44 protein-coding genes and 2 pseudogenes (1 of these 46 only partly in view) are annotated in these 42,213 nt (G+C 62.8%); 18 read left to right on the top strand and 28 right to left on the bottom strand.

What is annotated here, in order from left to right; genetic code table 11:
* Positions 1-371 precede the first annotated feature (371 nt).
* Positions 372-794 (top strand): nucleoside-diphosphate kinase, encoded by a 423-nt coding sequence (gene ndk / locus NKG60_RS07055; RefSeq protein ID WP_023677669.1) that lies wholly within the window; start codon positions 372-374, stop codon positions 792-794.
* A gap of 258 nt (positions 795-1,052) precedes the next feature.
* The gene (locus NKG60_RS07050; RefSeq protein ID WP_352667148.1) at positions 1,053-1,661 is read left to right on the top strand and encodes a class I SAM-dependent methyltransferase; all 609 of its coding nucleotides are present in this window, start codon (positions 1,053-1,055) and stop codon (positions 1,659-1,661) included.
* Between the two features lie 72 nt (positions 1,662-1,733).
* Here NKG60_RS07050 and NKG60_RS07045 read toward each other — a convergent pair whose 3' ends face one another.
* Positions 1,734-2,003: a hypothetical protein gene (locus NKG60_RS07045; protein WP_352667151.1), complete on the bottom strand. Its 270-nt coding sequence runs from the start codon at positions 2,001-2,003 to the stop codon at positions 1,734-1,736.
* Positions 2,004-2,197: 194 nt separating this feature from the next.
* On the bottom strand, positions 2,198-2,965 hold the full coding sequence (locus tag NKG60_RS07040; RefSeq protein ID WP_352974644.1) for a YbaY family lipoprotein: 768 nt from the start codon (positions 2,963-2,965) through the stop codon (positions 2,198-2,200).
* A gap of 293 nt (positions 2,966-3,258) precedes the next feature.
* Here NKG60_RS07040 and NKG60_RS07035 point away from each other — a divergent pair, with 293 nt between their 5' ends.
* The 4 genes and pseudogenes from NKG60_RS07035 to NKG60_RS07020 all read left to right on the top strand — a co-directional run bounded on the left by NKG60_RS07035 (position 3,259) and on the right by NKG60_RS07020 (position 5,805).
* Positions 3,259-3,582 (top strand): BufA1 family periplasmic bufferin-type metallophore, encoded by a 324-nt coding sequence (locus NKG60_RS07035; RefSeq protein ID WP_352479258.1) that lies wholly within the window; start codon positions 3,259-3,261, stop codon positions 3,580-3,582.
* A gap of 27 nt (positions 3,583-3,609) precedes the next feature.
* A pseudogene (bufB, locus tag NKG60_RS07030) lies at positions 3,610-4,529 on the top strand (MNIO family bufferin maturase).
* A pseudogene (locus NKG60_RS07025) lies at positions 4,516-5,314 on the top strand (HvfC/BufC family peptide modification chaperone). Before bufB ends, NKG60_RS07025 begins: the two co-directional pseudogenes overlap by 14 nt.
* The gene (locus tag NKG60_RS07020; RefSeq protein WP_352667160.1) at positions 5,311-5,805 is read left to right on the top strand and encodes a DoxX family protein; all 495 of its coding nucleotides are present in this window, start codon (positions 5,311-5,313) and stop codon (positions 5,803-5,805) included. The pseudogene NKG60_RS07025 and the gene NKG60_RS07020 overlap by 4 nt, the downstream one beginning before the upstream one ends.
* Positions 5,806-5,824: 19 nt before the next feature.
* On the opposite strand, the gene NKG60_RS07015 is transcribed toward NKG60_RS07020, so the two are convergent.
* The 5 genes from NKG60_RS07015 to NKG60_RS06995 form a co-directional block, all read right to left on the bottom strand.
* A complete protein-coding gene (locus NKG60_RS07015) occupies positions 5,825-6,295 on the bottom strand; it encodes a molybdenum cofactor biosynthesis protein MoaE (RefSeq protein WP_352667162.1) in 471 nt (156 codons plus the stop codon).
* Positions 6,296-6,298: 3 nt separating this feature from the next.
* Entirely contained in the window at positions 6,299-6,556 is a 258-nt protein-coding gene (gene moaD, locus NKG60_RS07010) for a molybdopterin converting factor subunit 1 (RefSeq protein WP_023677674.1), read from the bottom strand.
* Position 6,557: 1 nt separating this feature from the next.
* Complete coding sequence (gene pgsA / locus NKG60_RS07005) at positions 6,558-7,154, bottom strand: CDP-diacylglycerol--glycerol-3-phosphate 3-phosphatidyltransferase (protein ID WP_023719790.1); 597 nt, start codon at positions 7,152-7,154, stop codon at positions 6,558-6,560.
* A 100-nt stretch (positions 7,155-7,254) separates the two neighbouring features.
* A complete protein-coding gene (uvrC, locus tag NKG60_RS07000; RefSeq protein ID WP_352974642.1) occupies positions 7,255-9,333 on the bottom strand; it encodes an excinuclease ABC subunit UvrC in 2,079 nt (692 codons plus the stop codon).
* Positions 9,330-10,106 (bottom strand): SDR family oxidoreductase, encoded by a 777-nt coding sequence (locus tag NKG60_RS06995; RefSeq protein ID WP_352974639.1) that lies wholly within the window; start codon positions 10,104-10,106, stop codon positions 9,330-9,332. Before NKG60_RS06995 ends, uvrC begins: the two co-directional genes overlap by 4 nt.
* A 419-nt stretch (positions 10,107-10,525) precedes the next feature.
* Between NKG60_RS06995 and NKG60_RS06990 the strand changes: the two genes are divergently transcribed.
* The gene (locus NKG60_RS06990; protein WP_292662341.1) at positions 10,526-11,176 is read left to right on the top strand and encodes an outer membrane protein; all 651 of its coding nucleotides are present in this window, start codon (positions 10,526-10,528) and stop codon (positions 11,174-11,176) included.
* Between the two features lie 77 nt (positions 11,177-11,253).
* Here NKG60_RS06990 and NKG60_RS06985 read toward each other — a convergent pair whose 3' ends face one another.
* The 3 genes from NKG60_RS06985 to NKG60_RS06975 all read right to left on the bottom strand — a co-directional run bounded on the left by NKG60_RS06985 (position 11,254) and on the right by NKG60_RS06975 (position 13,778).
* A complete protein-coding gene (locus tag NKG60_RS06985) occupies positions 11,254-11,850 on the bottom strand; it encodes a glutathione S-transferase family protein (RefSeq protein WP_352974638.1) in 597 nt (198 codons plus the stop codon).
* 486 nt (positions 11,851-12,336) lie between these two features.
* On the bottom strand, positions 12,337-12,753 hold the full coding sequence (locus NKG60_RS06980) for a hypothetical protein (RefSeq protein ID WP_352974637.1): 417 nt from the start codon (positions 12,751-12,753) through the stop codon (positions 12,337-12,339).
* A 494-nt stretch (positions 12,754-13,247) separates the two neighbouring features.
* The gene (locus NKG60_RS06975; protein WP_352974635.1) at positions 13,248-13,778 is read right to left on the bottom strand and encodes a DinB family protein; all 531 of its coding nucleotides are present in this window, start codon (positions 13,776-13,778) and stop codon (positions 13,248-13,250) included.
* A 62-nt stretch (positions 13,779-13,840) separates the two neighbouring features.
* On the opposite strand from NKG60_RS06975, the gene NKG60_RS06970 reads away from it, so the two are divergent.
* Positions 13,841-14,476 carry a TetR/AcrR family transcriptional regulator gene (locus NKG60_RS06970; RefSeq protein WP_352974634.1) on the top strand — a complete coding sequence of 212 codons (636 nt, stop codon included), beginning with the start codon at positions 13,841-13,843 and terminating at the stop codon, positions 14,474-14,476.
* A gap of 150 nt (positions 14,477-14,626) precedes the next feature.
* Here the strand turns inward: NKG60_RS06970 and NKG60_RS06965 are convergent, their stop codons facing one another.
* Complete coding sequence (locus tag NKG60_RS06965; protein ID WP_352974632.1) at positions 14,627-15,379, bottom strand: sulfite exporter TauE/SafE family protein; 753 nt, start codon at positions 15,377-15,379, stop codon at positions 14,627-14,629.
* Between the two features lie 126 nt (positions 15,380-15,505).
* Between NKG60_RS06965 and NKG60_RS06960 the strand changes: the two genes are divergently transcribed.
* Positions 15,506-15,868, top strand: coding sequence for a VOC family protein (locus NKG60_RS06960; RefSeq protein WP_352667187.1), 363 nt, complete (start codon positions 15,506-15,508; stop codon positions 15,866-15,868).
* A 37-nt stretch (positions 15,869-15,905) separates the two neighbouring features.
* Here NKG60_RS06960 and NKG60_RS06955 read toward each other — a convergent pair whose 3' ends face one another.
* The 4 genes from NKG60_RS06955 to NKG60_RS06940 form a co-directional block, all read right to left on the bottom strand.
* A complete protein-coding gene (locus NKG60_RS06955; RefSeq protein ID WP_352567494.1) occupies positions 15,906-16,358 on the bottom strand; it encodes a hypothetical protein in 453 nt (150 codons plus the stop codon).
* A gap of 124 nt (positions 16,359-16,482) precedes the next feature.
* Positions 16,483-17,331 carry a 23S rRNA (adenine(2030)-N(6))-methyltransferase RlmJ gene (locus tag NKG60_RS06950; RefSeq protein ID WP_352974629.1) on the bottom strand — a complete coding sequence of 283 codons (849 nt, stop codon included), beginning with the start codon at positions 17,329-17,331 and terminating at the stop codon, positions 16,483-16,485.
* Complete coding sequence (locus NKG60_RS06945; RefSeq protein WP_352974626.1) at positions 17,328-17,939, bottom strand: hypothetical protein; 612 nt, start codon at positions 17,937-17,939, stop codon at positions 17,328-17,330. The genes NKG60_RS06950 and NKG60_RS06945 overlap by 4 nt, the downstream gene beginning before the upstream one ends.
* Positions 17,940-17,943: 4 nt before the next feature.
* Positions 17,944-18,615: a TetR/AcrR family transcriptional regulator gene (locus NKG60_RS06940; protein WP_352974623.1), complete on the bottom strand. Its 672-nt coding sequence runs from the start codon at positions 18,613-18,615 to the stop codon at positions 17,944-17,946.
* An 85-nt stretch (positions 18,616-18,700) separates the two neighbouring features.
* Here NKG60_RS06940 and NKG60_RS06935 point away from each other — a divergent pair, with 85 nt between their 5' ends.
* The gene (locus NKG60_RS06935) at positions 18,701-19,165 is read left to right on the top strand and encodes a carboxymuconolactone decarboxylase family protein (protein ID WP_352974620.1); all 465 of its coding nucleotides are present in this window, start codon (positions 18,701-18,703) and stop codon (positions 19,163-19,165) included.
* 37 nt (positions 19,166-19,202) lie between these two features.
* Here NKG60_RS06935 and NKG60_RS06930 read toward each other — a convergent pair whose 3' ends face one another.
* The 5 genes from NKG60_RS06930 to NKG60_RS06910 all read right to left on the bottom strand — a co-directional run bounded on the left by NKG60_RS06930 (position 19,203) and on the right by NKG60_RS06910 (position 23,907).
* Positions 19,203-20,093, bottom strand: coding sequence for an aminoglycoside phosphotransferase family protein (locus tag NKG60_RS06930; protein WP_352974619.1), 891 nt, complete (start codon positions 20,091-20,093; stop codon positions 19,203-19,205).
* A gap of 118 nt (positions 20,094-20,211) precedes the next feature.
* Positions 20,212-20,661, bottom strand: a complete 450-nt coding sequence (locus NKG60_RS06925) for a DNA polymerase III subunit chi (RefSeq protein ID WP_352974617.1) — start codon at positions 20,659-20,661, stop codon at positions 20,212-20,214.
* A gap of 38 nt (positions 20,662-20,699) precedes the next feature.
* Positions 20,700-22,196 carry a leucyl aminopeptidase gene (locus NKG60_RS06920; RefSeq protein WP_352974615.1) on the bottom strand — a complete coding sequence of 499 codons (1,497 nt, stop codon included), beginning with the start codon at positions 22,194-22,196 and terminating at the stop codon, positions 20,700-20,702.
* 87 nt (positions 22,197-22,283) lie between these two features.
* Positions 22,284-22,667 carry a VOC family protein gene (locus NKG60_RS06915; RefSeq protein WP_031212013.1) on the bottom strand — a complete coding sequence of 128 codons (384 nt, stop codon included), beginning with the start codon at positions 22,665-22,667 and terminating at the stop codon, positions 22,284-22,286.
* Between the two features lie 73 nt (positions 22,668-22,740).
* Positions 22,741-23,907 carry a flavin-containing monooxygenase gene (locus NKG60_RS06910; protein ID WP_352974612.1) on the bottom strand — a complete coding sequence of 389 codons (1,167 nt, stop codon included), beginning with the start codon at positions 23,905-23,907 and terminating at the stop codon, positions 22,741-22,743.
* Positions 23,908-24,261: 354 nt separating this feature from the next.
* On the opposite strand from NKG60_RS06910, the gene lptF reads away from it, so the two are divergent.
* The 7 genes from lptF to NKG60_RS06875 all read left to right on the top strand — a co-directional run bounded on the left by lptF (position 24,262) and on the right by NKG60_RS06875 (position 32,318).
* Positions 24,262-25,464, top strand: coding sequence for an LPS export ABC transporter permease LptF (gene lptF, locus NKG60_RS06905; protein WP_352862620.1), 1,203 nt, complete (start codon positions 24,262-24,264; stop codon positions 25,462-25,464).
* Complete coding sequence (gene lptG / locus NKG60_RS06900) at positions 25,461-26,546, top strand: LPS export ABC transporter permease LptG (RefSeq protein ID WP_023677695.1); 1,086 nt, start codon at positions 25,461-25,463, stop codon at positions 26,544-26,546. Before lptF ends, lptG begins: the two co-directional genes overlap by 4 nt.
* Positions 26,546-28,963 carry an LPS-assembly protein LptD gene (locus tag NKG60_RS06895; protein WP_352862621.1) on the top strand — a complete coding sequence of 806 codons (2,418 nt, stop codon included), beginning with the start codon at positions 26,546-26,548 and terminating at the stop codon, positions 28,961-28,963. The genes lptG and NKG60_RS06895 overlap by 1 nt, the downstream gene beginning before the upstream one ends.
* Before the next feature lie 117 nt (positions 28,964-29,080).
* Positions 29,081-30,007 carry a peptidylprolyl isomerase gene (locus tag NKG60_RS06890; protein ID WP_352667215.1) on the top strand — a complete coding sequence of 309 codons (927 nt, stop codon included), beginning with the start codon at positions 29,081-29,083 and terminating at the stop codon, positions 30,005-30,007.
* A gap of 13 nt (positions 30,008-30,020) precedes the next feature.
* Positions 30,021-31,040 carry a 4-hydroxythreonine-4-phosphate dehydrogenase PdxA gene (gene pdxA, locus NKG60_RS06885; protein WP_352862622.1) on the top strand — a complete coding sequence of 340 codons (1,020 nt, stop codon included), beginning with the start codon at positions 30,021-30,023 and terminating at the stop codon, positions 31,038-31,040.
* 69 nt (positions 31,041-31,109) lie between these two features.
* A complete protein-coding gene (rsmA, locus tag NKG60_RS06880; RefSeq protein WP_352862623.1) occupies positions 31,110-31,949 on the top strand; it encodes a 16S rRNA (adenine(1518)-N(6)/adenine(1519)-N(6))-dimethyltransferase RsmA in 840 nt (279 codons plus the stop codon).
* A 75-nt stretch (positions 31,950-32,024) separates the two neighbouring features.
* The gene (locus NKG60_RS06875; RefSeq protein WP_352667223.1) at positions 32,025-32,318 is read left to right on the top strand and encodes a DUF1330 domain-containing protein; all 294 of its coding nucleotides are present in this window, start codon (positions 32,025-32,027) and stop codon (positions 32,316-32,318) included.
* Here the strand turns inward: NKG60_RS06875 and gmk are convergent, their stop codons facing one another.
* The 7 genes from gmk to fabD form a co-directional block, all read right to left on the bottom strand.
* Positions 32,319-32,975 carry a guanylate kinase gene (gene gmk, locus NKG60_RS06870; RefSeq protein ID WP_023719822.1) on the bottom strand — a complete coding sequence of 219 codons (657 nt, stop codon included), beginning with the start codon at positions 32,973-32,975 and terminating at the stop codon, positions 32,319-32,321.
* 33 nt (positions 32,976-33,008) lie between these two features.
* On the bottom strand, positions 33,009-33,899 hold the full coding sequence (locus NKG60_RS06865; RefSeq protein ID WP_352667225.1) for a YicC/YloC family endoribonuclease: 891 nt from the start codon (positions 33,897-33,899) through the stop codon (positions 33,009-33,011).
* A gap of 137 nt (positions 33,900-34,036) precedes the next feature.
* On the bottom strand, positions 34,037-35,257 hold the full coding sequence (mltG, locus tag NKG60_RS06860; RefSeq protein WP_352862624.1) for an endolytic transglycosylase MltG: 1,221 nt from the start codon (positions 35,255-35,257) through the stop codon (positions 34,037-34,039).
* Between the two features lie 93 nt (positions 35,258-35,350).
* Positions 35,351-36,613: a beta-ketoacyl-ACP synthase II gene (fabF, locus tag NKG60_RS06855; RefSeq protein ID WP_352862625.1), complete on the bottom strand. Its 1,263-nt coding sequence runs from the start codon at positions 36,611-36,613 to the stop codon at positions 35,351-35,353.
* Between the two features lie 34 nt (positions 36,614-36,647).
* Positions 36,648-36,884: an acyl carrier protein gene (locus tag NKG60_RS06850; protein ID WP_006203723.1), complete on the bottom strand. Its 237-nt coding sequence runs from the start codon at positions 36,882-36,884 to the stop codon at positions 36,648-36,650.
* Positions 36,885-37,071: 187 nt separating this feature from the next.
* Positions 37,072-37,809, bottom strand: coding sequence for a 3-oxoacyl-[acyl-carrier-protein] reductase (fabG, locus tag NKG60_RS06845; protein ID WP_352862626.1), 738 nt, complete (start codon positions 37,807-37,809; stop codon positions 37,072-37,074).
* A 60-nt stretch (positions 37,810-37,869) separates the two neighbouring features.
* Entirely contained in the window at positions 37,870-38,835 is a 966-nt protein-coding gene (gene fabD, locus NKG60_RS06840; RefSeq protein WP_352862627.1) for an ACP S-malonyltransferase, read from the bottom strand.
* 247 nt (positions 38,836-39,082) lie between these two features.
* On the opposite strand from fabD, the gene NKG60_RS06835 reads away from it, so the two are divergent.
* Positions 39,083-41,008: an LTA synthase family protein gene (locus NKG60_RS06835; protein WP_352862628.1), complete on the top strand. Its 1,926-nt coding sequence runs from the start codon at positions 39,083-39,085 to the stop codon at positions 41,006-41,008.
* 31 nt (positions 41,009-41,039) lie between these two features.
* Here the strand turns inward: NKG60_RS06835 and NKG60_RS06830 are convergent, their stop codons facing one another.
* Positions 41,040-42,213 carry the 3' portion of a pilus assembly protein TadG-related protein gene (locus NKG60_RS06830; RefSeq protein WP_352974609.1) on the bottom strand. The gene runs 371 nt beyond the window's last position, so 1,174 of the gene's 1,545 nt are visible here — the last part of the coding sequence; its start codon lies beyond the right edge, outside the window; it ends in the stop codon at positions 41,040-41,042.

The raw sequence follows: 42,213 nt of genomic DNA, 5'->3' as shown, positions 1-42,213 counted from the left end.
CAGGCTGGAAAAGATGTGGTGGCCGAGAAACCGGCGCATCGGCACCGTAATTTTCGACACGAAGGCGGGCAGAATCCGCGGCGGGGGGGGGGGGGGGGGGGGGCGCCCCCCCCCCCACGGAGAGGGGGCCTTCGCCTGCAAGGAATAAAACCCCCTCTCGGGCCGCTTCGCGGCCACCTCTCCCCACTTTCGTATGGCGAGGAACCAAGTTCTTGAGAGTTCATGGGACAAACCCCTCCTCTGGCAGCTTCGCCGACGGTGCTGCTCCCATTGACCTCCCATCCCCTGCCGGCCTCCCCTTGGCAAGGCGGCGGGCGGCTTGTATAGAGCCCGCCACCTTCAATTCCACTCTCCATCACAAGGACGACCCCATGGCGCTCGAACGCACCTTTTCCATGATCAAGCCCGACGCGACCCGTCGCAATCTCACCGGCGCTATCACCAAGATACTGGAAGATGCCGGCCTGCGCGTCGTCGCTTCGCGCCGGGTGTGGATGAGCCGCCGCGAGGCGGAAGGTTTTTATGCTGTTCACAAGGAGCGTCCGTTCTTTGGCGAGCTGGTCGAGTCCATGTCGTCGGGCCCGACGGTCGTGCAGGTACTGGAAGGCGAGAACGCCATCGCCAAGAACCGTGAAGTGATGGGCGCCACCAATCCGGCAAGCGCCGCCGAAGGCACCATCCGCAAGCTGCACGCGCTGTCGATCGGCGAGAATTCCGTGCATGGTTCCGATGCGCCGGAAACCGCCGCGCAGGAGATCAAATACTGGTTCTCGGACACCGAGATCGTCGGCTGAGCCGGCATCCCGAACCCCATCAAAAAGGCCGGCACAACGCCGGCCTTTTTCGCTAAAGCGCGTCGCGTTCGACCGACCTCATGCGATGCGCTTTAGTTTTCTTGTTTTGATGCATGTCGTTATCACAAAACCGCTGCACACTTTTGCGCGACATGCATTAGCGAACATTGTCAGCTTCAGGCTCCTCGGCGGGTCACGGGTGCGTTAAGCTCGAAGGGGCGGATCAAACGCGATCCCGACAATGGAGCCGACCAGGCCATGACCAGCACCATTCCCGGCTTCTTCCAGGGCACCGAAATGCCAACCAGCGGCTGGTGGGAAGCGCTGTGGCCCGAGCCTGCCAGCGTGCTGGCGGCAGTAGGTATGAAGCCCGGCACGGACGTGGTCGATCTCTGCTGCGGCGACGGCTGGTTCACGCTGCCAATCGCCAGGGTCGCCCGTCATGTAATCGCCATCGACATTGATGCCGATCTGCTCGAAGTCGCCAGGCGGCGACTGGCCGAAGGCGGCGCGAGCAATTGCGAGTTTGTGGCGGGCGACGCCTATGAACTTGCAGGGCTGGTGCCTCAAACCGTCGACTTCGTTTTCATGGCCAACGCCTTCCATGGCGTTCCGGATCGGCCGCGCCTTGCCCGCGCCGTGCGGACGACGCTTGGCCCTGCCGGTCGTTTTGCCATCGTGAACTGGCACCAGTATCCGCGCGAGCAAACCACAGTCCTTGGCGAGCCGCGTGGGCCAAAGACCGAGCTCAGGCTGTCACCCGAACAGACCACCGCGGCGGTGGAAGCGAGCGGATTCAAGCTCGCCGAGCTGGTTGATGTGCCGCCCTATCACTATGGCGCGGTATTCAAACTAGCGACGAATTGAGAATGCCTCGTGATGCGGCCTCGCCGATAGGATGTATGTCGCCCGCCGCCCCCTAGCGGCGGGTTCTGCAGTCTATTTCGCCTGGCGTTCCTTCACGTTCGCATGTTCATTCGCCGCTGGCGTGTCGGTGGACGGGGTCTTGGTCTCTTCACCTGAAAACGGGCTGCCCTGCCCCGGCGCGAGATCGCCGCTATGGCCGGCCTTGTTGGTCTGGAACGGTTGGCTGTCCGCTTTGAGACCGTGGTCAAGAGCGTTGACGAGATGGTCGTCCGCCTTGGCAAGGCCGGTAAAGGCAAGGAGCGATGCACCGGTGGCGGCAAGGATAAGCGTGTGCGTTTTCATCTCTGGACTCCTTTGAGTTAAGGCCAGAACGAGCCGCAGCCATTCTGGCGGCTTCAACGAAGGGACAAACGTCCCTTTTGCCTTACCCGCCATCTTATGAATGACTAACGGACCCCCTGCCCGGCCTATTCCCGGTGAAACACAACGTGATCGGCATGCGGCTGCCGCGCGGGCCAGTCGGCGCGGACGAAGTGCTAGCTCGCGGCGTTGAAGCGCAGGATGTCGCGGCCGTCTCTGTCGGCGATGACAAGTTTACCGGCGTCGACGTGGTAGGATGCCGCCTTGGCCAGCGCCTCGAACAGCGCCTTTTCCTCGGCCATGACCTGTGGCGCGCAGGCCTTGAAGGTCGAGCCGATGTCGCTGATAGCGATCGTCGATCCGTTTATCCTGGCGGTGGCGAAATAGACGTTGCAAGGGCCGCTGCCGCCGGCCTTGCCGGCTTCGCTGATGCGGAAGGTCGCCCGCGGCTCGGCAATCACGCCGATGCCGTCGATATATTCGACCAGCCAGCTTTGGCCGAATACGGAAGCTGCCGCCGGCTCGTCGACCGGCGCCGCCATTTTCAGCATGATGGTCTGTGGTGCGTCGCTGAGTGGGTCGACCTGATGGCGCGTGTCGGTGACGAACAGCAGCCGGTCATCGACAGTGATGCGCGCCTGCAGCGCGTAGGTCATATCAGGCCGGACCACCCGCGGATCGAAGCTGATCTCGAACTTGATCGGCACTTGGCCGGCTGGCACGACCTTGCGCTCGCCGATGATTGCGCCCGGCGTGTCGGCCAGCGACACGTCGGCAAGCTGCACGGAAAGCACGGCATTGGGCGGCAGCGCGATGCGCTCGCGATACATCACCTCGCCCTTGAGGGTCTTTTCGGCAGCCACGGAACGATCCGGAACGGCAAGTATGCCGACGGCCAGCGGCACCAGTCCGAAGATGAAGAACTCGGCGATCCTGTCCAGCATGATCCTGCTCCCCTTCCGGCCAAAGGTCTCGCAGGATTGCGGTCAATGAATGGCTGGCGGGGTATGGGATGGCTGTCGCAGGGATTTATTTGGCCGGCGCTGCTTTCAGCGGCCCGCCGCCTTATCGTCCGCCTCCTCGGCCGCTCCGCAAACTCTGTTCCGGCCACGCTCGGCCAAGCCTCAGGCGATCACGAATTCGTGTTCCAAACAGACGTAACACGGTCGGTGTCCGGACCGAACTGACCAGTGCGCGCTGAGGAGAGTGCGCTTAAAACCCAACCGGAGGTGAAATCATGTCAACGAGATCAACCGTGAGCGCGGCCTTACTGGCCAGCGCCGTTGCCACGGCTCTTGCTTCTTTTGCGACGGCCGCGCCGCTGACCGAGGCACAGGTCAAGGCAGCGATGGACGCCGGCAAGGAGAAGTGCTTTGGCGTCGCCTTGAAGGGGCAGAACGACTGCAAGGCAGGCCCGGGGACCACCTGCCAAGGCACCTCGACCGTCGACTATCAAGGCAACGCCTGGAAGTTCGTCGACGGCGGCACCTGCACGACGATGGACCTACCCGGCGGCCGCAAGGGCTCACCCACCGAGCTGACCCGCGACGTCCCATCGTAAGCGATGCACCCTGCCCGGAAAGCGGCGATGACGATGAACGGACCGAGCCGTCCAGCATCCCGCATGTCGAAGACCTTGCGCTTTCCGGCGCACCCGGTCGCCGGCCTTGCCGGCATCAGTTTCAAGCATGAGCATCTGTCCGCAATCCTCGGCGACGGCCCCCAAAGCGGCTTCTTCGAGGTTCATGCGGAAAACTACATGGGCGCCGGCGGCCCGCCGCACGACGCGCTCGCCCGCATCCGCCGCAATTATCCCGTCTCGCTGCATGGCGTCTGCATGTCGATCGGCGGCCCGCAGCCGCTCGACAAGGCGCACTCGGTCGTTTCAAGGCGCTGGTCGATCGCTACGAGCCGGTGCTCGTTTCAGAGCATCTCGCCTGGTCGACCCACGACACCACCTATTACAACGACCTGCTTCCCCTGCCCTACACGCCGGCAACGGTTTCGCGGGTGGCGGATCACATCGACGAGGTGCAGGGCACGATCGGCCGTCCGATCCTGCTCGAGAATCCTTCGACCTATGTGCTTTTTCCGGAATCGACGATGAGCGAGACGGATTTCATCCGCGAGCTGGTTCGGCGTAGCGGCTGCGGCCTGCTGCTCGACGTCAACAACGTCTTAGTCTCGGCCACCAATCACGGCTATTCGGCACGTTCTTATCTCGCGGACTTCCCGCTCGAACATGTCGGCGAAATCCATCTGGCCGGGCACGCCGAGCAGAAGGACGACGAGGGCGACCTGCTGCTCATCGACAGCCATGACGGCCCGGTTGCCGACGCGGTCTGGAAGCTCTTCGATACCGTCATCGGCCGATGCGGGCCACTGCCGACGCTGATCGAATGGGACAGCGACATTCCCGAGTGGCCGGTGCTCAAGGCGGAGGCAGCGGCCGCCCAAGCCATCCTCGACCGTCATGCCGATTTCGGAAAAGCCCATGCCGCAGGATGAGCTCCAGTCGGGCGATCTCGGCCGCCGGCTTGACTATGCCGCGGCATTCACCGCCGGTTTGCTCGATCCTGACCGTGCCCCGCCTGACTCTGTCTCGGGGCCGAACGGGAAGGCTGCGGTCAAGCGATATGCCGTCTACCGCAACAACGTCACGGTCAGCCTGATCGATGCGCTGGCCGCCAGCTTTCCAGCGACGCTGCGCATCACCGGCCCGGATTTTTTTTGCGCGATGGCGCGATTTCACATCCGCGAAACGCCACCCACCTCGCCGCTTCTATTCGAATATGGCCGCGACTTTCCCGATTTCATCGAGCGCTACGAATACGCGCAGTCGATGCCGTGGCTGGCCGACGTGGCGCGCATCGAGCGGGCCTGGCTTGACGCCTATCATGCCGCCGACGCGGAGGCGCTGTCGGCTGAGGCACTGGCGTCGATCCCTCGCGAGAGGCTTGCCGATACCAGGCTGCGGCCGCATCCGGCGACGCGGGTCGCGCGCTCTCGGTTCCCGGCAGTCACGGTCTTCGCGACAAACCGGAACGAGGCTCCTGTTGGGCCGATCCGGGCAACGGGCGCTGAAGATGCGCTGGTCACGCGGCCCGGCCTCGAGGTCTTCGTTCGCCACCTGCCGCCCGGCGGCGCTGCATCTGATCGCGGGCGAGTCCCTCGGCGCGGCGGCCGCGGCGGCATTTGCGGAGAGTGCCGAATTCGAGCTTTCCGCCAACATTGCCGGCGTGCTGGAAGCGGGAGTCTTCACGACAGCACATCAGGAAAGGCGAGCACGATGAGCGATGGACAGAACGCGAGCACCGAATCGCGAGGGGTCGCCGCCCTCGTCGAAAGGCTGAATGCCGCCCTGCGCACGATCGCGACGCCATCGCTGACGCAGCTTGTTCTGCGCTGCGCCCTCGCCGTCCCGTTCTGGCGATCCGGCGTCAACAAATGGGACGGTTTTCTACAGTTGAACGATGTCGCCGTGCTGCTTTTCAGCTCGGAACTCAAATTGCATCTGCCGGGCGGCCCTTACGATTTTCCGGCACCTGGGCTGGTGGCGTTCGCCTCAGGGTCAGCGGAGATCGTGTTGCCAGTTCTCCTTGTTTTCGGCCTGGCGACGCGACTGGCGGCATTCGGGTTGCTGCTGATGACGCTGGTCATCGAGCTCACCGTGCCGGACGGCTGGCCGCTGCACATTACCTGGGCGGCGATGGCGCTGGGCATCATGGCCTGGGGACCCGGCCGGATTTCGCTCGATCATCTGATCGGCGCTGACAAAGGTTGAGGGCTCGCGGAAAGCCTGGTCAGTCTCGTTTCCAGCGGCTCGCCGCCTTGTCGTCGGCCTCCTTGGCATCGACCCAGCCGCCCTCGGAACCGTCGCTATGGTGTTCCTTTTTCCAGAAAGGCGCCCGTGATTTCAAATAGTCCATCAGGAAATTCGCGGCCTCGAACGCCGCCTGCCGGTGGGCGGAAGCGGCCACCACCAGGACGATGTTTTCGCCCGGCGCGATCTTGCCGTGGCGATGGATCGCGGTGAGCCCCTGCAGCGGCCAGCGCTCGATTGCCTCGCCGGCGATGCGGGATATCTCGGCTTCGGCCATGCCGGGATAATGTTCGAGCTCGAGCGCGGATAGCCTGCCTTGCTCGTCGCGGCAAAGGCCGGAGAAGGTCACCACAGCGCCGATGTCGTTGCGACCCCTGGTCAGCCTGGCGATCTCGGCGGCGACGTCGAAATCCTCCGCCTGGATGCGCACGACAGGCACCACCGCGGACATGGTTCAGCCACCGGTCATCGGCGGGAACAGCGCGATCTCGCGCGCGCCGGCGATCTTCTCGCGGTGCTCGACATGTTCCTGGTTGATGGCGACGCGGATCACGTCAGGATATTGCAGCGCGTTCTCGTATTCCTCGCCGCGCGACTTCAGCCAGCGCAACAGGTCGGCGACCGTTTCGATGCCGGCCGGCAGTTCGACCTCTTCCTCCGGTCTGCCGATCCGCTCGCGCACCCAGGCGAAATAGATGAGCTTCGTCGACATTTTATTCATCCATGATGTGCTTGAGGCCGGCGCGGAAATAGTCGTAGCCGGTGTAGAGCGTCACCAGGGCGGCGATCCACAGCAGCACCAGCCCGGTCTGGGTGGTCAGCGGGAAGATCTTGTCGCCGGCCGGTCCCGCCAGCAGGAAGGCGATGGCGATCATCTGGATGGTGGTCTTCCATTTGGCGAGCTGCGTCACCGGCACCGAGACCTTCAGGGCCGCCAGATATTCGCGCAGGCCCGAAACCAGGATCTCGCGGCACAGGATGATGATCGCCGCCCATAGCGACCAGCCGGCGATGCCGGCATGACGATCGGTATCGGCGGCAAGCAGCAGCAGGCAAGTGGCGACCAGCAGCTTGTCGGCGATCGGGTCGAGCATCTTGCCGATGTTGGAGGTCTGCTGCCAGGCGCGGGCCAGATAGCCGTCGAAGTAATCGGTGATCGAGGCGAGCAGGAAAATGATGAGCGCCGACCAGCGGGCGAAGTCGCTCGATTTCAGATGCCCCTCCAGGAAAAAGCACAGCACGACCAGCGGCACCGCCAGGATGCGGGCGTAAGTGAGCATGTTGGGCAGGTTGAACGCGCGCTGGGACATGTTTTGGGAACTCTTTCTGCCTGCTTAGTCAAATCAGAAGCGAATGTGGGGGGTCAACAGGCCAGAATCGATTAGCCAGCCGAAATATCGGCAATAGGTCTTAGCTCTCGTGAAAATGATTATAGACTAATTTCGCCACCTGCTCGGAAATGCCGTCGACCTTGACCAGGTCCTCGACGGCGGCGCGGCTGACCGCCTTGGCCGTACCGAAATGCATCAGCAGCGCGCGCTTGCGGCCGGGGCCGATGCCGCTGATCTCGTCGAGCGGGCTCTTGACCATCTCCTTCTTGCGGCGGGCGCGGTGCGAACCGATGGCAAAACGATGGACCTCGTCGCGCAGCCGCTGGACGAAATAGAGCACCGGATCGCGCACGGGCAGCGAGAATGGGACCCTGCCCTTGACGAAGAAGCGTTCGCGGCCGGCATCGCGATCCTGCCCCTTGGCGATGCCGATGGCCACTACGCGGTCCTCTATGCCGTGATCGGCGAGGATCTTGTGCACCGCCGTCATCTGGCCCTGGCCGCCGTCGATGAGGATGACGTCGGGCCAGGCGGGAAAGCCGCCCGCGTCCTCGATATCGTCGCCCGGTTCGTTAGAGCCCGCCTCGCCCGAGCCCCCGGTCTGCGGGGCATCGCCATGTTCCTTCAACAGCCGCGAAAAGCGCCGCTGCATCACCTCGCGCATCATGCCGAAATCGTCGCCCGGCGTGATCTCGGTCGAGCGGATGTTGAACTTTCGATACTGGTTCTTCACAAAACCTTCCGGCCCGGCGACGACCATGGCGCCGACGGCGTTGGTGCCCATGATGTGCGAGTTGTCATAGACCTCGATGCGCACCGGCGGTTTTTCCAGGCCGAAGGTCTCGGCAAAGCCATTGAGCAGCCGCGCCTGGGTCGAGGTCTCGGCGAGCCGCCGGCCGAGCGCTTCGCGCGCGTTCTGCAGCGCGTTGTCGGTCAGGTCCTTCTTCTCCCCGCGCTGCGGCACGGAGATCGACACCTTGCGGCCGGCGCGGGTGGAGAGCGCCTCCGCCAGCAATTCCTGGTCGTCGACGCCGTGCGACAACAGGATGGTGCGCGGCGTCGGCTTGTCGTCGTAGAACTGTGCCAGGAACGACCCCAGCACCTCGCCGGCTTCGAGCGCCGGATCGGCCTTGGGAAAATAGGCGCGGTTGCCCCAGTTCTGGCCGGTGCGGAAGAAGAACACCTGGATGCAGACCTGGCCGCCCTCCTGATGGATGGCGAAGACATCGGCCTCGTCGACGGTCTGCGGATTGATGCCTTGATGGCTCTGCACATGCGACAGCGCCGCCAGCCGGTCGCGATAGATGGCGGCGCGTTCGAAGTCGAGGTTTTCCGAAGCCTGCTGCATGGCAGCGGAGATCTCCGTCTTCACCTTCTGGCTGCGGCCGGAGAGGAAATCCTTCGCCTCGGCGACAAGCCTTGCGTAATCGCCATGCGAGATTTCGCCGGTGCACGGGCCGGCGCAGCGCTTGATCTGGAACAAAAGGCAAGGCCGGGTGCGGTTCTCGTAGAAGGAGTCGGTGCAGCTCCTGAGCAGGAAGGCGCGCTGCAGTGAATTGATGGTGCGGCCGACGGCGCCGGCCGAGGCGAAGGGGCCGAAATAGTCGCCCTTGCGCGAGCGCGCGCCGCGATGCTTGTAGATGCCGGGCGAGACATGGTCGCCGGTCAACAGGATATAGGGGAACGACTTGTCGTCGCGCATCAGCACGTTGAAGCGTGGCCGCAAGCGCTTGATGAGGTTGGCTTCAAGCAGCAGCGCTTCGATCTCGGTGCGGGTGACGACGAACTCCATCGTCGACGTCTCGCGCACCATGCGGCCGATGCGGCTGGTGTGGAACCGGCCTTGCGCGTAGCTGGTGACCCGCTTCTTCAGGCTGCGTGCCTTGCCGACATAGAGCACGTCGCCGGCGGCATTCATCATGCGGTAGACGCCGGGCGCATTGGGCAGCCGCTTAACCAGCGTCTGGATCACCTCGGCGCCGACCATGCCGTCGGCGTCGCCGGCATGCGGCGCCCAGTCGATGGCGGTGAAGGTGACGTCCGGACCGCTGGCTGCAGGCTCGACGACTTCCTCGGTCGCCTCGTCCTCGAGGTCGATTTCGGGCGGCAGGTCGTCGGCGCCGCCGCGCGTTTTGTGTTTCTGGTCCATGGGGCTCATTCCGTCATGCCTGTCACATCGGGCGTCTGCCATGCAAGATGCTGGCCGCCGTCAAGCGCGATCATCTGGCCGGTGACCGAGCGTGCCGCCCAGAGATAACGGATAGTGGCACCGAATTCCGGCAATTCCGGGCCGCGTTTCAGAATCAGCCCGGCAATCTGGGCATCGAAGTCGCTGTCGTGCTGGCGCGTGTTCTTCAAGGTCGGGCCAGGACCAATGGCGTTGACACGGATGCGGGGGCCCAGCGCCTGGGCCATCATCTCGGTCGCTGCCCACAAGGTCGACTTCGACAGCGCATAGGAGAAATAACGCGGCGTCGGCCGCCAAACGCGCTGGTCGATCATGTTGACGATCAGCCCCTCACTGTTCTGCGGCAGCGCCCGGGTGAAAGTCTGCGCCAACAGCGCCGGCGCCTTGACATGCACGGCGAAATGGCGATCCCAGGCCGGCCAGTCGAAATCCTCAACGCTGTCGTGCTCGAACAGCGAGGCGTTGTTGACCAGCAGCGACACCGGCCCGAGCGCCGCCGCAGCGCGACCGACAAGGTCGCCGACGGCGCCCATGTCGGTCAGGTCGGCAGCAACCACCGCGGCCCGGCCATGTCGACCAAAATGACCACTGTTGATTTCGGCCGCCAGTGCCTCCGCCTCGGCCAGCGAGCGATTGCAGTGGATGGCGACGGCAAAACCATGCGCGGCAAGGTCCTCGACGATCGCCCTGCCGATCCGCTTCGCCCCGCCCGTCACCAGTGCCGTCGCGGCGACCTTGCTCATCTGTCAATCCTTAATCCGATGCCGATTCCGACCTGCCGGGATCGCGCCGGCAAATTATGGCCCGCCAAGCGTTAAATCCCATTTCCACCTGGGGCAAGATTGTGGCAAAGTGGCCGGTGGGCGTTCTGGCTCGACCGGAATTCGGGCCAGCCCGACCGCAATATAGGGCGCTGGAGCCCTTACACCAAGCCGTGTGCAGTGCAGCACGGCGAACCTGCTGACATTCGCTGTTGCGAAGATGCAACGTCAAGGTTCTGCCTCATTCGTGCCAGGGAATGACCCAAGTTCAGGTTCGCTTCAGCCGCATTTCGACACGACATTTGGAACCGTTGAACGCCGGATCCGTTTCATCCCCCGGACGGGTTGAGGGCGCTCATAAACAACAAGCCTGTGTCCTGTGGCTTAAGGAGTAAAGAACAATGCAAGCCAATCTTAAATTTGCGCGACCGCTCGCGGTGGCGTTTGGGCTGTTCGCCCTCGGCGGAACCGCCTATGCCGCGGACGTGGTTCAGGAAGAGCCGCCGGCACCTGCCCCGATTGCAGAACTTCCGGTCGCATCCTGGGCCGGTCCGTATGCCGGTGTGAGCGTCGGCTACGGCTTTGCCGGCCATGCCAAAGCCAAAGACATTGGCGTCGACGTCGACACCAAGGGTTTTGTCGGCGGCGTCTTCGGCGGCTATAACTGGCAGCAGGAGAACTTCGTCTACGGTGCCGAAGCCGACATCGGCTACAACGGCGTCAAGGGCGACGATGCCGGCATCGAGGCCAAGGGTGGCTTCGAGGGTTCGCTGCGTGCCCGCCTCGGCTATGCAGTCACCCCGGATATCCTGCTCTACGGCACCGCCGGTGGCGCGCTGAAGAACCAGAAGATTGAAGCTGCTGGCGTCAGCGACACCAACACCCAGTTTGGCTGGACTGCCGGCGTGGGTACCGACATCAAGATCACCGACAATGTGTTCGGCCGTGTCGAGTATCGTTACACGGACTTCGGCAGGAAGGACTTCGACGGTATCGGCAAGGTCAAGTCGACCGACAATCGCGTCACTTTCGGCGTCGGTATGAAGTTCTAAGTCGTCCAAGCCACGACACGAAAAAGCCGGGCCTCGCGCCCGGCTTTTTTTGTGGCACGGCTTTAGGCCGCCCACCCTCAAGCCGGGATGGCGGGCTTCAGCTCCGGGAATTTCTCGTCGAAGCGTGCCGCCCAGCGCATCAGCCGGCCGCGGCCCTTTTCCCATTTTCCAGCGAAACGCAGCGAGAGATAGCCGAGGCAGGCGCGCAATGCGATCTGGCCGAGGGTGATTTTCTTCGGCAGCTTCGGCGGGTTGGCGTTGAGCAGATCGAGCGCGGCCGCAATCTTCGTCCATTGGCGCTCAAGCCAAGGCTGATAGACCATCTCTTCCGGCCGCGTGCGCCGCTCATAGACCATCGACAGCGCACAGTCGCAGATACCGTCGGCCAATGCCTCCAGCACCTCCGCCTCAAGGCGCTTGTCGGGATTGCGCGGAAACAATGCGTTCTTCGACATCCGGTTGAGATGCTGGGTGATGGCGCGGCTGTCGTGGACCGAGCGGCCGTCATCGAGCACCAGCACCGGGATCTTGCCGAGCGGATTGGCGCCGATCAGTTCGGCCGGCCTTTCCTCGGTCTTTATCGGCACGAGATCGACCGCAATGCCCGCATGAAGTGCTGCCATGCGGACCTTGGAACTGTAGGGAGAAGTGGACGCGTAGAGCAGTCTGGGCATTGTCGATTCCTGTTTGACGGCTACAGCTCCATACGCCCTGTTGGACGCGCAAAAGGACGCGGTAGCATTGTGACTTCGCGCATGACCCTCACCGAAAATCGATTCCGACAGGGGCTCGTGCGCGGGCACTGTTGACCGATCATGCAGGGTTCATCAACGGCCAGAGGCGGAAAACCGCGCCGCCAGCGTGCAGCCATAGTCTCGCTTTCGGATGCGATGAGCCGGAGGTGCGGCGGCAGACGCGAGCAGGTCGGACAATCCAGATCCGAGCAACTACCAACTCGGCCTTGCGCTGAAGGTTGGTTTTGGTAGCCACGAAAACCCCACCGGACTTCGCCGCATGGCGAAGTCCTGGGAGTTGCGAAAAGACGTCTTCCTCCCGCCTCTTTCTCGTCCTGCCCGACCGTCAACCAAGAAGCGAGGCGCCTGTCCGGCATCCCGCCCTGGCTGTCTTGAGTACTGTCCCCGGCGGTAGCAGGACCGCGACTACTTCTTGGCCTTCGCCTTTGCGGGCGCTGCCTTCGGCTTGGCCGCGGGCGCTGCTTTCTTCACTGCAGCAGAAGATTTCGCAGCGGCGGCCTTTGCCGGTGCTGCCTTCTTCGCAGCAGGCTTCGCCACGGCCTTTGCAGCCGGCTTCTTGGCCGGTGCCGCCTTCTTTGCCGGTGCAGCCTTGGCCTTGGCCGGTGCTGCTTTCTTTACGGCCGGTTTTGCCGCGGCCTTGGCGACCGGCTTTTTGGCCGGCGCTGCTTTTGCCTTAGGCGCAGCGGCCTTCGCTCTGGCAGCGGGTGCTGCTTTCTTCACAGCAGTTGCGGCCTTTGCCGCGGCTGCTTTTGCCGGTGCTTTCTTTGCCGGTGACTTTGCCGGTGCCTTGGATGCCGGCGCTTTGGATGACTGCTTAGCCATATCATGCCCCTTCCGTTGTGCCGACGGCCGTTATTGACCCGGCGCGCATTGCATATCTGACTCGCGGCTTGCTAGCCAGCGAAGCATTAGAATGATTTTTGCAGCTTAAGTTTCGGTTACGGCGAGCGGGCGACCATTTTACCGGCGCGAAAATTGGTTGCGAATCTTTGTGCCCCGCAGCGAAGTTCTGCGACAGAAATTCTGGTCGCTCTATCTCGACCGGTCTTCTCGTCAAGCTCATGACCTTTTCGACCAGTTTTGCGCTTCAACGTCCGACGCTCAGCGCGAACATTGTCAAGAGCGAAGGCGGTCGCCCGCCTCGTCTTGTCCGAAAAGATAAACTACAGGTAAGTAGGAAGCAACGCGCCGAGCACGCCGCTGCACTATCTTGCACGACGCGATGAAAGTGAGCAGATAGCTCGCATTTCTGAAGGAGAGGAAATCGCTCGATAGATCCGGTCGAGCCGACCGCGTGATCGAAAGCGCTTGGCCGCTCAGGCGCCGAGCGGCTCACGGCTCATCTGCAGCCGGCGCGAAGGCTCGGCCCTGTGGAGATGGACGGCAAAGGTATCCCATGGCGGCATGACGGAAATCTGCGCCAGGATGCGCCCCGCTTCACCGCGATGATAGACTCCATGCAGTGCGATGTGGGTCAGCATTTCCTGTCGCGACATCAATGCCTTATCCCCGTCGGTGAACACGAATGCGACGGGCTCGGACAGCTGCCGCGACGAAACGGTTTCGAGATAATCGAGATACCAGCGATCGGTCGCCGCGACCGCGGCGCGAAGTTCGTCGAACGCCGGCGTGTCCTCCGTGGTGTCGGCGGAGTAGCCATGGCTTGCACCAGCCAAGTGCGCCGAGAATATCCGCGAAACCACATGGCTGTGATCGACGAGCCGTATCACGGCCTGCCGTTCCTTGTCGTGAACATGCGGGTCGAGACCCGCCAGCTTTTCCAGCAGTTCGTCATTGGCCCAGGCCTGATAGGCAAACAGGCTGCGAAGCAGCGCGAGCGCACTCATGGTCGGTGTCCTTTTCCGGAAATGCGAGTATGTTGTCTATATTTTCAGGAGAATGAGCGGGCGTGTCTACTCGCATTGCAAAACCGCATCCGCGCATGCGCAAGCAGCCGCGCCAGGCGCGTTCCAGGGCGACCGTCGAGGCGATCATCGAGGCGGCGGCTCATGTTCTGAGCGGGCTAGGCTGGGCCGGCTTCACCACCAACAAGGTGGCCGAGACGGCAGGTGTGAGCATCGGCACGCTCTACCAGTATTTTCCCGAAAAGCTTTCCCTGCTCGAAGCCGTCCGGCGCCGTCACTTCGATCATGTGCTGTCGGTCATTCACGATTCGGCGGAAGACCAAAAGCCGCTCAGGAAATTCGCGCAGGAGCTGGTGCGCGGCATGGTCGCGGCGCACAGCATTCACCCGACACTACACCAGGTGCTGCTCGACGAGGCGCCGGGCGATCGCCGCTCCAGGGCCGCCCATGCTTCGTTCCAGGCACAATACCTCAATCACTATGCGACTGCTGTCGCCACTTATCGCAAGCCAAGGAAAGGCGCCGACATGGAGACCGTGGCGGGTGTGCTGTCGTCGGCGATCGAAGGTGTGATCCACAACGCGGCACGCCGGAACATGCTCGCCGCGCCGGAGCTGCAAAAGCAACTCGTCGAACTGATCTGCGCCTACCTATCGGGAGCGGGCCGCATCGGTCGATAGCGCATGGCCACGACTGTGCAGGTGCCGTTATAGGGCGACACCAAGCCGATGGCGCCTTTTCACGACCATGTCGTGTTGCCGACAGCCCAATTGCAACGCCGCGGTATTGGCAAACGACCTACGGGGGAAGTCGGGATTTCTGTGTGTCGTTCAAACACGGCTGATGAGGTGCGGCAAGGACGATGCCAACAATGCTGCACCTGATGCGGCCAAGAGCGTGAGGACGATCTTTCGAAAAGTCGCCTCGCTAACGCCGATGTAGAGTCTCGCGCCAAGCAGTGTCGGTATCAACATCGCCGGCGCGACGACGGCAAACATCGGCAGCATTTCGAGCTTGATCTTTCCGGCCGCAAGATAGGCGGCCATCGTCATGGAGAGGGTCACAAGGTTGAAATTCTGGATGACAATGCGCTGCCTGTCCTTTTCCCATTGGCGCAGCACGCACCACAGCGTTGGGACCGGGCCGGTGAAGCCGCCAAGCCCACCCATGATGCCGCCGACCAGACCTATCGCACCGTCTGCAACAGGACCTCCGACCGTGATGGGAGGGAGGCGACGCGCAAAGAGCATCAAGGGACACCAAACGACCAGCAGCGCACCGAAGACCAACTTGAACAACTGCACATCCAGAAAGGGCAGGACGGCGACACCGACCGGAATCCCTATGGCCCCGCCGATCAGGAAGGGCAGCAGAAGCTTGAGGTCGAAACCCCGGCGGACGGTGACGGCAGCGATGATCTGGCCGGTGAGCGCCCCAAAGACCGCCATGGCAGCAGCAAGCTGGGGCTCAACGGTCCAAACCCAAAACGACATGGCAACCAGGCTGAAGGCGAACCCGGACAGCCCCTGGACGAAGCCAGCAACGACCGCCCCGAGAGCAACAGTATAAACAAGTGAATCCATGCAGTGCTGTTTCCCCGCACAGTGATCGATGTGGTCTGTTGGCGTCGACTTGCATAGAAGTCTACGATTTTGGCAACCTCCGTCCGACCTTGAGTGCCGGACAACCCTCACATCAGAGAGGTATGAATGTCCTCCTTGCCGAGCTTGGCATTTGTCACCTGGTTTTCGGCTGATCCCAGATCAGCCGCCGCTTTCTACGCGAATTTCGGAATTGTCTTCAGGCAAGAGCAGCACGGCTCCGGTCCGATACATTTCGCGTTCCAAGGTCAAGGGCTCGCGATCGAACTCTATCCGGCAAACGAAGGAATGATGACGGAAGGAGCGGGAACGATGATCGGCTTCGAAATCGCCGACGCAGACGAAGCCGCTTCTGCGGCGAAGGCCAATGGCTTTGGAGTCATCGCGGATGTCAAGGCGACGGCTATGGGCAGGCGTGTTATCGTCCGCGATCCTGATGGCCGTCAGGTGTTTCTTTTCTCGACCACTTAAGGGCGCAACAATCCATCGGGAATCGAAGGGCGCCGGTTCAGCGCAGGACGCGGCAGCGGCCGTTATAGACCATCCAACGGTCGAAGCCCGAGACGCAGAATTCGACGTTGTCACCGATCGAGGCAAAGCCCTGGCCTTCTTCGATCAGGTACCAGATGGTGCGGGCGCGGCCGTCGGAGAGGCTGACGGTGGCACCGCAATAACGGCGGCCGATCGGCCAGGTGTCGTCCGCCGGCAGATAGCGATGCTGGTGGATACGCTGGAAGTCGACGATCTGCACATCGGGCAGATGCGGCACGTGATGCACCTGATAGGAGAAGCGGTCGGTGATCTTGTCCAGGACCCAGGCCTCGCCGCAGACGCCGCTATCCTCGTCGGTATAGATTGCAAGGTCGGCCGCCTGGACTGCCTGGGTGACGCCAAGTGGTGCGGCCAACGGCGTGCACAAGGCGAGTAGTGCGGCAAGGGCGGATTGGGCGAAGCGAGTCATGGCAGCCTCTCAAGGTCGACTGCGCGCACTGTGCGGATTCGCTGACGCGCGGTCAAGCGGTTGTAGCGACCATGGTTGTGGTGACGATTGTTGCGCTGTCTGAATGGCAGGGCCGCGCCTCAAACTACTCTCCCGCCAGCCAGTCCAGCGTCCAATGCGACGGCTGCTCGAGTGCAAGCAGTCGGTGCAGCGCCGGCAGCAGCGTCCGTAACTCGCCTTCCAGCGTGAAGGGCGGATTGACCACCACCATGCCGCAGCCGTCGAGGCTCGGCTCGACGGATGCCGGCCTGATCTCAAAACCAATATCGAGCAGCTTCGGAATGCCCGTCTGCTTCAGCGCCTTGCGGAAGGCGGCGACCGCCTTGCGGTCCTTGAGCGGATACCACAGTGCGTAAATTCCTCCTGGCCAGCGCCGATGGGCTCTTTGCAGCCCGTCGACCAAGCGACCGAACTCACCCTCTTCCTCGAAAGGCGGATCGATCAGCACGAGGCCGCGCCTTTCCTTTGGCGGCAGATGCGCGCCGAGAGCCAGCCAGCCGTCGAGCTCGATCACCCGGGTCTGGAAGTCACCGTCGAACAGCGCCTTCAGCCTGGCAGCATCCTTAGCGTGCAGTTCGACCGCCGACAGCCGGTCCTGCTTGCGCATCAGGTGCCGAGCGATCAGCGGCGAACCCGGGTATTTTTTCACGCCGCCGTCCGGATTGAGCGAACGGACGGCTTCAAGATACGGCGCCAGCAGCGCTGCCGCCGGCGCATCGAGGGCCGCATCGACCAGCCGGCCGATGCCGCCTTGCCATTCGCCGGTCGTTTGCGCTTCTGTCGAGGACAGATCGTAACGGCCGATCCCGGCATGGGTGTCGATGACCCGGAACGCCTTGTCCTTGTGTTTCAGATATTCGATCAGCCGGCTGAGCACGACATGCTTGACGACGTCGGCGAAGTTTCCGGCATGGTAGGCGTGGCGATAGTTCAATTGGAGCCCCTGCCCCAGCGCGGCGGTGGCGGCTGCGAGTTCGGATTTTCGGGCCGGCGGCCGCCGAAACAGAATGCCAGCACCAGCCCGGCCAGGCCGGCCGCCATCAGGGAAAAACCGACCGGCCGCGCCCGGCGGTCGACCTCGCCGGCACCCGAGCGCAGGACGAGGTCGACGGCCCGCATCGGAATGCCCTCGGCGTCGCCCGGACCGACGGTGAAGATGTAGGAACCGGCGGTAACGGTCGGGATCAGTCCGGCTTCATCGCGAAAGATCCTGTCCGGCAGCTGTGGGCTGACCTGGCGCGGATTGTCGGAATGGTTGAACTGCAGCGTCGAGGCGAGCACCGTCCTACCACCGGTGGCGGCAGTCAGGGTCAACACGGTGCGCTGCTGCGAGACGATGTGCTCGGCTCTTGCCGTAAGGTCGACCAGCACGCGTAGCGGCCCGTCGCGTGCGCTCAGGGGTACCGTCACCGGCTTGAACCGGCCCTGGTCGTAAACCCGCCAGGTGCCGATCTCATGGCCGGAGAAATTGGTCATCGCCCACGGGTAGACGACGCCGATGCCGGTACCGATGAGCAGTATCAGGGCGAACAGGGAGCGCATGAGGTCAAGACCTGGTGTTCGGCGCGCTGGCGCAGTCGCGGGCGCGCTCCATTTCGTCCAGGAGCATGTCAAGGCCGAGATCAAACGTTCGGTCGAATTCGGCGGTGCCGAAATAACGCTCGGCCGCAGCCACTTTTGGAAAATCCCGCGCCAGTTGCTCGTCGCTAACGGTGGTCACGGCCGAAGGCCCCTTTGCATAGCCGGCAGTCTCGTCGAGGATGGCACCCATCAGATAATAGCCGGTGGTGCGGAACAGCCGCGCACCCAGTTCCGGTCCGAAGCCGCCGGCCTCGAACAGGCCAAGGATGCCGTTCAGCCAAGTGAGACAGGTCGGCGAATTCATCCGGTAGGTTACAAGGAACGTGGCAAAGGCCGGGTGCTCACGCGCGACGCGGCGGAAATCCAGCACGGCGCTGCGCAACCTTTGCCGCCAGGGCAAATCCGCGTCGGGCATTTCGATGGAGCCGATCAGCCGGTCCACCAAGGCTTCGAAGAGATGCGCCGCCGAAGGAAAGTGGTGGTAGATGCTCATGGCTTCGCAGCCGAGTTCTGCCGCCAGCTTGCGCATCGAAAACCCGGCGAGGCCCTCGCTCTCGATCACCTTCAAAGCCGCATCCTCGATCATCTCGCGAGACAGCCGGCCGCGCGGTCGCTTTTTTTTGATCGATGTGTCCATGGTGCCGCTTGACAACTTACAGCGTAAGGTTCATTTTCGACATTACCTTACATCGTAAGGCTAACAAAGACCAGAGGAGAATGTCATGTCTGTCTATGGTACTCTTTCATCAACGCATTCTTCCATCCGCCGTGCCTGCCTGCTCGCCGCCTGTGTGCTGACGCTGGCTGCAGGCCCTTCTTATGCCGACGAGTATGACGCAACCGTCAAGGACATCCAGTCGACCATGGGCGGCGTACCCGGTTTCGTAAAGCAGTTCCCGAAAGCCGGTCTGCCCGGTGCATGGGCCGAGGTCAAGGCCATCCAGCTCAGCGACAAGACGGCGCTGCCGCCGAAGGTCAAGTCGCTGATCTCGCTGGCGGTGGCAGCGCAAATCCCGTGCAACTACTGTATCTGGTCGGACACGCAGGATGCCAGGCGCGCCGGCGCCACCGACGAGGAGATCCAGGAGGCGGTCGCCGTTTCAGCGCTGACCCGCCATTGGAGCACCATCTTCAGCGGCATGCAGGTCGATTTCGACACATTCAAGAAGGAGATGGGCGGGCAGTAATGCCTTCGTTATCAGAGCGGGCTGCGTTCAGACTGAATTAGCCATCCCGCTCTGACTGTTCTGTATGATCCGCCAGCACCTCATTGATAACCCGCCACGATTTTTCCGCCTCGCGCTGGTTGCCGTCATGTCCCGAAGCGACGATCAGCGCCTTCCACAACGCCCAGCCCCGTGCGCGCGCCCAGCTGTGCTCATCAAGGGCAATGGCGTCGCGGAACGCCTGGCGGCTCTCGCCGTAAAATTCCGTCCACGCGATCACCAGGTCACAGGCAGGATCGCCGATAGCCGAACTGCCGAAATCGACGACCGCGCAGAGCTTGCCATCTTCGACGAGCAGATTGCCCGAGGCGACGTCGCCATGGACCCAGACCGGCGGCCCCTGCCATCGCGAGGCAAGCGCAGTCGCCCACACGGCCTCGGCTGCCGCCTTGTCGATGCGGCTGCCGAGCGCCGAAAGCGCACCTCGGTTCTCGGCGTCGTAAACCGAAAGCCGGCCACCGCGGTGGAAATTATGCTGCCCTGCCGGTGGCCCATCGGCAGCGTCGATCCGGTAGAGCGCAACCAGAAAGCCGGCCAGCGAACGGGCGAACTCAGTAAGATCGGCAATCAGTTCACCAGCCGCCGGTCTGCCGCCAAGCCAGCGATAGACGGACCAAGGCCATGGATAGCCTTCCCCGGGCGCGCCTTTGGCCAGCGGCACGGGTATAGGCAGAGGCAGGTGAGGCGCCAGGCGGGGCAGCCAGCGATGCTCCTTCTCGACCTGGGCAACATAGGCGGCAGCGCTCGGCAGCCGCACCGACATGCTGTCGCCCAGCCGGAAGGTGCGGTTGTCCCAGCCGCCAGGCTCGACCGGCTCTACCGGCAGGTCCGCCCATTTGGGGAGCTGCGCCGCAATCAGCCGGCGAACAAGTGCGGCATCTATCGGCATGCCTGGTGTTCGTTTATTGGGCGGCATCGGGCTTGCTCAGGTCTTTTGAATAGCCGGCGGTCCATCTTCTTGTCGTCGCATTGTGCGACGCCAGTGATTCCACTCGGCTGCAAATTCTCTAAGCCTTGCGTTCCCAGCGCCGGTCCGGCGTTTGCTGCCAGTAGGTCACGGTGTGGCCAGCCTCCCTCATTGTCTTCCAGTGCGTGCGCGCCGCCTCCAGCTGGGCTGCATCGTGACCGTCGAACAGGAACACGGCGCGCTTGTAGCCGCCAAGCTCCGGCGGCACCGCCCCATCGACGAGGAAGCGTATCTGCGCCTGGTTCGGATTGTCAGCGCCGACGGTCAGAAGCACCGGCTGCTCGGCGGGATGGGCTTCGCGATCCGTAGCGTGGGCCAGGAACGAATCGTCCCGGAAAGTCCACAGATGCTGGTCCAGCGCGTCGCGCCGTTCCTCGGTGCCGGTCTGCACCACGGCGCGCCAGCCGCGATCGACACTGCGCTCCAGGAGGCCGGGCAGCGCATCCTCCAGCGTCGATTCGGTCAGGTGATAAAACAGAATCTCGGCCATGCGTTCAGTCTACATTGTCGGAGTCCCGTCCCAGCCGCTCATTGCTCGTAATGATCGCGCAGCAGCCGGTCGAGCAGCCTGACGCCGAAGCCGGAAGCCCATGACTGGTTGATCTCGTTGGAGGGCGCGCCCATCGCGGTGCCGGCAATGTCGAGATGCGCCCAGGGCGTGTCCTTGACGAAGCGCTGCAGGAACTGCGCGGCGATGATGGCGCCGCCATGGCGGCCGCCGATGTTCTTCATGTCAGCATTCTTGGAATCGATCAGCTTGTCGTATTCGGCGCCGAGCGGCATGCGCCAAACCCGCTCCTGCGTCGCCTGTCCGGCAGCCGTCAGCCGGTCCGCCAACTCGTCATTATTGGAGAACAAGCCGGCATAATGCTGGCCGAGCGCGACCATGATGGCGCCGGTCAGCGTCGCCAGATTGATCATGAATTTCGGCTGGAAGCGGTCGTTACAGTACCAGAGCGCATCGGCCAGCACCAGGCGGCCCTCGGCGTCGGTATTGAGCACTTCGATGGTCTGGCCCGACATCGAGGTGACGATGTCGCCCGGTCGCTGAGCGTGGCCGTCGACGGCGTTTTCAACCAGCCCGACGATGCCGACGACATTGACCTTCGCCTTGCGCGCGGCCAGCGCGTGCATCAACCCGGTGACGGCAGCAGCGCCGCCCATGTCGCCCTTCATGTCCTCCATGCCCGACGCCGGCTTGATCGAATTGCCGCCAGTGTCGAAGGTGACGCCCTTGCCGACGAAGGCGACCGGGCTTTCCTTGGCCTTGCCGCCGTCCCACCGCATGACGGCGATGCGGGCGCCACGCGGCGAGCCCTGCGCGACGCCCAGCAGCGAACCCATGCCGAGCTTCTTCATCTCCTTCTCGGCCAGGATCTCGACCGTGACGCCGAGCGCCTCCAGTTCGGCGATGCGGGCGGCGAATTCCACCGGTCCCAAAACATTGGCCGGTTCATTGACCAAATCGCGGGCCAGCAAGACACCGTCGATTATTGCCGCTTCATCGGCGAAGGCCTTCTTTGCAGCAGCCGGATCGGCGGTGTGAATAGTCACCTTGACCGGCTTTTTTGGCTCGCGCTTGTCGTCACCATTGTTCTTTTTGGTCTTGTACTTGTCGAAGGAATAGCTGCGCAGCAGGATGCCCGCTGCAAGCTGAACGGCTTGCCTGCCGCTGACGGCCGCACCGGGAAGATCGAGCACGACGGCCACTTCGGTTGCCTTGCGAAAGGACGCGGCAATCGTGCCGCCGAGTTTCAGCCAGGCGTAGTCATCGAGGTTGGAGCCCTTGCCGGTGCCGACCGCCACCAGCCGCTCGAGCGATGTCCCTTCCGGTGCCAGCACTTCGACTATGCTGGCGAATTTGCCGGTGAAGTCGGCGACAGGAAAAGCCCGATCGAGGGTCTTTGCCGGATCGCAAGCCCTGGCGGCATCGCCGAGGCCGCCCTCGTCGGCCGACAGAACGAAAACGCTGCCTTTTTTGGGCGCGGCGAATTTGGCAAAGGCGATCGAGGGTCTTGAATTCATCATGTCCTGCTTTCGGGGAAGTGCGTTGGATTTATCGCGGGAGGCGTTCGATTGGGCAGATCGGACCGAAGGTGCCGTGTTGTTGCGTCAGTGAGCGGCGGGTTGAAACAGCTCGATGACATTGCCCGATGGGTCTTCGAGCAGGGTCTGGGAACCGCCGACGCCCGTTATGATATCGTTGCGAAAGACAAGTCCAGCACTCTTGAGGCGCGCAACCTCTTCTTTCAGGTCCGGCACCACCAACAGGATGCGATTCCAGCCTCCCGGCACCGGCTGCCGGCCATCCGGCATCGCCCGTGCACCCGAACTGCCGGGTCCGCTTAGAAGGAGCCGTAGCGCGCCGCGTGTGACGGAAGCAAAAGCCGGTCGCGCGTCCTGTTCAACAGCGAAGCCCAGATGTCCACAGTAGAAGTCGATCGAGGCGGCGACATCATCGACCATGTAGCGAATGCTGACTGGCGTCATGATCATTGACCTTTCGGTTCGAGCACGTTTCAACAAGGCGTGTCTATTGCGGGCGGAACAGTCGGCATAGTCCGGCTCACTATCGCTGCTTGACAATCCGCGCCGCTATCGCCCTGGCCTGAATGCGGGCGTTGGCGAAACAACCGCGAATGCTCGGCCGCATGCCGGTAAACCACAGACCGGGCAATTTCGGATCGGCGTCGCCGCCATTGAAAAGCGGAACGCCCTTGCCGTCGAGAACGCCGAGCTTGCCGACCATCTGTTCCAGACCGGTGCGATAGCCGGTCGCCGCAATGACGATATCGGGCGTGATCAACCTGCCGTCATTCAATACGATGCCGTCCTGGGTAAATTCCCGCAATGGTGGCACCACCACGATCGTGCCTGCCTTGATGGCGCGAACCGCGCCGTCATCGGCTGCGATCGCGGTGTAGTCGGCGCTCAGACGGCTCGCACCGCCTATGGCGGCCGGCGGAAGCCCAAATTTCGTCAGGTCGCCGAAAACCAGGCGCTGGGTTGTCGCCATCACCGCGTCGGCCAGTCGCACCGGCAAGCTCGCCATTAACGGTGAAACCCTGTGGACGGCGACCTTGCCAATGCGTTTCGGCAGCAGTGAGGGGCCGTTGCGGGCCGACAGCCAGATGCTTTGGGCGTCTGCATTTGCAAGATGATTAAGTACGTCGAACCCCGAATTGCCGGCTCCGACCACCAGCACCTTTTTGCCGGCGTAGTCCTTCGCCGCGCCAAAATCGGCTGAATGGATAATCCGGCCTGCAAAATCGTTCATGCCTTTCCACGCGGGGATAAACGGCTGCCGGTCGCGCCCGGTTGCGACGACGACATGGCGCGCCGGACGGAATCCGGCGTTCGTCCGCACGGTCCAGTGATCGCCATCGAACGTGATCTCTTCAACGGCAACGCCGAATGCAACCGGCAGACCATGCGCCTTGCTGAAATCGTTCAGATGGCGAATGACGGCCGATTTATGCGGAAAAGCCGGGGTGCCTGCGGGATAGCCGACGCCGGGCAGCGTCGAGAGATCGCGATGCGTATTGAGGTGCAGCCGCTGGTGCCGCCGATGCCAGGGTTCGGCAAGCCGGCTCTCCCTTTCCAGGACGAGCGTCGGTACGCCGGCCTTCATCAAGGCGTGGGCGGCGGCAAGGCCGGCCGCGCCGGCGCCGACCACGATCGCGCCGTCAAAGACGGTTTCCCGACCGGTTTGACTGCGCAATTTTTCCGCTTCCATGCTGGGGCTCAACAGATCCTGACCCGTCTTATCACGCCGCGGCGGTCGCGACCGGCGCGACATTTGGTCGTTTTGCCGCATTTGACAAGACTTTGGCCGAAATCGCTCCCATATGCGATATCGAACCATCCACGATTCGTCGCGGCACGGCCCCGCTTCCCGCCGCAACCTGTTGTTAACCAACAATGTTCGCCCTTTCTTATCCATTGCCGCCGACACTCCGGCCCAGCGGACTTTGCGATCCGGAACAGAACCCAGATCGAACCGCCAAACTGAGCCAGTTGTGCAGCCGGCGCCGGACGACTACCTTGTTCCAAGGCATGATGCCGTTCGAAATCGCCGAGAAAAGCCTTCATGAAGGTCGTTGAACGTTACATCATGCGCCGTGCTTTCGCGGTATTCGCGCTGGCGCTCGTCTGGACGCTGGCGATCGTGTGGACGACTCAGGTGCTCGCCCGCATCGACCTCGTCACCGATAGCGGTCAGTCGGCCCTCACCTTCTTCGAAGTCGCAGCGCTGATCATCCCGACGATCGTTCCGATCGTCGTGCCGTTCGCCCTGGTGGTCGCGGTCGCCCAGATCCTCAGCGTGATGAATTCGGATTCGGAGCTGGCCGTCATCAATGCCGCCGGCGCATCACGCTGGACTATCGTCAGGCCGATCATGCTTCTGGCACTCGCAGCCAGCGTTTTTTCCTTCGCCGTCGACAATGGCGTCGACCCATACGCACGCCAGAAGAATCGCGAGTTGATTGCGTCGTCGCGTGCCGATCTGTTGTCGTTGATCATCCAGGAAGGCACCTTCCGCAAGATTGATGACGGCCTGTTCCTGCAGGTCGGCGAACGGCTTCCCGACAATCGCCTCGGCGGCATCTTCGTCGCCGATTCGCGCGAAGAAGGCGTCAATCTCATCTACTACGCCAAGACCGGCAGCATCATCGAACGCGGCGACGAGAAGGTGCTGATGATGAATGACGGCGTCATCCATCGCAAAACCATGACCGGCGACCTCTCGGTGATCCGGTTCACCTCCTATGCCTTCGACTTGTCCGCTTTCATGTCGGCATCATCTGACATCCTGCTTTTGCCGAAGGACCGGACGACCCAGTATCTGCTCAACCCCAGTCCGAACGACAAGATGTACCAGCAAAAGCCGAACAGGTACCTGGCCGAGCTCAACCAGCGTTTTTCCGAGTGGTCCTATTCGCTCGTCTTCGCGCTGATCGCGCTCGCCGTCGCCGGAGATGCGCGCTCGCATCGCGAGGCGCGTGTGCACCCGCTGATCACGGCAATCGCGATCGCGCTGTTCGTACGCTGGCTCGGGTTCTTTGCCGCCGGCAAGGCCGACAAGGTGCCGCAATATGCCTATATGGTCTACGGCGTCCCGATCATGGCATCTGCGATCGCCATCTGGTTCATTGTTTCCAACCGGACCATGGAACTGCCGGTTGCCTGGGCCGATTGGATAACCAATCTTGCCGGCCGCTTCAGTGACGGCTGGGGCGCTATCAAGCTCCGTTTTGCCAGGCATGGCGCATCCGGACAGGGAGCCGGCTGATGGGCTGGACTCTGGGTCGGTACTTCTTCTTTCGCTATGTGACGATCACCATCTGGTTCTTCATCGGCCTCTTGGCGCTGGTGTTCCTGATCGATTTCACCGAGCTTTCCGGCCGCACGACCGGCGTGCCGGGCTTCACCTACGCAACTGCGTTCGCCATTTCGGGGCTCAGGATGCCCATGATCATGCTGCAGACGGTGCCGTTCGTCGGCCTGTTCTCGGCGATGGCGACCCTGGTGTCGCTCAATCGCAAGTATGAATTGGTCATCGCCCGTTCCGCCGGGGTTTCCGCATGGCAGTTCCTGCTGCCATGCTGCATCGGGGCGCTGCTGTTTGGAGCCTTGTCGGTCGGCGTCATCAATCCGGTAGCCGCGCACGCCTATTCCTGGTCGGAGGAGATCGAGACCCAGCTCCGTTCGGGCAAGTCGAACAGCGTCTCGGCCGATGCCGCGCCCTGGATCAGGCAGAAAACCAACGCCGGCGACACCATCATCGGCGCGCGCGCCATTCTCAATCAAGGCCTGGAGATGGCCGACGCTGTCTTCTTCAGTTTCAGCCCGCAAGGCGACATCATCGAGCGCAAGGATGCGGCGCGCGCCTTTTTGCGGGACGGCTACTGGGAATTGCAGGACGTCAAGGTGTTCCGGGACGGCACCATCCAGTCGTTGCCCAGCGATCGGCTGCCGACCAATCTCAAGCCGGAATTCGTGCAAGAGCGGTTGGCGCGCCCTGAGACCATTCCCTTCTACGATCTGCCCGGCAAGATCGAAGTGGCCCGCTCCTTCGGCCTCAAAGCAAATGCCTTCGCCATGCAGTTCAATTCCCTGATTGCGCTGCCTTTCCTGCTTGTCGCGATGACGCTGATTGCGGCAACGGTATCAATGCGATTTGCGAGGATGGGGCAGTCGGCAACGATGATTCTGGGTGGCATCGTGGCCGGCTTTCTGCTTTATGTCGTTTCGGTGCTGGTCAAGGCATTCGGCGTAGCGGGATTCGTACCCACTGCCGTAGCGGCTTGGGTCCCGGTTGTCGTGGCTATGTTCTTCGGGGTGACATTCCTGCTATACAAGGAAGACGGCTAGTGAGGGAGGCGGTTTTGCGCAGCCATAGGCACGCCGGTTTGGCACGCCTCTCTGCGGCGAGCGCCTTGGCATGCCTGCTTGCCAGCGTCGCCCCGATTGCTCCGGCTTTTGCCCAGGACGTCAGTGAGCTGGCAACGAAGGTTCCGAGCGGCACGCAGATGCTGCTGGCAGCCGATACGCTGGTCTACGACAACGACAAGCAGACTGTGACGGCCGTCGGCGGCGTCCAGATCGACTATGGCGGCAACCGTCTGGTCGCCCAGCGGGTCGAATACAACCGCAACACCAAACGTCTCGTCGCCAGCGGCAATGTCGAACTCGTCAATAGCGACGGCACCAAAATCTATTCGCAGCATGCCGACATCACCGACGATTTCGCGGACGGCTTCGTCAACGCGTTGCGTGTCGAGACCATAGACAAGGCGTATTTCGCCGCCGAAAGCGCGGAGCGCATGGGCGGCGTGCTGACGACGTTCCACAATGGCGTCTACACCGCCTGCGAGCCGTGCGAGGACAAGCCCGACAAAGCGCCGACCTGGCGTATCAAGGCCAGGAAGATCATCTGGAACGGCGAGAAGAAGACGGTTCGCTTCGAGAACTCGAATTTCGAGTTCTTCGGCTTTCCGCTGGCCTATCTGCCGGCTTTCGAGATCGCCGACCCAACGGTCAAGCGCAAGAGCGGCTTCCTGATCCCCGGCGTCGCCTACAAGAGCGATCTCGGCGTCGGTGTTAAAGTCCCCTATTATTTCGCGCTCTCGCCGACCTACGATCTCACTGTCACCGGCAGCGGCTATACCAAGCAAGGTTTCCTCGGTGAGGCCGAGTGGCGGCAGCGCTTCAACAACGGTCAGTACAGCCTGAAGATTGCGGGTATCCGGCAGGAGAATCCCGACGCCTTCATCGACGACAATGGCCACAACGTGAATTCGGGTACAGCAGGCGACCCGAACAGGTTCCGCGGCATGATGGGCACCCAGGGCCAGTTCGCCATCAACCCGCGCTGGGACTTCGGCTGGGACATCCTGCTGCAGAGCGACAAGAATTTCGCGCGCACCTACGACATCGATGGCTTCAACGATAGCGTGCACCGCTCCGAGGTGTACCTGACGGGGCTCAACGATCGCAATTACTTCGATGTGCGCGCCATGCACTTCGACGTTCAGGAAGACACGCTCGCCAATGATCCGACCGCACGCGCCGCCAAGCAGCCCTGGGTGCTGCCCTCGCTCGACTACGCCTATATCCCCGACATGCCGGTGGCCGGCGGGCAGCTGTCGTTCGACGTCAACGCGCGGGGCATTGACCGCGACAGGCTCGATACGGCTCTTGCAAATTCGGGCATCCCTTCGTCCGTCAACAACGTCCGCGGCATCGACGGTCAATCCGGCCGCCTTACCGCGGAAGCGGAATGGAAGCGCACCTTCACCACCGATGGCGGGCTGCTGCTGACACCGCTCCTGGCGCTGCGCGGCGACGCCGGCTACGTCAACGCCTCCTCGGCCTCGCTCGACGCCATCAACCAGATGGCGACCAATCTCGGCGTCGAGGACGATATGCGTTCATCGCTTGCCCGCTACATGGCGACGGCCGGGCTTGAGATGCGCTGGCCGGTGCTGTTCTCGATGACCAGTTCCAGCCATGTCTTCGAACCGATGGCGCAAGTATTCATGCGTCCGAACGAGCAATATGTCGGCGGGCTGGCGGTCCCCAACGAGGACGCCCAGAGCTTCGTCTTCGACGCCACGACGCTGTTCGAGCGCGACAAGTTCTCGGGCTATGACCGCATGGAAGGCGGCACACGCGCCAATGTCGGGCTGCGCTATTCCGGCGCATATGACAATGGCTGGGGCACCAATGCGGTGTTCGGCCAATCCTACCAGCTCGGCGGCCAGAACTCGTTCGGCACGCCGGACCTGGTCAATGTCGGCGCCTATTCGGGTCTTGAAACTGCAACCTCCGACTATGTCGGCCTTGTCGGCTTCAACAGCCCCAGCGGGTTTTCCGGCTCGGTCAGCGGCCGTTTCGACGAGCAAAGCTTCGAGATCCGCCGCGCTGAGGTAAAGGCCGCCTTTTCAGGCCTGCCGGTATCGCTGAGCGCCAAATACGCCTTCATCCAGGCGCAGCCGCTCTATGGCTTCTCGACCGATCGCCATGAGGTTACGCTCGGCGCCTCGACACATCTTGCTGAGAATTGGCGCGTCTTTGGCACCGGCACATATGATCTGGAGCAGAGCGTTCTGGTCAAGGACGGGGTCGGCTTTGCCTATAGTGATTCATGCTTTACCTATTTGATGACGTTTTCGGAAAGACGTGACCTGAACACCAAGGAAGTATCGCAGAACGTCGGCTTCAACCTGTCGTTCCGTACGCTTGGCGATTTCGGCTCGTCGCAACGCTCCATCGACACCATCCAATAACGGGCAGCGGTCGGCAACGGGGCGGCTGGCGGACGACATTGTTTCGCCGCATAGAGCAGGCACGAATTTTGACGGCCTGAACTGGGATAGGTTGGGCCGAATCGGGATGGAATTGGGATGCTTTCGATGAGGAAATACCTCTTTTCAGCAGGGTTCGCGCTGCTGGTGGCGTTCTCGACCACCGCAGTGACGCAGCCAGTTTTCGCCACCGAGATCAAATACGTCGTCAACAACATACCGATCACCACCGGCGACATCCAGCATCGGGCCGCTTTCCTGCGCCTGCAGCACAGAAAGGGCGATGCCGGCCAGGAAATGATCGATCAGACGCTGCGTCTGGCCGAAGCCCGGCGGCTCGGCATCCGCATCAGCGACGCGCAGGTCGATGCCGCTTATCAGCGTTTCGCTACCAGCAACAAGATGCCGCTCAAGCAGCTTGACGGCGCGATGGCGCAATCCGGCGTCACCAAGGAGCATTTCAAGGACTTTATCCGGGCGCAGATGGCCTGGAACCAGGCGCTGACCGCGCGTCACCGTTCTAGCGACGGCGGCGGCGCAATGGGCGAGCAGGACCTCGTCAAGCGCATGCTCGAAAAAGGCGGTAGCAAACCGAGCGCCACAGAGTACATGTTGCAGCAGGTCATCTTCGTGGTGCCGGCCGCCGAGCGAAGCGCTACGCTGGCCAAGCGCAAACGCGAAGCCGACGCCATGCGCGCCCGCTTCAACGGCTGCAACACCACGCGCGAATTCGCCAAGGGCCTGATCGATGTCACTGTTCGCGATCTCGGCCGGGTGTTGGCGCCGCAATTGCCGGCGGACTGGGCCGAGCAGATAAAGGCTACAAAGGTCGGCGGCGCCACCACGACCCGCGAAACCGACCGCGGTGTCGAATTCATCGGCATCTGCTCGTCGCGCGAAGTGTCAGACGACAAAGCCGCGCAGATGGTGTTCCAGAGTGAAGATTCGAGCGACAAGAACGCCGACGAGCTCTCGAAGAAATATGTCGAGGAGTTGCGGAAGAAAGCCCGCATAATCGAGCGCTGAAGTCGCGATCGCCGTGCCTGATGCAGAGCTTCCGCTGGCGTTGAGCGTCGGCGATCCGTCCGGCGTAGGGCCGGAAATCGCCATCGCTGCTTGGCGGGCCCGCGATAGCGCTGGCGTTCCGTCTTTTTATCTCCTTGCCGATCCGGCACTGATTGCCGCGCGGGCGCACAGGCGCGGCACCGATATCGCGATTGTCGAGACGACGCCGGCGCAAGCGCCGGGGGTGTTTTCGCGCGCGCTGCCGGTGGTGGCGCTTGCTGCCCGTTTCGTCGACAGTCCCGGCCGCCCGGATCCAGCCAACGCTGCGGGCATCATCGAGGCGATCGACCGCGCCGTTGCCGACTGCCTGGCCGGCCGGGCTGCCGCGGTCGTCACCTGCCCCATTGCCAAAAAGCCGCTCTACGATGCCGGCTTTCGCTTTCCCGGCCACACCGAATATCTGGCGCATCTGGCATCGCTTCACACCGGCACCGAAGCGACGCCTGTGATGCTGCTTGCCGGTCCGGACTTGCGCACCGTGCCGGTCACCATCCACATCGCACTGGCCGAGGTGCCGAAGGCGCTGACGACCGACCTGATCGTCGCCACCGGCCGCATCACCGCCGCCGACCTTGCAAACCGGTTCGGAATTGCCAAGCCGCGGCTCGCCATTGCTGGCCTCAACCCGCATGCCGGCGAAGGCGGCGCGATGGGCACCGAAGACGAGCGGATCGTGCGCCCGGCGATCGATCGGCTGAGGCAGGAAGGGATCGACGCCTTCGGGCCATTGCCGGCCGACACGCTGTTTCACGCTCGCGCCCGCGCCGGCTACGACGTGGCGCTCTGCATGTATCACGACCAGGCGCTGATCCCGGCCAAGACGCTGGCGTTTGACGAGGCAGTCAACGTCACGCTCGGCCTGCCCTTCGTCCGCACCTCGCCCGACCACGGCACCGCCTTCGACATTGCCGGCAAGGGCATCGCCCGTGCCGACAGCCTGATTGCGGCGCTGAAACTCGCTCGCCTGCTTGCCGATGCCGGGAAAAGGCCGTAGGCCCCTGAGCCCAATGAGCCCAATTCGATGGCCTTAACCCGATGAGCCCAGCCCGATGAGCCCAGTCCGATGACCATAGACGGCCTGCCGCCACTGCGCGAGGTGATCGAGCGCCACGGGCTGCAGGCGAAAAAGGCGCTCGGCCAGAATTTTCTGCTCGACCTTAACCTGACAAGCAAGATTGCGCGAGCCGCCGGTGACCTTTCCCATGTTACGGTTATCGAGGTCGGTCCCGGCCCGGGCGGGCTGACTCGAGCCCTGCTCCTCAACGGCGCCCGGCGAGTCGTCGCGATCGAGCGCGACGAGCGTTGCCTGGCGGCTTTGGCCGAGATCGCGAACCACTATCCGGGTCGGCTCGAGATCGTAGCCGGCGATGCGCTGAAAACTGATTTTGCAGCGCTTGCCAAAGGAGTGCCGGGAAGCGGCGGGTCGGCGAAAATCGTTGCCAACCTGCCTTACAATATCGGTACCGAATTGCTGATCCGCTGGCTGACCGTCACCGAGTGGCCGCCTTTCTACGCATCGATGACGCTGATGTTCCAGCGCGAGGTTGCCGAACGCATTGCAGCCAGCCCCGGCAGCGAGGCCTATGGCCGGCTCGGCGTGCTGGCAAGCTGGCGGACGGAGGCGAGGATTGCCTTCGACGTACCGCCGCAGGCGTTCACGCCGCCACCCAAGGTGACGTCCTCGGTGGTGCATCTGGTGCCGCGCGCCAACCCCTTGCCGGCAGAGGTGAAACGGCTCAGCCGCGTCACCGAAGCGGCATTCGGCCAGCGCCGGAAAATGCTGCGGCAGAGCGTGAAAAGCCTCGGCGGCGAGGCGCTGCTCACCCGCGCCGGCATCGATCCGACCAGGCGTGCGGAGACGCTCAGCGTCGAGGAATTCGTGCGGCTGACGAATGCGGTGTGATGCCGGGAAGCGTCCGCGTGGAATTTCCGCACTCATGGCATAGATAGCCGGACAGACCCTGCCCGGAGACAAACAGTGGCCGCCTATGTCATTTCCGACGTCACAATCCGTGACGCAGAGGCTATCGAAGCCTATCGCGCCCGCGCGGCTGCCTCCATCGCCCAGCATGGCGGGCGCTATCTGGTACGCGGCGGCGAGGTGGAAATGTTGGAAGGCGACTGGTCTCCCGGGCCGCTGATCATCGTGGAATTCCCCGACATGGACACGGCGCGGCGTTGGTACCGCTCCCCAGAATATGCCGCGGCACTGGAACTGCGCGACGCCGCGCTCAGCCGCAATCTGATCCTGGTCGCGGGGACAGCGCCTTGATCAATCCGTCTTTTCGTCGAGCAGCCCCGAGACGAAATCGAACAGGCCCGGCCGGCGATCGCGTCTGAGCCGTTCGGCCGTGACGATGCCGCGCACCTCGGCGAAAGCGCGGTCGAGATCGTCGTTGACGATGACGAAATCATATTCCTTCCAGTGCTCGATCTCGTTGCGGGCGTTCTTGAGCCGCGTCTCGATCACCGCTTCCTGGTCCTCGGCGCGACGCTTCAGCCGCGCCTTCAATTCCTTCATCGATGGCGGCAGGATGAAGATCGAGACGATATCGGCGCGCATCTTCTCCTTGAGCTGCTGGGCGCCTTGCCAGTCGATGTCGAACAGCATGTCGCGGCCTTCGGCCAGCGCCTGTTCAGCCGGCTCGCGCGGCGTCGCGTAGCAATTGCCGTGCACCTCGGCCCATTCGAGCAGCGCGTCCGAATCGCGCAGCCGCTCGAACTCGCGCATGGTGCGGAAGTGATAATGGACGCCCTCGATCTCACTGCCGCGGCGTGGCCGCGTGGTGACCGAGACCGACAATTCGAGGCTGGAATCGCTCTCCAGCAGGTTGCGCGCAATCGTCGACTTGCCAGCGCCTGACGGCGACGACAAGACCAGCATCAGCCCGCGGCGCCGAATGCGGGAACCCACATCCCTAGTGGTCATGGGGCTTGGCAGTCATGTGGCTTGGCATCGGGATCATTCCAGATTCTGGACCTGTTCGCGAAACTGGTCGACGACCGCCTTCAGTTCCAGCCCGATGGCGGTGACCGCAGCGGCATTCGACTTGGAACACAGCGTATTCGATTCGCGGTTGAATTCCTGTGCCAGGAAATCGAGCTTGCGGCCGATGGCGCCACCGCCGGCGAGCAGCGCCCGCCCCGACACCACGTGCGTCTTCAGCCGGTCGATTTCCTCGCGTATGTCGGCCTTGGTGGCCAGGAACGCCGCTTCCATATGCAGCCGGCTGGCATCCAGGTTGGCAGACGCGTCCATCAACAGGCGGATCTGCTCGGCGAGCCTTTCGCGGATCGTGGCCGGCTCGCGTGATGGATCGGCCTCGGCCCGCAGCGTCAGCGCCTCGATGGCATCGATATGGCCGGACAGCAGGGAACGAAGCGCGGCACCTTCGCCCTGGCGCGCCTGCTGCAGCCCGCTCAATGCAGCTTCCAGCGCCGACAGTATCGCGGTATCAAGCGCACTGCGCGCCTCTTCGGTTTCGATGGTTTCGGGAATGTCGAGGACGCCGCGCAGCGCAAGCAGCCCGTCGGCCCCCGGAGGGGCTACTCCAAACTGCTCCTGCAGCCGCTTGGCCAACCCCGCCAGATCCTTCAAGAAAGCCTCGTTGACCACGGGTTGCACTTGCGCGCCGGCGGCGCGGCCAATGGTCAGCGTCATCTGGAAATTGCCGCGCGCAAAACGCTTTTGTACCGTCTGCCGGACGGCCGGCTCCAGCCGGTCGAAACCTTGCGGCAGCCGCAGCCTGACCTCGACGCTTTTGCCGTTGACGGACTTGGCTTCCCAGGCAATCGAAGTGCCGTCGTGTTCGGCGACACTGCGCGCAAAACCGGTCATGCTCTGCAAGTTCATGTAGCCGTGCGTCCCTTTGCCGAATGCCCTTCAAGCCGGAGCGATTTCTCCGGACAGGATCACGTGAATTTCAATGCCATAGCAGCCCTTGCACATCCACCCGGACATGCACAGGGCCAACCTGATGGCGTCCGGCCCTACTGGGCGGCGGTGGCGCCCGCATCGTCAACGATGGCTCCCGCCGGCGTGTCGGCCCCGGTGTTGGTTGCCCCGGCCTTGGCGGCGTCTTGCGCCTGCTTTTTCAGCAGTGCTCGGTAGCGAGCGACATTCTCGTTATGCTCATCGAGCGTCGAGGCAAAGACGTGCCCGCCGCTGCCATCTGCGACGAAGTAGAGATCGCTGGTCTTCGACGGATTGGCGACGGCCTCCAGCGCCGCACGGCCGGGATTGGCGATCGGCGTCGGCGGTAAGCCGTTGATCAGATAGGTGTTGTAGGGCGTCGGCTTCTGGATGTCCGACTGATAGATCGGGCGGTCGATGGGTTTGCCCTTGCCGCCGAACAGGCCGTAGATGATGGTTGGATCCGACTGCAGCCGCATACCCTTGGCCAGCCGGTTGAGGAAGACGGCGGCTACGCGCGAGCGTTCATCGCCCTTGCCGGTCTCCTTCTCGACGATCGAGGCCAGTGTGACAAAATCCTCAATGTTGGCGATCGGCAGATCCGGTGCTCGGCGCTGCCAGACTTCGTCGACCAGCTTCTTCTGGTCGGCCAGAAGCTTGTCGACCATCTGCTGGCGTGTTGCGCCGCGGGTGAAACGCAACGTGTCGGTGGCGAGGCTGCCCTCAGGTGGAGTGGTCGACGGCATATCGCCGGTCAGCGCGTCCTGCTCCGCGATTCGTTGCAGCGCCTGCGCGACCGTCAGCCCCTCGGGGATAGTCAGCGAATACATCACCGACTTGCCGCTCTTCAGCAGTTCCATGATATCGTGCATCGACGCCTGCGGCTTGATCTCGTATTCGCCGGCCTTCAGGGCGGAATCATTGCCGAAGGCGCGTACGCCAAGGCGGAAAATACGGGCGTCGCTGATCAGCCCTCGCCGCTCAAGCTGGTCGGCGATCTCCTGGACGCCGCTATTCGGCTTGACCAGGAAAGTGTCGCCATTGGCCGACGGGCCAGGCTCGTTGAACTCCTGCTTGCCGAAATACAGCGCAACGCCTGCCGCCAGGACCATCAGCATCACCGAAGAGATGACGAAGTTCATGAACACGACGAACTGGCTGCGCGAGGCACGCGAGCGCTTCGGCGGCGGCGTGCCGGCCTCGGGCCGCAACGCCTCGCTGGCCGTCTTCGGCACGATCGGGCCGGGCGTTGCCGCCCGTTGCCCGAATTCCCCGTTATCGGCCGGATTAGTGTTCATAGCGCCCTACCAATTGATCTTGCGACGAATCCCCTCGGGCAGAGTAGGGGCGAATATGGCAAAATTGACGGCAGACGGAAACCGGCAGAGCGGTCAGCCATTGTAGCGCTGGAAGACGAGCGAGGCGTTGGTGCCACCGAAGCCGAAGGAGTTGGACAGCGCCACGTCGATCTGCCGGGCTCGCGGCTTGTGCGGCACCAGGTCGATCGCCGTTTCGCGCTCCGGATTGTCGAGATTGATGGTCGCCGGCGCGATGTTGTCGCGAATGGCGAGGATCGAAAAGATCGCCTCGGCAGCACCAGCCGCGCCCAGCAGGTGGCCAATCGACGATTTGGTCGACGACATCGATATCTTCGAGGCGGCGTTGCCGACCAGCCGCTCGACGGCGCCGAGTTCGATCGTATCGGCCATGGTCGAGGTGCCGTGCGCGTTGATGTAGTCGACATCGGCCGGCGTCAGCTTCGCCCGGTTCAGCGCCGCGGTCATGCAACGGAAAGCGCCGTCGCCATCCTCGGCAGGCGCGGTGATGTGATAGGCGTCACCGGTCAGACCGTAGCCGGTGACCTCGGCATAGATCTTGGCGCCGCGGGCCTTGGCGTGTTCGAGTTCCTCGAGCACGACAACACCGGCGCCCTCTCCCATGACGAAGCCGTCGCGATCGCGATCATAGGGGCGTGAGGCCGTTTGCGGCGCGTCGTTGCGCTCGGTGGAGAGCGCGCGGCAAGCGGCGAATCCGGCGATCGAGAGCCTCGTCACCGGCGCTTCGGCGCCGCCCGCGACCATAACGTCGGCATCGCCCCAGATGATCAGCCGGGCGGCATCGCCGATGGCATGCGCACCGGTCGAGCAAGCGGTGACGACGGCATGGTTGGGGCCTTTCAGCCCATGCCGGATCGAGACCTGACCGGAGACGAGGTTGATGATCTGGCCGGGAATGAAGAACGGGCTGATGCGGCGCGGACCGCGTTCCTTGAGGATCATCGCATTCTCGGCGATGCCTTCGATGCCGCCGATGCCCGAACCGATCAGCACGCCAGTGGCGCACTGTTCCTCATGCGTCTTCGGCTGCCAGCCGGAATCCTTGAGTGCCTCGTCGGCGGCCGCGATCCCGTACAGGATGAAGTCGCCGATCTTGCGCAGTTCCTTCGGCTCGAGAACGGCTTCAGGATTGAAAGTGGCATTGGAGCCGTCACCGCGCGGAATGACGTGGGCGACCTTGCAGGCAAGGTCTTCCACCTCGAATTCGGTGATGCGCTTGGCTGCGCTGCGGCCGGTCAGAAGCTCCTTCCAGCTGTGCTCGAAGCCCATGCCGAACGGCGAAAGCAGCCCAAGGCCCGTGACGACGACACGCCTCATCGCAGGTCCTCCCCGGTGATGACTGCAAATAGCGTCAGGCGGAGGCCTTGTCGATGTATTTCACCGCATCGCCAACAGTCAGGATGGTCTCGGCGGCGTCGTCCGGGATTTCGACACCGAACTCTTCTTCGAACGCCATGACAAGTTCGACCGTGTCGAGGCTGTCCGCGCCCAGATCATCGATGAAGCTCGCCTGCTCCGTCACCTTGTCGGCATCGACGCCAAGGTGCTCGATGACGATCTTCTTGACGCGCTCTGCGGTGTCACTCATTTGGGCATCCTCGTCTTTTGGTTGTCTGTCTTCGTTAGCGGGCAGAATGCCGCTAATCAAGCTGAAAGATGGTCCTTCCGGAAACGCAGCGGAACAGGACCGGTTTTTGCCCGAACCGCCGGGTTGCGGGCGGCATTACACGAAAAATCCCGTGCATCCAAGATGGAATGAAGCGTTTTCCCAAGTGTTAGATCATGGCCATGCCGCCATTGACATGAATGGTCTGGCCGGTGACGTAGGCTGCCTCATTGGAAGCGAGGTAGGCGACGGCAGAGGCGACTTCGGCGCCCGTGCCCATGCGCCGGGTCGGGATCGCCGCCATGATCGCCTCTTTCTGCTTGTCGTTGAGCTTGGCGGTCATCGCCGATTCGATGAAGCCCGGGGCGACGCAGTTGACGGTGATATTGCGGGTGGCGATCTCCTGCGCCAGCGACTTGGAAAAGCCGATCATACCGGCTTTGGAGGCGCAGTAATTGGTCTGGCCGGGATTGCCGGTGACGCCAACCACTGAGGTGATGTTGATGATGCGGCCATGGCGGCGTCGCATCATCGGATGGGTAAGCTCGCGGGTCAGCCGGAACACGGCGGTCAGGTTGACCTCGAGCACGCTATCCCAGTCGGCATCAGACATGCGTACGAACAACCCGTCCTTGGTGATGCCGGCATTGTTGACGAGGATGTCGACGCCTTCGAGATCGGCCTCCGCCTTCTGGCCGAGCGCCTTGACGTCGTCGCGATTGGAAAGATCGGCCGGGAAAAGCTTGACCCGGTCGCCCAGTTCGGCGGCCAGCGCTTCCAGTTTCTCGATACGTGTGCCGTGCAGGCCGACTATGGCGCCCTGGGCATGCAGCACGCGGGCGATCGCCTCGCCGATGCCCCCCGATGCGCCGGTGACGAGCGCCTTGCGGCCGGTCAATTCGAACATTCTTGCCTCCTGATCTGAGCGAACACCCTTCGCATGGAGCGGTGTCAAATCGCCAGTTGATTATGCAAGTTTCGCCAGCGCCGCCTCGACATCCGCCGCGGATCCGATGGCAGCGGTGGCAATATCGCGGTTGATGCGGCGCGCCAGCCCCGACAACACCTTGCCGGCGCCCACTTCGTAAAGTGTGCCGACGCCGTTGCTGCCGAACCACTCCACCGTTTCGCGCCAGCGCACGCGCCCGACCACCTGTTCGACGAGGCGGCGGGCAATCTCGTCGGGATCGCTCGTCGGGGTCACCGTAACATTGGAGACCAGCGGCACGACCGGCGCACTCTTCGTCACGGCGGCCAGCGCCTCCCGCATGATCTCGGCCGCAGGCTTCATCAATGCCGAATGGAAGGGCGCCGAGACCTGCAGCATCAGCGCCCGCTTGGCGCCCTTCTCCGTGCATAGCTTCGCCGCCAGTTCGACCGCCGGCCTGGCACCGGAGATCACCAGCTGGCCGCCGCCATTGTCATTGGCGATCTGGCAAACCAAGGCTTGCGCGGGATCTTTGGCGGCGCCTTGGGCGGCCTCTGCGCAAGCGGCCTCGACGTCGGCCTGTTCGAGCCCGATGATCGCCGCCATGGCGCCCTCGCCGGCCGGTACAGCCGCCTGCATGGCATTGCCGCGGATACGCAACAGCCGGGCGGCGTCGGCGACCGAAACGAAACCAGCGGCCGCAAGTGCCGAATATTCACCGAGCGAGTGGCCGGCGACATAGGTGACCTCGCCGTTCAGCGAGAAGCCACGCGCCTCCAGCGCCCGGACTGCGGCAAGTGACACCGCCATCAGCGCCGGCTGGGCATTGGCGGTCAGCGTCAGCATCTCTTCCGGGCCTTCCCAGATCAGCTGCGATAGTTTTTCGCCGAGCGCGTCGTCGACTTCCTCGAAGATCCGCCGTGATTCCACAAAAGTATCGGCGAGGTCCTTGCCCATGCCGACAGCCTGGCTGCCCTGCCCCGGAAAGGTGAATGCGATGGCCATAGTCGGCTCCCAGCTGCTGGTTCTCGTTGCCTGTGACGCAAGGCGTGCGGCCAAGTCAAGCCCAACCTTGACCGCGCAATGTCGGCCGAGTGCCTGTTTCGGCAGGCTTTTTGGCGATCACTCATGATGAAAACCGCTCACGATTTGTTTGCTGGCTCTTCTTATTTCCGCCGCAGGCGCTAAGCTTTGCGTGACAGTTCGATGACAATCGAGTGACGCTTTTGTTGCGGGCCGGGGAACTATTGAAGTGGCAAAGACCAAGCAGAGCGCAGCCGAGGCGGCGCCCCAGTTTCTTGAAGGCGATCCGTCGACCGGCTATCTGCCGGCGCGCAAATGGCCTGTCATCCGCTATGGGCTTATCAGCTTGCTGGCTGCGGCCATCCTGGTGTTTGCCATCGAACTGATCGTGCGCGGCAACTTTGCCGGCACCGTTGATTTCTTTCTCCAGCCTTTCAAACCCGGCTGGACCACGATCATCATTTTTGCTCTGATCCTCATCGGCCTCGACGCCGTGCTCGGCCGCAGCCATCAGAGCCTGATGATCGTCGCGCCGCTGACATTGTCGCTGGCGTTCGTCGGCCACCAGAAGTCGCTCTATCTCGGCGATCCGCTCTATCCGACCGATTTCCTCTATTCCCGGCAGATCGTGGCACTGATGCCGCTCCTGGTACGCGATCGCCCGGGAACCGCCATTGCCCTGGCGATCGGCATCGTCGGCGGGCTGTCGCTGCTCGTCTATGGCTGGCGGCTATGGCGCCGCCGGGTCCCGGCACTCAGCCACAAGGGCCGCCTTGCCCGGCTGACGCTGACGGTGCCGCTGATCGCCTTCTTCGTCTCCATCATGGACTATGCCACTTTCTCGTGGACGCGCGACCGGCTGCAGATCATCCCGATCATGTGGGACCAGAAGGAAAACTATGCCTCAAACGGTTTTGCGCTCGCCTTCGCGTTGAACGTCCCGATGGCCCACGTCTCGGCGCCGCCCGGCTATTCCGACAAGGCGATCGAAGCGATAGGCAAACCGCAGGTAACGGCCTCGGTACCCGCCGAGAAGCCCGACATCATCGTCGTCATGAGCGAATCCTTTTGGGATCCGACCAAGCTGCCCGGCGTCACCATCACACCCGACCCTATCCCCAATGTGCGGGCACTGCGCACGGGCTACATGTTCTCGCCCGAATTCGGCGGCATGACGGCCAACATCGAGTTCGAGGCCCTGACCGGCTTTTCCAACGCCTTCCTGCCGGCGGGCAGCATTCCCTACCAGCAATATGTGCGGACACCGACCCCCTCGCTGGCGACCTTCCTGAAAAGTCAGGGCTACCGCGCGCGTGCCATCCATCCCGGAACCAACTGGTTCTGGAACCGGGGAGCCGTCTATGCCGATTTCGGCTTCAACGACTTCAAGTCCGAGGAAACGTTGCCGCCCATGCAAAAACGCGGACCGCTCGCGTCGGACGCAGCTATGACGGACGAGATCATCCACGAGGCCGATACCAGCGCCGAGCCGGTCTTCTTTTTCGCCGTCAGCCTGCAGAACCACGGACCATATGAGCCGTATCGCTATAACAATCCGACCCACAAGGTGCAGGCGCCGATCAGCCAATGGGCGCGTGAATCGCTGTTGAGCTATGCCGAAGGCTCTTCCGACGCGGACCGCGGCCTCGAGCGGCTGATCGAATGGGCGAAGAAACGCGAGCGGCCGACCGTCATTGCCTTCTTCGGCGACCATCTGCCGCCGCTTGGGCCGGTCTACGTCGAGACCGGCTTCCTGAAGGACAATGTCGCGCCGCGCAAGGAGGCGGCCGACCAGATGCTGCTGCACCACCAGACGCCGTTGATCGTCTGGTCGAACCGCGGCGGCCCGGCCGAGGATCTAGGCGCCGTCAGCCCGGCCTTTCTGCCCTACCATATCCTCAAGACGGCCGGCATCAGTCATCCCTATTACACCGGCTTCCTCGGCCAGTTGCGGGATCGCTACCGCGTTATCGATCGCAATTTGCTTTTGGCACCGGGGGGCGACGCCACCCCCGATTGGTCGCGTCAGAAAGAGATCGATCCGGCGATCCGCGACTTCCGTCTGCTGCAATACGACATGATGTTCGGCAAGCGCCATGCGGCGCCCGATTTTTTCCCTGAAACAACAGGCAAAGTGGCTGCACACACGAGTTGAGCAGTGGCGGCGGGAGAGCGGCCGACGTCGTTCAGTTCGTCAAGTGCAGTTGCGAAATCGAGCTTCCGATCTTCAAGAAGACGCTTTCGAGCTGACTGACGTCGTTGGTCGGGTAATAGTCCGACGGCGACGATGCGCAGGCCTCGTAGAGCTTGCGGTTGGCTGCGGTGTCGGCCTGCAGCAGCACTGTGAAGATCTGCACGTCCTGCTTCTTCAACGTGTTGCATACATTGGTTGTCCAATCGTCGACATTGCGCGCAGCCGCGGTCTGGTCGCTGGATCCAAACCGACCCGAGGCCAGGAATCCGTAAGAGCCATAGTCCGACTTCTGTGGCGTATCCTTCGCGCCATAGACAACATTCTCGCCGTCTGTGAGCAGCAGCACCGTTTTGGTCGTGCCTGACGCCCTGAAAGGCGCGCCGTCGCTGTAAGGCGGTTCCGGCGAGAGCACCCGCATCCCCCATGACAAGCCTTCCGAAACATTGGTCCCCGAACCGTTCCATTCGATCATCTCACCGACGGCCTTACGCAACTTGTCGAAATCGTCGGTCAGCGGCACTATCGGCGTCGGGCAGGCCCGGTTTGGGCCGATAGTCAGCGGGCCTCTCTTGTCGTTGATCAGTTTCATCGTCGAAAAACTGTACTTCGCCATGTCGCCGGTGAGGCCGGGAAGCAGGGAGATAACGGTATCGTCGAGATAGGAATTGTTGTAGCCGGTCGCTGAATTGCCGTAGGAGCTGTTTGGATTTTTAGCGTTACCTGGATCGTCCGGCGCGAAATAGGGTACAAACAGGGTGTCCGGTTTGTTTTGGTCGGGCGAAATGTCGGAAACATTGTTGGTTCCGGGCCGCGCTTCGACGCAGCCTCTCCATTCGACGCCCAATTGCTTGAACAGGTCCATATGGTTGACGCGCTTGCCGCCGACCAAGGGGAAATTGGCGCCATTGTTCGGCGATTTGCCGGCCATGTCGATCCAGGCCGGATCGTAGTCCTCGCCCTTGACGTTGACCGCGGTGACGAACGGCACCACCGCGACACGTACGCTGCGCGTCGGCGACTTCGCCGCTTCGAGCATATCGATCAGGGCCGTCGCCGCCGTCCGCAATGCGCCGATACGATCGTTGCTGGCCATCGACCCGGTATTGTCGAGCACCAGCACGACTTCGAGCTGATTGGTCGATTCGACGGCGCCTGCATCGACGGTG

Source organism: Mesorhizobium sp. M1428 (genome assembly GCF_040317515.1).
In the GTDB taxonomy this organism is placed as follows: domain Bacteria; phylum Pseudomonadota; class Alphaproteobacteria; order Rhizobiales; family Rhizobiaceae; genus Mesorhizobium.
Note: the sequence above shows the minus strand (reverse complement) of the source record. Positions and strands in the feature narration are given on the sequence as shown.

Excerpts from the sequence above, each read along its gene's own strand:
- ndk (WP_023677669.1), top strand. The coding sequence starts at position 372 with ATGGCGCTCGAACGCACCTTTTCCATGATCAAGCCCGACGCGACCCGT.
- NKG60_RS07050 (WP_352667148.1), top strand. The coding sequence starts at position 1,053 with ATGACCAGCACCATTCCCGGCTTCTTCCAGGGCACCGAAATGCCAACC.
- NKG60_RS07045 (WP_352667151.1), bottom strand. The coding sequence starts at position 2,003 with ATGAAAACGCACACGCTTATCCTTGCCGCCACCGGTGCATCGCTCCTT.
- NKG60_RS07040 (WP_352974644.1), bottom strand. The coding sequence starts at position 2,965 with ATGCTGGACAGGATCGCCGAGTTCTTCATCTTCGGACTGGTGCCGCTG.
- NKG60_RS07035 (WP_352479258.1), top strand. The coding sequence starts at position 3,259 with ATGTCAACGAGATCAACCGTGAGCGCGGCCTTACTGGCCAGCGCCGTT.
- NKG60_RS07020 (WP_352667160.1), top strand. The coding sequence starts at position 5,311 with ATGAGCGATGGACAGAACGCGAGCACCGAATCGCGAGGGGTCGCCGCC.
- NKG60_RS07015 (WP_352667162.1), bottom strand. The coding sequence starts at position 6,295 with ATGTCCGCGGTGGTGCCTGTCGTGCGCATCCAGGCGGAGGATTTCGAC.
- moaD (WP_023677674.1), bottom strand. The coding sequence starts at position 6,556 with ATGTCGACGAAGCTCATCTATTTCGCCTGGGTGCGCGAGCGGATCGGC.
- pgsA (WP_023719790.1), bottom strand. The coding sequence starts at position 7,154 with ATGTCCCAGCGCGCGTTCAACCTGCCCAACATGCTCACTTACGCCCGC.
- uvrC (WP_352974642.1), bottom strand. The coding sequence starts at position 9,333 with ATGAGCCCCATGGACCAGAAACACAAAACGCGCGGCGGCGCCGACGAC.
- NKG60_RS06995 (WP_352974639.1), bottom strand. The coding sequence starts at position 10,106 with ATGAGCAAGGTCGCCGCGACGGCACTGGTGACGGGCGGGGCGAAGCGG.
- NKG60_RS06990 (WP_292662341.1), top strand. The coding sequence starts at position 10,526 with ATGCAAGCCAATCTTAAATTTGCGCGACCGCTCGCGGTGGCGTTTGGG.
- NKG60_RS06985 (WP_352974638.1), bottom strand. The coding sequence starts at position 11,850 with ATGCCCAGACTGCTCTACGCGTCCACTTCTCCCTACAGTTCCAAGGTC.
- NKG60_RS06980 (WP_352974637.1), bottom strand. The coding sequence starts at position 12,753 with ATGGCTAAGCAGTCATCCAAAGCGCCGGCATCCAAGGCACCGGCAAAG.
- NKG60_RS06975 (WP_352974635.1), bottom strand. The coding sequence starts at position 13,778 with ATGAGTGCGCTCGCGCTGCTTCGCAGCCTGTTTGCCTATCAGGCCTGG.
- NKG60_RS06965 (WP_352974632.1), bottom strand. The coding sequence starts at position 15,379 with ATGGATTCACTTGTTTATACTGTTGCTCTCGGGGCGGTCGTTGCTGGC.
- NKG60_RS06960 (WP_352667187.1), top strand. The coding sequence starts at position 15,506 with ATGTCCTCCTTGCCGAGCTTGGCATTTGTCACCTGGTTTTCGGCTGAT.
- NKG60_RS06955 (WP_352567494.1), bottom strand. The coding sequence starts at position 16,358 with ATGACTCGCTTCGCCCAATCCGCCCTTGCCGCACTACTCGCCTTGTGC.
- NKG60_RS06945 (WP_352974626.1), bottom strand. The coding sequence starts at position 17,939 with ATGCGCTCCCTGTTCGCCCTGATACTGCTCATCGGTACCGGCATCGGC.
- NKG60_RS06940 (WP_352974623.1), bottom strand. The coding sequence starts at position 18,615 with ATGGACACATCGATCAAAAAAAAGCGACCGCGCGGCCGGCTGTCTCGC.
- NKG60_RS06935 (WP_352974620.1), top strand. The coding sequence starts at position 18,701 with ATGTCTGTCTATGGTACTCTTTCATCAACGCATTCTTCCATCCGCCGT.
- NKG60_RS06930 (WP_352974619.1), bottom strand. The coding sequence starts at position 20,093 with ATGCCGATAGATGCCGCACTTGTTCGCCGGCTGATTGCGGCGCAGCTC.
- NKG60_RS06925 (WP_352974617.1), bottom strand. The coding sequence starts at position 20,661 with ATGGCCGAGATTCTGTTTTATCACCTGACCGAATCGACGCTGGAGGAT.
- NKG60_RS06920 (WP_352974615.1), bottom strand. The coding sequence starts at position 22,196 with ATGAATTCAAGACCCTCGATCGCCTTTGCCAAATTCGCCGCGCCCAAA.
- NKG60_RS06915 (WP_031212013.1), bottom strand. The coding sequence starts at position 22,667 with ATGATCATGACGCCAGTCAGCATTCGCTACATGGTCGATGATGTCGCC.
- NKG60_RS06910 (WP_352974612.1), bottom strand. The coding sequence starts at position 23,907 with ATGGAAGCGGAAAAATTGCGCAGTCAAACCGGTCGGGAAACCGTCTTT.
- lptF (WP_352862620.1), top strand. The coding sequence starts at position 24,262 with ATGAAGGTCGTTGAACGTTACATCATGCGCCGTGCTTTCGCGGTATTC.
- NKG60_RS06890 (WP_352667215.1), top strand. The coding sequence starts at position 29,081 with ATGCTTTCGATGAGGAAATACCTCTTTTCAGCAGGGTTCGCGCTGCTG.
- rsmA (WP_352862623.1), top strand. The coding sequence starts at position 31,110 with ATGACCATAGACGGCCTGCCGCCACTGCGCGAGGTGATCGAGCGCCAC.
- gmk (WP_023719822.1), bottom strand. The coding sequence starts at position 32,975 with ATGACCACTAGGGATGTGGGTTCCCGCATTCGGCGCCGCGGGCTGATG.
- NKG60_RS06865 (WP_352667225.1), bottom strand. The coding sequence starts at position 33,899 with ATGAACTTGCAGAGCATGACCGGTTTTGCGCGCAGTGTCGCCGAACAC.
- mltG (WP_352862624.1), bottom strand. The coding sequence starts at position 35,257 with ATGAACACTAATCCGGCCGATAACGGGGAATTCGGGCAACGGGCGGCA.
- fabF (WP_352862625.1), bottom strand. The coding sequence starts at position 36,613 with ATGAGGCGTGTCGTCGTCACGGGCCTTGGGCTGCTTTCGCCGTTCGGC.
- NKG60_RS06850 (WP_006203723.1), bottom strand. The coding sequence starts at position 36,884 with ATGAGTGACACCGCAGAGCGCGTCAAGAAGATCGTCATCGAGCACCTT.
- fabG (WP_352862626.1), bottom strand. The coding sequence starts at position 37,809 with ATGTTCGAATTGACCGGCCGCAAGGCGCTCGTCACCGGCGCATCGGGG.
- fabD (WP_352862627.1), bottom strand. The coding sequence starts at position 38,835 with ATGGCCATCGCATTCACCTTTCCGGGGCAGGGCAGCCAGGCTGTCGGC.